Origin of the sequence: Nocardia sp. NPDC006630 (genome assembly GCF_040611495.1) — a bacterium.
GTDB lineage: Bacteria > Actinomycetota > Actinomycetes > Mycobacteriales > Mycobacteriaceae > Nocardia.
The window spans coordinates 1-55,507 of sequence record NZ_JBEXOK010000002.1; the positions used below are offsets into that span (position 1 = coordinate 1).

Below are 55,507 nucleotides of genomic sequence, written 5' to 3' on the forward strand. Positions count from 1 at the left end.
GTCAAGCGGGGGCGGCGGGAGTTGGCGGCCGGGCGGGCGGAGTATGCGGCCGGGCTGCTCGGCGAGGCGCTGGAATTGTGGCGCCGGGCACTACGCCCGGCGCGCCGATCCTCTGATTCCGCTGTGGCAGCGGGGAGTTACTGCCCCTGCTGGAACGCGCGCTGACGCTGCTCCTCGAGAGCAGCCGCGGCACGATCCTTCTCGGCGGCGGCTTCGTTCTGCGCCACCCCACGCTGCGCTTCGGCCTTGTCCTGCTGGGCCCTGCCCTCACCCCGCAGATCGTCGTTTCCGAAAATAGCGCCGGCGGCTTCCTTCAGTTTGCCCTTGACGCCTTCGACGACGCCTTCGATGCCTTCGCTGGGACCGCTCTTGTGCTCGGACACGAGTTCTCCTCCAACTTGGTTTGTCGCTATGGACAAAGGCCGTGATACCCGGGCGACACGATCTCAATCGCAATGGCCATATTCTCTTCCGCGGCCATATTCTCTTCAGCGAGGAGGAATCGATGACCGCCCAGCAGTCTGCCGCGTTCGACGCATTCGTGACGGCATTGGATAATTCGCTCGTCGTGGTGACAACCCGGGTGGGTGCGCAGCGAACAGGATGCCTGGTGGGCTTCGCCGCACAGGTCAGCATCGAGCCGCGCCGGTTCCTGGTCGGCATCTCCAAGCAGAATCACACCTACCGAATCGCCATGCGCGCCGGACATCTCGCGGTTCATCTGCTCGATGAGCGGCAACTGCCGCTCGCGACCCTGTTCGGCTCGGAGACCGGCGACGAGATAGACAAATTCACGCATTGCGAATGGCATCCGGGCCCGGCGAATCTGCCCATTCTCGATGCGGCCGCCGGCTGGTTCTGCGGCCGCATCGTGGAGCGGCACGATGTGGGTGACCACATCGCCATGATCCTGGCGCCGGAAGGTGCTGCGGCCCCGGCGAAGCCGGTCCGGCCACTGCGGTACCGGGCCGTCGCGGATCTACCGCCGGGGCACCCCGCCTAGCGCCGCCGAATACGCTCCCGGCGGATCTCCACCGCAACGCCGAGCACTCCGCCGACGAGACCTGTTGCACTGGTGACGATTCCGAAGGTCTCCCAGCCGCCGAGGCCGTTACCGAAGGCGGTGAGGGTGGGGCCGAGCGCGATGATGCCCAGCAGCAGCAGTGCCAGACCCTGCCAGTTGAGCCGGTCCAGCAGGGACTCCGCGGTCTGTGTTCGGGTGTCCTGCACCTCGGCGGGAACACTCATCGGCTCAGTCCCGATGCTCTGCGGCTCGATCGCGAATCGCGGTGGCGAGCTGCGCACCTCGATCCTGTGTGGACGAAACCAGTTGCGAGCCATGGTCACGGACGACCTCGGCCAATTCGGCGCCCCGCTTCTTGGCGACCTCGCTCAGCTCTCCCCCGCGCTCCTTGAGCACCTCACCCAGGTCCGCGCCGCGGTCCCGGACAACCTCGCCGAGCTCGGCGCCGCGTACCTTGACCACGTCACCCAGTTCGGCGCCGCGCTCCTTGACCACATCGGCGACGTCCGCGCCGTGATCCTTGGCGAATTCCGTCAGCTGCGCGCCATGCAGCTGGGCGGCTGCCACCAACCCCGTGCCCTGCGCCGCGATGCCTTCCGCAAGGTTGTGCAGCGGGCGCCGGGAACGCCCACCGGTATCGCCCGCGGCGATCATCAGACCGCCGAGCAGGCTCACATCCTTGAGGAACGCCGTGCGTTTGGCCGCACGCCGATCCGGATCGTCCTCGACCCAGAAGTCCTGCTCGGTGACGGTGGCCGGAATGACCGTGGCCGCGAGCAGAGCCGCGGCGAGCCGGGGTAACCGCCCGGTGGCGAGCATCAGCGCGCTGCCGACCTGAATCGCGGCATTGACCTGCACCAGACGCTCGGGATTCGACAGCTTCGACGCGTACTGGTCGGGCAGCACACGCTGTACCTGCTGGACGCGGGCGGCGGCGGCCTTACCGCGGGCCTGCGGATGTGTGAGGGCATCCACCCCCTCGACTATGAATGCGGTCGCCAGCAAGGGCCGGGCAAGTCTTCTCATCAACATTACGGATATTTCCTTCCGCTCTGGTGTATCGCGACGACCGGGGATCAGGGCTTCCGAACGAGGCGCTGCAGTCACCGCAATAGCCGCAATCACAGGGTTCAAACACGCATATATCGCCGCCGCCCGGGTACCTCGTCCCGCAACGGCCCGCAGAGGGGTAATCTGCGAGCTGGTTGAGACGACAGCCGAAACATGCCCTTCGGGAGGTTTTGTCATGTCGTCAGTTGTTGTGCTGTCCGGTCATCGCGACCAGGACGCACTCGTCCTCCCCGAATTCCAGCAATTGCTCGACGATGCGCTGAGCAGGCGACCACCGGTCGTGGTCGTGGATCTTCGCGACACCCGATTCCTCAGCGTCCGGAGCGCATTCGCACTGCTGTGCGCGCAGGAGGACGCCGCACACGCCGGCATCGACTTCCAGGTGGTGGGAGGCAGGCACGAGGTCGATCGGGTGCTGTCGCTGAGCCGGGCGGCGTTTCCCCTCGACCGCATCGGGTACGTCCACCAGCAGGAGGAATAAGAGATCGAAAGAGATCGACTGCCTACCAGCATCCAGGGGCGATTCATTGTGACCGAGCTACCACCAGCACAGCACACAGGAAATGGGAAGACGTCGGCCCGTTCGGCCAAGGCCGCGCTGCGGCTTGTCCATTCCGATACGCAGCACAGCACTCCCGTGCTGCCGGAATTCACGTCCCCGGCCACCTCGATCGGAATTCGGGTGCCGGCCGGACTGACACAGCTGACCATGCTGCGGGCGCTAGCCGAAACCGTCTGCCTCATCGCGGATTTCACCATCGACGCGGCCACCGATATCCGGGTCGCGCTCGACGAGGTCGCCACCACGCTGATGCTGTCGGCGGTGCCGCGGGCCGAGATCGAGTGCGAGTTCACCTATGACGAACGCGCCATGACCGTGCGCGTGGCCTCGGTCTCGCACACCGCGACCCCCTTCGACGAGCGCGAATTCGGCTGGAACATGCTGCACGCGCTGACCGATTCGATCCGGACCATCACCCAGCCCTTCGATACCGGCGCACCCGGCTTCCCGATCGAGGTGACCTTTCACCGCAGCCAGGACGGCCTTCATGGATGACAATGGTTATGACAATATCGAGCCGGCTCTGCAAGAGCTGGCGCGCGCGATCGAAACTCTGGACCCGCAGCGAGATATATTGCGCAACAAGGTGATCGAGCGCTGCCTACCGCTCGCCGATCATATCGCCCGCCGATTCTCCGGGCGCGGCGAATCTTTCGAGGACCTGCAGCAGACCGCACGTATCGGACTGCTGCACGCCATCGACCGGTTCGACGTCTCCTACGGTGCGCCGTTCCTGTCCTTCGCCATCCCGACCATTATGGGCGAGGTGCGCCGGCACTTCCGCGACTACACCTGGGCGGTGCGAGTTCCACGGCGCACCAAGGAAATCCAGCTGCGGATCGGCGGCACCATCGAAATCCTCGCCCAGCGCCTGGGCCGGCTGCCCAAGGCCCGGGAAATCGCGGACGAGCTCGGCGTCGACCTGCTGGAGATCACCCAGGCCCTGATCGCGGCCAATGCGTATCAGGCGTCCTCACTCGACGCGGTCGCCGGCGACGACGGCGAAAGCTCACCGCTCCCGCTGCGCGAGACACTGGGCGCGTCCGAGCCCGATTACGAACTGATCGAGCAATCGATGACCCTCCGTCCGCAGCTCGACCAACTGCCCGAACGCGAACGGCAGGTGCTCATCATGCGGTTCTTCGAATGCCAGACTCAGAAGCAGATCGCGGATCAACTCGGCGTCTCCCAGATGCAGATCTCCCGCATCCTGTCCAAGACGCTGGCTCAGTTACGCGAAGGCGCGCTAGAGGACTGACCCGCGGGAGCCGCGGTACGCCACCACCCGGCCCGCCACCGAGAAGCGCAATTCTGTTGCCTCACCGAGGACTTCACCGTCGGCCGCCACAGCCACCGGATCACTCAGATGGACGGTCAGCTCGGGAACCTGTCGTTCGCCGTAGACCCGGCTGTGCGCGATGGCGGCAAGCGAAAGCGCCACGACCGCACGGGTGCGGGAGAAGCGGAGATCGGCGCGAAGCCAGCGCACATCCAAAAGCCCCGTGTCCATATGGGATCGGAATGCGGGGACCGCACCGTGCGGGAGATACGGGCCGTTGCCGACGAACAGGAACCACACCTCGTGCCAGCGATCGTCCAGTCGCACCCGGATCGGCTGAGCGCGGCGCAGCATGACGGTGAGCGCGGCCGCGAAGGCCGGCCATTTGCCCCATCGCCCCTGCCACTTCTCCCGCAGCCGGACCAGATCCGGATAGCCGCCGATGCTGGCGGTATTGATGAACGAGGTGGTGTGCGAACCGCTCTCGGACCGCATCTCGAGGCTGCCGATGGAAACCTCGACCGCCGCACCCGAATTCACCGCCTCGACCGCCGCACCCAGGTCGCTCACTCCGAGATCACGAGCGAAGTGGTTCAGGGTGCCGCCGGGAACGACAACCAGCGGAAGTCCGTGCCGCAGCGCGATATCGGCGGCCGCGGTGATCGTTCCGTCCCCACCCACGGCGCCCACCGCCAGCACCGGCTCGGCGCCGGAGCGGAACGACCCTTCCGCGCCCACCGCGCGCTGGTTTTCGGCGCCCACCTCGAGCGCCGTCTCCAATTGCTCGGCCGCATCACGGCCCGGGTCGGCGCGCAGCACCATGGCGGCGGGTAACGCGGATACGACCTCGCCGGTGGGGTCGTAGTTGGCATCCCCGGAACCCGGATTCACCAGAATCACCAGTCCCGCACCGTCGTTCAGTGCGGGGGCATCGCGCACCTCGCGCGCGGCGGCTTCCTCGATGCCGCGCACCGGCCACCACCGGCGAGTCGCCCAGGCCACCGCGGAACCCACCGCGGCGCCTGCCACCACATCCGATGCCCAGTGCACCCCGGTGTGCACGCGCGAGTAGGCGACGGTCGCGGCCAGTGGGGCGACGACCAGCGCGGCGCGCGGACTCTCCATGGCCACAGCCGTCGCGAAGGCCACCGCCGTGGCGCTGTGGCCGGAGGGAAAGGATGAGGACGTCGGAGCATTGATCAGGCGCCGGAACGGCGGCAGCAGATCCGCTGCCGGACGCCGGCGTGCGAACAGGGTCTTCAGCACCAGATTGGCGGTCAGACTCGCACCGCCGACCGAAACCACACCACGAAGGGCGGCCCGCCGCGTGGCGCCCGGCTGGGCGGCCAGCACCACCGCGACACCCGCCCACAGCAGCCCGTGATCGGCACTGCGGGTCAGCCGGAGCATCCCGGTGTCGACGGGTGATGCCGGAATCCGCGCCACCGCACCACTGATGGCCCTGTCGAAGGTGCCGACCCGATAGAACTTGCGGCTCAACCATCCAGTCACCCGATTGAAACTACCGCCCCTGCGCCGAAACAAACGCTTCGCCCAAACGAAACGCAGTCAACCGCGAGATTTGCGTACCCAGCGGAATTCGACGACCGTCGGATAACCGGCGGCCGGGACCGCGGCCAGACCCTTGACGGTGCGGACCGAATCGGTCAGTGAGCGCACGATATGCCAGCTCAGGCTGTGGTCGTCCAAGGCTGTCGCCGAGGATGCGACCGCGGAGACCCGGACGGTGACGCCGTCGGAGTCGTAGGTCAGATCGCAGTCCAGTGCCGTGCCGGGCACGGCATCACGGACCAGGAGCATTGCCACCTCGTCCAGGACGAGCCGAATATCGTTCACCTCACCGATATCGAAGTCGGCCAGCAGGGTCACCGTTTCGGCGAGTGCGCGCAGCAGGGTCAGCTGCTGCGGCGCCGCCGGCACCTGCAGCCCCACCGTCGTCGGAATCGAATGGTCCTGTGCGACGCCATCATTCATGCCGTCCTCCGTTCTCGCATGTTTAGCGTTCTCGGGCGGGCACCTGCGCCTGAAGCTGTCAACACGCGGATTACCTCATACGGACGAAGGCGAAACCGGCCCCTCATTCCGGTGGGTCGCGCGGTGGCAGAATCGGTTCCTCATCGGGCGAACCGCCCTGTTCCATATGCCGGACACGGGCCAGTTCCGCATCGAACTGCGCGCCGAGCAGTACCGCAACATTGGTGAGCCACAACCAGATCAAGAACACCATCGCACCGGCGAGCGACCCGTAGACCTTGTTGTAGTTGCCGAAATTCGTGACGTAGCAGGCGAATCCGGCCGACGCGGCGATCCAGAGCAGCACCGCGAGCACGCTGCCGGGCGTCAGCCACCGCCAGCCCAGCTGGCGGGCATTGGGCGCCAGCCAGTAGAGCATCGCCAGCACCACACTGACCAGCACCGCCAGCACCGGCCATTTCGCGATATTCCAGACCGTCACACCCGCCGATCCGACCCCGAGCCAGTGCCCGATCCGGTCGGCCACGGTGCCACTGGCCACCACCCCGATGCCGCACAACGACACCAGCACCATCATCGCCGTGGTCAATCCCAGCCGGAGCGGGAGAGTCTTCCATATCGGGCGGCCCTCCGCAGTCCCGTATATCGAATTGACCGCACGGATGAAGGCGCCGATATAGGTGGAAGCCGTCCAGAAGGCCGTGACCAGACCCACGATGGCCAGCGGACCCGCCGCCGATCGCGCACCGTCGAGTTCCTTGATCCCATCCACCAGCATCGCTGTTCCGCTGCCCGGGCCGATATCGCGGAGGGTGTCGATCAACGATGCGGTAGCCCCGGGGCCGAGCAATCCGAGCACCGAGGTGATGACGAGCAGACCCGGAAAGATCGACAACACACTGTAATAGGTAAGCGCGGCAGCCCAATCCGTGAGTTCGTCGTCCCAGAGCCGTCGCCCCAGGCGCATCAGCACCCACCGCCACGACTGCCCACCCAGATCCGTCGGCATTACCGGCGGAGTCTCGGTGGCCGATAAGACTTCGGACATTTCACGACCTCCAGACGAGGTCCGACTACCCCGCCCGAGTGACCGCAAACGCTGCGCACCCCGGGTAGTTCAGCACCTGTCAGCGCTTGTCCAGTGAGGGCAGCAGCGTTTCGCGCACGATCAACAGGCCCGCCGCCGCGACCGGAATGGCCAGCAGCGCACCGATAATGCCGAGCAGCGCACCGCCGAGCAGTACCGAGACGACGGTGACCAACGCCGGAACCTGCACCGTGCGGCCGATGATCCGCGGCACGAGCAGATAGTCCTCGAGCAGCCGCAGCACGATGAAGAAGACGATCGTGGCGATGGTGATGGGCACCGAAACCGTCAGTGCGACAAGGGCTGCGACAACGCCGGCAATGGTGGATCCCACAATGGGAATCAGATCGAGCAGGGCGACCAGCACCGCCAGCAGCAGCGGATACGGAACGTCGAAGATGAGCAGCCAGATGAAGGTCAGCACCGCGGTGATGACGGAGATCAGCAGATTGCCCAGGATGTAACCGCCGACCTTGGTGAAGATCTCATCGCCGATGAGAATCGCGCGGGGTCTGCGGTCGTTCGGGAACAACCGGTAGATCGACGACCGGATCTGGGTGAAATTGGCCATGAAATACGCGGTGAGAACCGCCACGATCAGTGTGGAACTGAGAATGCTGAACGCCTCCCGCCCGGCGTCCAGCACCCCGCCGAGCACATGCGAGGGATCCGTGCCGAGCGTCTGCTGCAGGCGATCCTGTAGGTGGTAGCGGTCATTGAGGTCATGGATGAACGGATAGCGCTGCGAGAGGTGGCTGACATAATCGGGCGCATTGTGAATGAGCGCCCCGCCCTGCGTCACCAGCGGCGGAATCGCCGCGGCGAGAAAGCCCGCGAACAGGCCGATGCCGATCAGGAAGACGGTGGTGACGGCGGCCCAGCGCGGAAACCACGGCCGCACCAGCCAGGACACCGCCGGTTCCATACCGATCGCCAGGAAGAGGGCGACCACGATCAATATCAGGACCTGCCCCACGGCCAGCAGTATCTGGATCCCCGCGTAGGTGACCGCGACGCCGGCGGCGCCCGCCAAGCCGACCATGAAGGGCGAACGCCGGTCGAAGCGCCGCCCGGGCCTGCCGAACGGATACTCGGAACTGCTCGCCTCGGCGGCCCGGGCTTCGGCATCGATGATGGCGCCGCCTTCGGCTCCGGTATGCGGTTGTGCGACAGCATCACTGTGGCCGTGCTCGGCGGATCGGACCTCCGAGTCCGGTGGTGGTTCCGCGGCCTCGGGATGGTCGCCTCGAATGTGCTCGGAAATGACTCTCCCCACTTTCTCCGGTTCGGCGGCCGGTCTGCTGACCTGCCGAGTTCCGGCTCAGCGCGGATACCCCGGCATTCGCGCCGCAAACAGCGGTGGGTAAATCGCCACGCGCTGGGTATTCGCCCATCCGTACAGCGCGTACGGGTCCACCACTGCGGCCGCGCGTAGCATGTGCAACAGCTTCCTATGCCGGAGTCCGGCAGAAAGAGTGACAGACGGTGATCACACAACCCGGGCAGGTTCCCGGGAATTCCGCTCGATTATCCCCTGGCCCAGGCTTTTTGCGCGTGTATTCGACCGGCCGCCCGCCCGGCCTGCGCTGTGTCGGTGAAGTCGATTTCACCAACCATGGCGACTGGCAGGCAGCGCTGGGCACACTGCCCACCGCCGACGACGTCCACCTGGATCTGTCGGAGCTGCGGTTCATCGATACCCACGGCACGCTGATCCTGGTCGAGGCATCACAGGGCGCCACCTCGGACCGGCGACTGGTCCTGCACCGCCCGCCGATGTCCATGCTGCTCCTGCTGGGGCAGTTCTGGCCTGCCGAGGCGGCTATCGAAGTGGCTCGCTCATGAGCGCGGCCCACACCACCGATCTCTTCGTCCATCCCGCGCTCTTCTACCGCGACAGCGACGAGTATCTTTCCGGCACACTCGGTTTCATTCGGGAAGGGCTGGCCCACGGCGAACCCGTCGCGGTGTCCGTGCCGACCGGCAATCTGGCGCTGCTGCGGGCCGAACTGGGTTCGGATGCCGATTCGGTGCGGTTGCTGGATATGACCATCGAGGGGCGCAATCCCGGCCGGATCATTCCCGGTGTGCTGCGGGCGTTCGCGGACGCGCACCCGGCGGGACGGGTCCGCATCATCGGCGAACCGATCTGGGCCGATCGCTCAGCGACGGAGTACCCGGCCTGTGTTCAGCACGAAGCGCTCATCAATGCGGCGTTCGCCGGGCGCGAGGTCACTATTCTGTGCCCGTACAACACCGCGGCGCTCCCGCCCGAAGTCCTGGCCGACGCCCGTGCCACGCACCCGACGCTGATCGACAGCAGTGGCGAAAGCGCCAGTAGCGCATACGATCCGGATCAGATCGTGGCGATGTACAACCGGCCGCTGGCCGAACCGCCCGCCGCGGCCATGCTGCTCGCGTTCGACGGTGCGGCGCTGTCGGACATTCGGCATCGGGCGGTGGACTACGCCCGGAACGCGGGGATGGCCGCGGAACGAATCGTGGATCTGGAACTGGTCGTTGCCGAGACCACCACGAACTCGGTGGTGCACGGCGGCGGGAGCGGCACCCTCGCGCTGTGGGTGTCGCAGGGGCAGCTGTGCTGCCAGATTTCCGACTCGGGGCATATCACCAACCCGCTCGCCGGGCGGCTGCCCGCACCCGCGCGGGTTTCCGGCGGCCGCGGTCTGCTGATCGTCAACCAGCTCGCCGACCTGGTGCGCATGCACACCGGCGCACAGGGGACCACCCTGTACATCCGCCTGCCGCTCGTCTAGTCACGTGCTCGTCCGGCCGTCGTGCTGCTCTAACCTCACACTGTTCCGGTCAACGAAAAGGGTTGGGACAGCAGCACCGAAGTCTCACCAGTAGGGTGACTTGCCAAGCAGGAGCGGTCGGCTCGTGCGGGTGCCCTGTCCGGAGGTAGCGAAGAAGTGAGCAATGAAGTGAGAGAGCTGGTCCTTCGGACGCGATCGGCCGACGCCGCGGTGGTGCTGTCCGCGGTCGGCGAGGTCGATATGGTCTCGGCGCCGAAGCTGTCCTCGGCGGTGGCCGAAGCGTTGAGCACCGGTGCGCCGGTGCTCGTCATCGACCTGTCCGAGGTGGGATTCTTCGGCTCGGCCGGGTTGAGTGTGCTGGTGGAGGCGCTGGAGGCGAGCGCCGGGCGCGAACTGCGGGTGGTCGCCACGGCGCCGGTGCGTCGTCCGGTCGAATTGACCGGGCTCGATGAATTGCTCGATATCTACGGCACGGTCGAGGAAGCGCTGGCCGGCGCCGAGTGATCGTCGCTCGTCAGCCCCGGCTGCGCTGTTGCGCGTCACGATGCCGGCGGAACTGGACGACGGTCGGATACCCGGCCGCCGGGCGGGCGTAGGCGCCCTGGGTGGCATCGAGTGAATCGGTCAGAGCGCGCACGATATGCCAGCTCAGACCGTGATCCTCCAGGGCGGCCTCCGAGGAGGTGATCGTCGAGACCCGGACGGTCAGCTCGTCCTCGTCATAGGTCAGATCGCATTCGAGCGTCGAACCCGGCGCGGCGTCGCGGATCAGCACCGTGGCGACCTCATCGAGGGCGAGCCGGATGTCGTTGACCTCGCCGAGGTCGAAATCGGCCAGCATGGTGACGGTTTCGCTGAGGGCACGCAATAGGGTCAGCTGCTCCGGCACCGCGGGTACCCGTAGTCCTACCGTCGTACCCATGGCACTCTCCGTTCCCGCCTGCTGCCCGATCGCCCGGTGCGGGCAGACTACCCGGTCGGTGTGAACCGTCCGGCGCGCGCGTCACAGTCGGGTGACTGTGACCGAGTCGCACGGGGGCACTGTGACGACAGCGTCATAATGGAGCTGTTTGAATAACTGATGCCCGGGTAGCTCACGAAGAGTCGGATTCGATCTGCAGTGAGGAACCGTCATGTCCGAGGCGATACTTCCAACCGAAGCACCCCGGCAGTCGCGTGGCACCGGCGACAGCTACGACAATATCGAGCCCTGGTTCGAGAAACTGGCCGCGCTGACAGCCGGTGATCCCCAGCATGCGACCATGCGGGAGCAGATCATCGAGGCGTGTCTGCCGCTGGCCGAGCACATCGCCCGGCGCTTCACCGGACGCGGCGAACAGTTCGACGATCTGCACCAGATCGCCCGGCTGGGGTTGGTGCAGGCCGTGGATCGCTTCGATGTCTCGTACGGCAGTACCTTCCTGTCGTTCGCGATCCCCACGATCATGGGTGAGGTGCGCCGGCATTTCCGCGATCACACCTGGGCCGTGCGGGTGCCGCGCCGGGCCAAGGAGCTGCAGCAGCAGCTGGGCCCGGTGACCGAGACTCTGTCGCATCGTCTGGGCCGGATGCCCACCGCCCGCGAGATCGCCGCCGAACTCGACGTCGAGCTGGGTGAGGTCACCCAGGCCATGGTCGCCCGCAATGCCTATCAGGCCAGCTCGCTGGATACGCCCCGCGGTGACGATGATTCGGGCCCGGCCGCGATCGCGGACACGCTCGGCGCCGAGGAGCCCAGCTATCGACTGCTCGAGGATGCGATGGCGGTGCGCCCGCTGCTGGCGGCGCTGCCCGCACGCGAACGCCAGATTCTGATCTGGCGCTTCTTCGACAATCGCACCCAGGCGCAGATCGCCGAGCGACTGGGCGTCTCGCAGATGCAGGTTTCCCGCATATTGACCAAGACCCTGTCCACGTTGCGCGAACAAGCCCTCGGCCCAGTCGAAATCGCCCGGATCGCATGAGCATTCAGGAGTGAGCAGATGACCACGGTTGCCGAAATGATCGTCACCGCCCTCGCCGACGAAGGCGTGACCCAGATCTGGGGAGTCGTGGGCGATGCCCTCAATCCCATTACCGACGCCATCCGCCGGGAGGATCGGATCGAGTGGATCGGCGTCCGGCACGAAGAGGTGGCCGCGTATGCCGCTGGGGCACAAGCGCAATTGAGCGGGACCCTCGGTGTCTGCATGGGCACCGTCGGCCCCGGTTCGATCCATCTGCTCGGCGGTCTCTACGACGCCAAGAAGTCGCATGCTCCGGTGCTGGCGATCTGCGGTCAGGTGCCGACCGCCGATATCGGCAGCGAGTACTTCCAGGAAGTCGACAATGACGCGGTCTTCCGCGACGTCGCCGAGTTCACCGCCACGGTGACCAGCGTGGCCCAGCTGCCGCGCATGTTCGAACAGGCCGTGAATGCCGCGATGTCGCGTCCGGGCGTGGCGGTCCTGACCGTTCCCGGCGATATCGCGGGCGCGAAGGTCGAGAGTGGTTCGCCCACACCCCGATTCGTCTCGCGTAGTCGTACCGTCGTGCCCGGTGGCGCCGAGCTCGCCGAGGCCGCCGACGTATTGAACGGCGCCGAGAAGGTGACACTGCTGGTCGGGGTGGGCGCCCGGGAGGCGCGGGCGGAGATCCTGCAGATCGCCGAACGCCTGAGTGCGCCGATGGTGCTCACGCTCAAGGCCAAAGAGGCTCTCGAACAAGATAATCCGTTCGCCGTCGGCCAGACCGGGCTGATCGGCAACCCGGCTGCCCATGCCGCGCTGGCCGAGTGCGATGTGCTGTTCATGGTGGGCACCGACTTTCCCTATACCGACTGGTACCCGACCGGGAAGACGGTCATTCAGCTCGATAGGCGCCTCGAGCACATCGGCCGCCGCACTGCCGTCGATGTGTCGCTGGTCGGGCACTGCCAACCAGCGCTGGGCGTACTGCTGCCCCTGCTCGAGAACACCCCCTCCGACGGACATCTCAAGACCGCGCAGCATCACTATCAGACTTGGGTGGAACGCCAGCACCGCTTGGCGGACGCCGGTCATGATCGAAAACTGCTGGGCCGCCTGCGCCGTCACCTCGACAACCCGGACGAGTTGATCCGGCCGGAGGCCGTGGCCGCGGCGCTGGACACGCACGCCGCCGACGATGCCATCTTCACCACGGATACGGGCATGTCCACCGTCTGGATCTCCAGATTCCTCACGCTGCGCGGGGACCGGCGACTGCTGGGTTCCTATAACTTCGGGTCCATGGCCAATGCCCTGCCGCAGGCGCTCGGCGCACAGGCCCTGGACCGCAATCGGCAGGTGATCGCCTGCTGCGGTGACGGCGGTCTGATGATGCTGCTGGGCGATCTGCGCACCGCGGTCAGCTATGACCTGCCGGTCACGTTCGTGGTGTTCGACAATGGCCGGCTCGGGATGGTGAAGCTCGAGCAGGAACAGGGCGGGCTGCCGGAATTCGGTACGGTGCTGGACAATCCGGATCTGGCGGCCGTAGCGGCGGCGATGGGGCTCGAATCGCGCCGGGTGACCGATCCCGAAGCGCTGAACGGCGTTCTCGCCGAAGCACTTTCGCTGCGGCGGCCGATTCTGCTCGATGTGCTGACCAATCCCGACGAAATCTCCATACCCCCGAAGCCCACGGTGGATCAGGCCTGGGGTTTCGCGATCGCGAAGGTCAAGGAAACGCTCGACAGCCGCGAGTGATCTTCAGGCCCCGGCAGGTCGGCCACAGGTCAATCGGCGAGCAGTATGGCCGCGACCGCCTCCGGGGCCTCGTGCATTGCGTCGTGCGCGGTGGGCAGGTCGTGGACCTGCCATTCGGGATCAGCTTGCAGCCGGGTCCGCAGTTCGGCGAACGGGGTCCGGTCTTCCCACCCCGAGCAGTAGACGAATTCCCGACGGGGAACCTCGGCGAAACCGCCTGTGAGCCTGATCTTTTGCAGGAACGCGGCGAGCGGATGGGGACGGCGTCGGGGATCGCCACCGGCCGGCGGCCGGACGGTGTAGCCGGTGTCCACAGCACCGGTGGCGAAGACATCGCGGAAGTGGTCGTTGGTCGAGGACCAGCACGAGTCGCCGTCGCTCGGTACGTAGGCGTCCAGATGCACCAGTCGTGAGATCCGGCCGTCCGCGCGATCGGCGGCCGCGGCCACCACCATCCCCGCATAGCTGTGGCCGACCAGCGTCGCATCGGTGATGTGGTGGCGGTCGAGGAGCCGCACCACATCGTCGGCGTGCGTGTCGAGATTGGCGGTTGCGATCGTCGCGTCATCGTCGTCCGGCCGCAGACCGGTCAGGGTCAGGGCATGCACAGTGTGACCGGCACGCTCCAGCAACGGAATTACCGCCTCATACGCCCAGGAACCCTTCCACGCACCGGGCACAAGAACGAACGTCGTCATGAGTTTCTCCCTCTCTAGAGCTGCGGTGGCGGGGCGCACCGCCGCACACAGGCAATATCACCAGATCAGAGGGGTGGCGTACTACCGATAGAATGCCAATTGATGCCCGTTCCCCGCCAACCTCGCTCCAGCGCCGGTGTGACCTCACATATCTGGCCCTCCGGTGGCCGCCACCTGTACCCGTCCGAGGAAACCAGTGAGCTGCAGTCGCATTCACGGGGACACCTGGTGTACGCGGCCAGCGGTGTCCTGGCGGTGCACACCGAGCGCGGTACATCGGTTGTTCCCGCCAACCGGGTCGCCTGGACCCCTGCCGGATTCACGCACTACCACCGCGCCCACGGCGATACCGATATGCGGATCGTCTTTCTCGCGCCCTCCCTCGCCCGGCTCATCCCGGACCATCCCGCCGTGTTCCTGACCTCGGACCTCGCCCGTGAGGTGCTGCTCGCCCTGACCGGCCCCCGCAATTACGACCCCGCCGCGCCCGGTTACAGCCGGGCCGCGCACGCTCGGCTGCTCCGAGTCCTCGTCGACGAACTCCGCGAAGCACACGAACAGCCCCTGCACCTGCCGGAGCCACAGGACGACCGACTACAGGCCATCGCCCGGATGCTGCACGAAAACCCCTCGGACAACGCCACATTGGCCGAATTCGGCAAGACGATCGGAGCCAGCACCCGCACCCTCAGCCGGCTGTTCCGCACCGAGCTCGGCATGACCTTCTACGAGTGGCGCACGCAGTTACGCGTCTATCACGCGCTCGTCCTGCTCGCCGGCGGTCATGACACCACCCGAACCGCCTACGCCTGCGGCTGGGCCAACCCCAGCAGCTTCATCGCGGCGTTCACCAATGTCATCGGCACCACCCCGGGCCGCTACCGAACCAGTCGCCGGACCACAGCAAATACCCCGGCCACCCCCCGTCCGTGATCGGACAGGAGATGACCGGGGCGACTTGCTCAGAGCGTCACTGCCCCCGCTGATGCGCACGCTGGCGCTGTTCGTCGAGCGCGGCTACCGCCCGTTCCTTCTCGGCAGCGGCTTCCTTCTGCGCGGCCTCGCGCTGCGAGTCGGCCTTGTCCTGCTGGGCGCGCCCCTCTTCGCGCAGGTCATCGTTCCCGAGGACCGCACCGGCAGCCTCCTTGGCCTTACCCTTGACGCCTTCGACAACGCCTTCGAGACCTTCGCGGGGACCACTGTTGTGTTCGGACACGGTATGTACCTCCGAATATTGTTGTGTCACTTGGACATTCAACGAATACCCGGCAGAAACCAGTTGAATCGCACCGCCGTGAACAGATCTGCCGGACATGCCCCTCGCCATCGAGATTCCCATCGCCATTGACGGTGCCGGCAGTTCCTGCGCCCGTGCCTCCTACGAATATCCAGCTGATACCCCCCGGCATACCCCGCCTGCACGGGACAAATCGGTCACAGCCGGACGATTCGCGGGCGCAAAAATTCTCGGCCGAGGGCCGCATCCTTTTGCCGGGGCCGGGTATGTGCTGCACAGGACGCCGGTTGTTTCGGCGACGTCTACAGAAGGAGAAGGACATGCTCGGTCTCGGCATTCTCGGATGGATCATTATCGGCGGGCTGGCCGGATGGATCGCCAGCAAGTTCATGAAGACCGACGCTCAGCAGGGCATTCTGCTCAATATCGTCGTCGGCGTGATCGGCGGCCTGATCGGCGGTTTCCTGCTGAAGCTCTTCGGAGTCGACGTCGAAGGCGGCGGTCTGTGGTTCAGCTTCTTCACCTGCCTCGGCGGCGCGGTGATCTTGCTGTTCCTGGTCAATCTCGTCACCGGACGACGCGCCGTGCGTTAAACGCTCGGCCACTGCACCGGCGGGGTGCGGTCATCCTTCGATGGCCGCACCCCGCCGCGTTGCCGCCAGGGGCAGTGCGACATCCTCGAGCGACTTCCCCTCGGCATCGACCGCGAGTACGCGGGCGATCACACCGCCGGCGATCATGATCAACGCGGCGAACAGGTATCCGATGAACAGCCGGACCGGGGCCGAACCGTCACCGATCAGCGCACCGTAGATGACGGGCCCGAGCGCACCGAAACACTGTGCGATAGCGAAGAATACGGCGATCGCCTTGGCCCGCACCTCCAGCGGGAAGATCTCGCTCACCGTGAGATAGGCGGAGCTGGCGCCCGCCGAGGCGAAGAAGAAGATGACACACCAGCACAGGGTCTGGGTGATCGCATTGAGGAGACCCGCATAGAACAGCCCCGCCGATATCGCCAGCAGCACACCGGAAATTATGTAGGTGCCGGAGATCATCGTGCGCCGGCCGAGGGTGTCGAAGAGGTGCCCGATCGCGAGCGGCCCGATCAGATTTCCGACCGCGAAGGCGATCAGATAGATGGGCGTGGACGAGGAGGGCACATCGTAGAACTTCCCGAGCACCAGCGTGTACGTGAAGAAGATCGCGTTGTACAGGAAGGATTGGCTGATCATGAGGCTCGCGCCGAGAATCGCCCGCGACGGATACTCGCGGAACAGCACGCGCGTCAGCGCCACATAGCCGATCTGCTCGGCGGGCTTTATCTCCATGGCCCGGGATTCGTCGACCGGCGGCACGGTGACCCCGGCCGCCGCTACATCACGCTCGATCTCGGCGATCGATTGCTCGGCGTCCTCCGCATGTCCGTGCATGATCTGCCAGCGCGGGCTCTCCGGAAGATGACGGCGCACGAACAGGATCACCACGCCCAGCACCGGCCCAATCAGGAAGCCGAGCCGCCAGCCCACCGACAGGCTCATATGATTGAGCAGGATGTAGGTGCCGATCGTGCCGATAACCGCACCGGCCCAATAGGTTCCGTTCACAGCGATGTCCACGCGCCCGCGGTAGCGCGCCGGAATCAGTTCGTCGATAGCGGAATTGACCGCCGCGTATTCACCGCCGATGCCCATACCGGCGATGAAGCGCGTGAGATACAGGAACAGCACCCAGCCGGCGCCGCTGCCCAGCGTGAGCGCGGTGAGTCCACTGCCGATGAGATAGATGGCCAGGGTGACCAGGAACAGTTTGCGGCGCCCGAGCCGATCGGAGAGGTTGCCGAACAGCAGCGCGCCGACCACCTCGCCTGCCAGATACACGGTCGCCACCAGGCCGACCGCGGTCGAGGACATATGCAGCGTCTCGGGTTTGGTCAGCGTATCGGCGACCGAACTGGCGACCGTGATCTCGAGTCCGTCGAGAATCCACGCCACCCCGAGCGCGAGCACCATCCGCGTGTGGAACCTCGACCACGGCAGCCGATCGATCCGCGCCGGAATCAATGTCCGAACCACACTGTTTCCGGCCGCGCCGGACACTTCCGCCATGACGACTCCCGAGTCCGAACCGTAGGTTTCGTCTACCCGGACGCACCACCGTCAAACAGTCTGCACAGAAGTTCGCTCAGCGGCGGGCAGCGACACCACCGCGTCGAAGGATATCCACGAACTCAGTGCTCGCGAAGGACACTCAGCGCTCGCGCAGGACATTGAGAATTGCTGTCAGCCCGATCAGCAGACTGCCGCCCGCCACTGCGGAGGTGGTCCAGGACTGCGTCAGAACGGCAATGCCGCCGATGAAGAACAGACAGGCCGCGAGCGCCAAAAGGGCGGTTCCCCAGTCGATTCCGACGATACGGGTGGAACTTCCTCGTGTCGTTGCCATAACCATGAGTTACCCATCGGGTCGTTATCGAAACGTTACTATCGGGGAATGCCGGCCAGCCTGGAGGATTCATCGGCGCGCTGAACTGCCAGTTCGACGGTCCGAACCGCCTGGTTACGAAGCTTGTTCAGCTGCACTCGTTCGGTGTCGGGGTAGCGGGTCGTATCACATTCGACCGCCAGGGCCCGTACGCGCCGGCGCAGGCGAGTGGCGCTCTCGAAATCGAGCGGTCGCTTCGCGGTGGCAACTGCGGACTTCAGCCGCACTGTCAGCTGTTGCATCTCACCCTCCTCGGATTGCGTGTCTTCCCGGAGGGTTGCCAATACGGACAGCATCGAAACCGCTTCTGCACCATCGGTATCTGCGAGCCCGACGGCGCACAGTGCTACATCGCGGGTATCCGCTGGTGAACCGTCAAAATAATGTGGTCGGCCGCGGTGCGTGTACGCGCACCGACCGGAGGCAGCATCGGCAACTCCCCCATGAGCTGAGCCGCCAGGGCCCGCAGCTTGGTATTGGTCTCCTGGGAACGCCATTTCAGCACCCGGAACGCCTGGTCGGCGGTCAGGCCGTAGACCACCATGAGCGCGCCCTTGGCCTGCTCGATCACCGCCCGGTGCTCGAGCAGCTCGGGAAGCATCTCATCGAGAACCTCATTGCGCTGATCAGCCAGTTTTTCGGTCAGATCGACGTAATAGCCCGCCGTGGCGACCACCTCGCCGGACTCGTCGGCGACGGCATCGGACACCACCAGAACCTCATGTTCCCGCCCCGCGGTATCGATGATGCGGTGCTGACTCGAGAAGGGCGCGTGATCGTGCAGTGAGGTGACGAGCACCTGCTCCACCCGCTCGCGATCGTCCGGATGTTTGTGCGACAGCAGCAGTTTCGTCGTGGGCGTGACCTCGCCCGGCGCATAGCCGTGCAGGCGCGCCACTTCGTCGGACCATTCCCAGCTCTGATCCGCGAACCGGAATCGGAACCAGCCGATCCCCTGCGCATCACCAGCCGCGATCACCGCCTCGACCGCCGCCATATCGACGCCGTCCGAGCGGTCGTCCCCATCTGTCATCAGCAAATTATGAGGTGTCCAACCGCCTGGTCGCACCGGTATTCCGGCGCAGCGCCCGGCGGTATTCCGATCTTGGTCTGATTGAGCCGGCGGTTCACGGGTACTCGATTGCACGTCCCACTACGAAAGGATTCGGCAGTGCCGGAACCCAGAACGAGTACCTTCGATGCGAAGCAGCAGCAGATTTCCGAAGATGCGTTACGCGCCACCGTGATCGACCTGATCGACCTGTCACTCATCGCAAAGCAGGCACGCTGGAACGTCATCGACCGCGACCTAGGCCCCATTCAGGCCGCGCTCGACGAATTGGTCTCCGTGGTGCGCCGATTCACCGACGCCACGACCGGACGCGCCGCCGCGCTGGGATTCAGCAATGACGGGCAGGTGGTGACGGTCGTGGAGGATTCGGGGGCGCTGGCACTGCCCGACGGCTGGCAACTCGGCAATGCCGTCGTGGAGGCGATCGTCGACAATCTCGCCATCGTGATCGCGCGACTGCGCGGACGGACTCAGGCGACGAGGACGAACGATCCCGGAACGCGGGATCTACTCGTGGGCATTGCCGCACGGTTGGAGCAGCTGCGGTGGATGTGGCAGGCGCAGCTGGCCACGGCGGCCTGAGACAGGACGCGCGATGGTCCCGCCCGTTCGACGGGCGGGACCACTGTTGTGCTGTGCCACAGGCGAATACGGACCATGGACCGTCATCAATCGACGTTCGGATTGATGGTCCGGTTGATGGCGTCGGTGAAGTCCGGCAGATCTCCCGGGTTACGCGAAGTGATGAGGATCCAGCCGTCTTCGGGTGAGAGCACAACGGGTCGATCGACCCAAGCGCCCTCGGCATTGACAATGTCGGTGCGCAGCGACGGATACGAGGTCAGCGTCTTGCCCGGAAGCAGATTGGCTTCCACGAGCAGCCAGGGGCCATGGCAGATGGCCGCAATGGTCTTACCCGCGCCGGCGAACTGCTGTGCCAATTCCACAGCCCGATCCGACATTCGGAGTTTGTCCGCATTCACCGTTCCGCCGGGAATCACGAGGAGGTCGTAATCGTCGACCTCGATATCATCGAGCGCCTTGTCCGGCTGCACGATGACATCCTTGTCGACATCGTGCACGAAGGTCTGCACATCCTCGAGTTTCGCCGCCGCATGTGTCACCGTCGCACCGGAATCCCGCAGCCAGGCAAGCGGTGTCAATAACTCGTCTCGCTCCACACCGGTATTCGAGGTGATGAAAAGAACACGCATATCACTGAGCTGATCGGTCATCCACGAGCTCCTTCTGCTGTTCGAACGCGATATCTGCGGGCCTACCCCGACAGTCGCGTCGCAAACGTCAGCCCGCTCACCGCCGCCGGGGGATCTCGTGGAACCCGGCGGGTGTCTCGATATGGCTCGCGCCGCCGCTGTGGCGGGTCCGCCCCGCATGCGGCGCCGCGTAAACGGGTGAGGCGAACTGGATTTCGGCCTGCCGCCCCGCGGTCACCACGGTGGCCTCGCGCTCGGGTCCGCGCCATTCGCAGATCCACAGCCGATTGAAGACCACTACGCCCGGACGACTCTGATCGTCCAGGGTGACCTGCACATCGTTACCGCTGTACTCGCCCCATACCGCCCACCACATCGCCTGCGGTTCCTGTGGAATCGGCCCTGATGCGCCTACCGCCATATCGTTGTGGCCCTGCCATGTTCGCCACGGTGGCGCCGCCGCGCCGGAGTCCGCGGCCCCCGCGGGGCGAATGCGGAAGTGCTGATCGGTGGGCCGCCACTCCACTCGCAGGCCGGATACCGGTAGCACTATCTCATCGCACTGCATCTGCTGCTCCCATCGGTCGGGTCCGAGTGGCACAACCCTTGACTACCCATGCGGGTCGTTATGAAACCGTGATACCGCAACAACTTTCATCGCTTCACCCCGTTTAGAGCCGATCGCCGTGGCTATAGCAACACAAGCGCCGGGTCGCCCGGCGCGCCGTCCATCTCAAGGAAGTGTCATGATCATTCTCGGTTTGGTCCTGCTCCTTGCCGGCATTCTGCTCGGCATACCGCTTTTGACGACCATCGGAGTTGTACTGCTCGTCGCAGGCGCCGTGCTCATGGTGCTGGGTTCGACGGGACGCGCGGTGGGTGGTCGGAGCCACTACTACTGAGCCTGAATTTCCACCACCACGGTTCGCATCGGGGCCGGGCAGCGACGCTGCCCGGCCCCGCGACTGTTTCGCGGTGCCGCACTGTTTCACAACACCGTGACGGGCTATACCCGAACCATGACTTCGCTATGGCTGGACGACGCCCAAGTCCCGGCCCGGCTGCGGCTCACCCCCGGCTCCCGGTTCGATACCGTCGTAATCGGCGGCGGTATCACCGGATTGGCGACGGCGCTGCTGCTGGCCGAGAGCGGTGTGCAGGTCGCGGTCCTGGAGGGCCGGCGGGTCGGGGCGGGCACCACCGGCGCATCGACCGGAAAAGTCAGTCTGCTGCAGGGAACTCGCGCCCAGCGGATCCGCCGGCGGCACGGTGACGAGACACTGCGCGCCTATATCGACGCCAATCGTGCTGGGCAGCAATGGCTGATGCGGTACTGCGAGGAGCGGACGGTGCCGGTCCAGCACGAAGCAGCCCTCACCTATGCGCAGAGCAAGGCCGAAATATCCGCTGTGCGCAGGGAATTCGAGGCGGCGCAGGCCGTGGGAATGTCGGTCGACCTGCTCGGCGAGATAGCCACCCCGTTTCCGTCCTACGGCGCGGTGCGGCTCGAGGATCAGGCGCAGCTGGATCCGATGGCGCTGCTGGCGGCCCTCGCGGTCGATATCGAGGGGCATGCCGCCTCCATCTTCGAATCCACGCTCGCCCGAAATGTACGCTCGGGCAAGAACAACGACCTGATCATCGAGACCGAGCACGGCGATCTGATCGCTCGCACGGTCGTCATCGCCACGGGCACACCGATACTCGATCGCGGCGGGTTCTTCACCAGGCTCACGGCGCAGCGTTCCTATCTGACCGCCTTCGCGGTGACCGAACCGGTTCCGCACGAGATGTTCCTCAGTGCGGGTTCCCCCACCCGGTCGCTGCGGTACACGCCGTCACCGGACGGGGACGTGCTGCTCGTCGGCGGCAACGACCATACGGTGGGCCGGGAACCGGCGCCGCGGCTGCGCGCCGAGGAACTGATCGAATGGACCCGAACCTGGTGTCCCACAGCCGAACCGCTGCACTCCTGGTCCGCCCAGGACTATCTGCCCGTGGACGAACTGCCCTATGTGGGACCGCTGCTGCCGGGTCGCGACAATATTCTGGTCGCCACCGGCTACGCCAAATGGGGACTGACCAACGGGGTGGCCGCGGCACTGGCCATCGCGGGCCGCGTCACCGGCAAACCACCCGCCTGGGCCCGGACCTTCGCCAGCTGGCGCCCCTCGGAGCTGCGGTCACTTCCCGCCGCTGTCACCTCCAATGTGTCTGTCGCACACAGGTTGCTGTCCGGCTGGCGTCGCGCGGCCGGTTCCCCTCCGAGTGCGTTGCCCGCGGAAGGCTGCGGCCGAGTCGAACGCCACGGCCTCGTTCCCACCGCGGTCTGCACGGTGGACGGGCAGACCACCGAGGTATCGGCGATCTGCCCCCATCTGGGCGGCATCCTGGCCTGGAACGATGCCGAGCGCTCCTGGGACTGCCCGCTGCACGGTTCCCGATTCGCCCCGGACGGCGCCCAGATCGAAGGACCCGCAACCCGCCCGCTCCAGCAGTTCGTGCAGCCGTACCCCAGCTCACAGTTCACCCAGCTGTGAGCGCGGGCGGCCGGCGCCCGAGGGAAAGATGATTCCGAGGGAAAGATGATCTAGACCGGTTCAGCCCGGGATCCGCGGGTACTCGACTCTCATGACCGATACAGAGCTCCCCCGAAGCCCGCAGCATTCGGCACCGCCGCAGCCGGCCGGGATCGCCGGTTCGGTTCCGCCGATCCCGCCGCCGGACCCGGTCCCCTCGACCCCGGACCCTGTTGTGCCCCAGCCGGATCCAGCGCCCATCCCACCGACCCCGCCCGCCCCGGACCCGTTGAACCCACCCCACCCCATCCCGGACCCGGGCGAGCCCAAACCACTGCCGGAAATCGGATAGCCCTAGTCGCGGACGCCCAGCAGCCGGTCCAGGAACTCGCCGACCGCGCTCTCCCCCGCGCTGAGTGCGGCGCCGGGATCCGCGGACCGGGCGACCATCAGGGCCACCTCATTGGTGGCGGCCAGCACGATGTGCGCGAACGTGTCCACGTGCCGGGGGTCGATGGCACCCGCCTCGGCGGCGTAGTTGAGGGCAATTCTGATCTCCCCCAGGCTGTTCTGCTCATCGAGCTCCCGCCACCGCTGCCACCCCAGCACCGCCGGCGCATCGATCAGCACGATCTGCTGCACGACCGGATCACCGGCGAGCCGGATGGCCGCCAGGCAGCCCGCCCGCAGTGCGGCGATCGGGTCGTCGCCGGCATCGCGCTCCACGCCGTCCACCTGCTCTCCGGCCCCGGCGACGACCGCCTCCAGAACCGCCAGGAACAAGGCATCCTTGCCCGGAAAGTGGTGGTAGAGCGAACCTCTGCTGACTCCGGAATCGGCAAGCACCATCTCGATGGTGGTGCCGTCGTAGCCGTGTTCAGCGAACAGCCGCGTCGCCACCTCGAGCACATGCGCCCGGGTGGTCCGGCCCCGCTGCACGTTCTTGTTCATCGGTCTCCGTAGCACTGGTTGACCGGTCGATGCCCGGTTTTGTAGAGTTAGACCGTCGGTCGGTCTATTCGATCACTGTACCCACCGCCACCGACGAGGGGTGAGACAACCATGCCCAGCACGCTGGAAAAACTCGACCAGCACCGCAGCCGGTTACAGACCCGATCCGGTCCCGTGAGCTGTGTCGACACCGGAGGTTCAGGCCGCCCGGCACTGTTCGTGCACGGTCTGGGCACCAGCAGCTACCTCTGGCGGCATGTGATCGCCCAGCTCGGCGGCGAAACACGCTGCGTGGCAATCGATCTACCGCTGCACGGGCAAACGCCCGCGGCCTCCGATCAGGATTTCTCCCTGCCCGGGCTCGCCACTTTCCTTGCCGACTGCTGCGACGCACTCGAGCTGACCGGCATCGATCTGGTCGCGAACGACACCGGCGGCGCGGTCGCCCAGGCGTTCGCCGCCGGCCACCCCGAGCGGCTGCGCACCCTCAGCCTGACCAATTGCGAAGCGCACAACAATCTTCCACCGAAAACGCTGCTGCCCTCGGTGCTGCTCGCGCGGGCGGGCATATTCGCCCGGATCGCGCCGCGATTGCTCGGCGGCGACAACCCGAAGGCCCGTAAACGCTTCTACGGCAGCGGATATCAGGACGTCGCCAAGCTGCCCGACACCCTCGCGCGAGCCTGGCTGGATCCGCTGTTCGGCACCGCCGAATCAGCCCGCCAGTTCCAGCGCTTCCTGACCTCACTGCACGCCCGCGACCTGCTCGCGATCGAGCCCGACCTGGCCCGCCTGCAGGTGCCCACCCTCATCATCTGGGGCACCGGCGATCCGAACTTCGGTCGCAAATGGGCATATTGGCTGCGCGACCTCATTCCCGGCGCCACCGACGTCGTCGAAATCGACGGCGCCCGCCTGTTCTTCCCCGATGAGCACGCCGCCGAACTCACCGCGGCACTCCGCGAACACTGGGCCGCTCACCCCTGACGCGCTCCGCCGGGCGCTTGGATCGAAACTTTGTTCGACTCGAGGTAGTCTGCCCGACCGTGCCAGAACTCGACCCGACCGTCGTCGCTCACCTGCAGATCAGCGAGGTGCGCCGGCGGCTGCTCAAGGCTGCGATGTTCGGCAAGCACCTCACCCCCGACCAGCTGGAACACATGGCCGAACAGCTCGCGGAGGGACTGCGGCGCTACCCGCCGCCGGACACGCGTTGAATCAAGATCGTTCGAATTGTGTGTTCGCGGATGCCCGGGCGGCGGCGATCAGGACGTCGATGAGATCACGAGGGGTGGACTGCGGCCACACGACCGCGAGGGGGGTCGGCGCTATATCGGCGATGGGGACCAGGGCTACGCCCGGGCACAGTGCCCATTCGGCCATCTGCCGGGGTGCGAACCAGACGCCATGGCCGCGGCGCAATTGGGCCTGGCAGTCCTCCAGCGTGGGCACCACCGGACCGCGGACGGCCGGGCGGCCGTCGGGGCGCGGATCGACAATCCGGTGGCTCAGTGCCTCGGGTGAGGCGAAGGCATCGACGATGATCACCGGGTCGTCCGCGAGATCGGCCAGGGTGACCGATTCGCGGCCGGCCAGTCGATGGCCTTCCGCGAGCAGGACGACGCGGGGGTCCTCTCGAATCGGCTCGCTCAGTAGGCGGGGGTCACCGGTCGGCAGCCAGAGGATCGCGGCGTCCGAGGCGCCCGCGTGCAGGCGCTGCATGGCCTCGATCGGGCGCAGTGCGGTGGCGACCTGAATTTCGAGACCGGGATCGGCGGCTTCCATCGCCTTGGCGACCTCCACCGCGAACAGCGTGATCGTATAGGCGGCCGACACCACGCGCAGCCGCCGCACCGAACCGGCGACGGTGGCGCGGACCCGGCGCGCCAGCTCACCGAGATCGGCCAGCAGATCCGGTGCGCCGGAAGCCAATTCAGCACCGGCAGCCGTCAGGCTGATGCCCCGCGAGGTCCGAACCAGCAGCGTCACGCCGAGCGCGCGTTCGAGCTGCTGAATATGTGCCGACAGGCTCTGCTGCGTAATGTGCTGGGTGACAGCGGCTTCGGTGATGCTGGAGGCCCGGGCCACCGCCAGGAACGAACGCAGGTGCCGCAGCTCGATATTGTCGATCACCCGCCGACAATATCGACCCGCGCGCCGTCCATTCGAGTCAGAACATGGCGCCGTTCGCGCGCACCGTCTGCCCGGACACCCAGCCGGCCTCCGCACTGATCAGCCAACCGACCACCGGCGCAATATCTTCGGGCAGGCCGAGCCGCCCGCGCGGGCTGTGCTGCGATGCCGCGGCCATCGACTCGGGCGTTTCGGCGCCGCGATAGAAGGAGTCGTCGACCGGTCCGGGAGCGACGGCATTGACAGTGACGCCGCGTCCGCCGATCTCCTTGGCGAGCGCGAGCACCATGCGCTCGACGGCGGCTTTGGAGCCGGAGTAGAGGCCGTACGGGCCGGTCATCACCGAGGTCAGCGTCGTGGACAGCACGACGTAGCGGCCGTTGTCCGCAATGTGGCGCGCGGTGGCGCGCAGGGTATTGAACGCGCTGCGGGTATTGAGATCGATGAGGTGATCGAAGTCCGCGTCGGTGAAATCGGCGAGCGGCTTCTTGATCACGGCGCCGGGCGTGTGCACCACGATATCGAGGTGGCCGTGCCGCGCCACCACACCTTCGAACAGCGCGTTCACATCATCGGAGCGGCGCGCGTCCGAGCGGACGGCCTCCACGACCACACCATGCTTCTCCAATGCCGTGAGCGTCTCCTTGGCGGCGGCATCGTCATTGGTGTAGCTGATCACCGTGGTGGCCCCGCGGGCGGCGATATTGTCGGCGAAGGCCGCGCCCTGGTTGCGGGTGCCGCCGATCACCAGGGCCACCTTGCCTTCGAGATCACGAGTCGTGAGAGCAGTAATCGTCTTGTCCTTCCACGGGTTTCGGGCCGGAATGGGCCCCTCACCATCGTGGTCGCCGTGGCGATCGAGCGGAAACAGAAAGAATCGATGGCGTCCACAGGCGATGCCTGTGGACGCCGCGAGCGTGACCCTTGCCACTGCTGGTACGTGAATGTACCGTCATGTTGGTACATCGGAGTACCAACGCAGGGAGTTGGCGTATGACCGCCGTCAGAATGCCCGAGGGACCGACCACGCCGGGCTTCGTACAGGGCTTGAGAATCTTGACCGGGCGCACCCGCGCATGGCGGGGCATGCACGAGCGCTACGGCTCCGCGTTCACCGTGCAGCTACCCAGATTCGGTCGCACAGTGGTGCTTTCGGAACCGGCCGAGGTGAAGACGCTGTTCACCGCGAGCACGGAACTGGTCGACAATATCGATGTCAACCTCGGGCAGTTCCTCGGCCCCGGATCGCTGTTCTCCCTCGTCGGCGAGGAGCACCGCAAACAGCGCAAGCTGCTCGCGCCGCCGTTCCACGGCCGCCGGCTCGCGGTGTACGAGACGCTCATCGAGGAGGAGACGGTGCGCGAGATGGCCTCGTGGCCGTCCGGGCGCGAATTCGCGACCATGGACCCGATGATGCGGATCACGCTGAACGTGATCCTGCGCGCGGTGTTCGGCGCCGAGGGCGCGGAATTCGACCAATTGCGTGAGCTGCTACCGAAATTGGTGCTCATCGGCTCGGCGCTGGCGGCGCTGCCGGTACCGCGGAAGTTCCTCGGGCAGTACGGCCCCTGGGCTCGATTCGCGGCGCACCGCCGCAGTTACGACGAGATCGTCGGCCGTCTCATCGACCGCGCGGCCGCCGCCGACGACCTCGCCGAGCGCGATGACGTGCTCGCCATGATGCTGCAGGCCCGCTACGACGACGGCTCCGCCATGAGTCACAGCGATATCGCCGACGAACTGCTGACGCTGCTCACCGCCGGTCACGAGACCACGGCGACCACCCTGGCCTGGACGGTGGAGCGACTGCGCAGGCATCCGGAGCTATTGCGCCGCTTGGTATCCGAGATCGACGCCGGTGGCTCCGAACTGCGTGAAGCCACGCTGCTGGAGGTGCAGCGGGTACGTCCGGTCATCGACTCGACCGGGCGCAAGGTGCGCGCGGACACGCTGCAGCTGGGCCGGTGGACACTGCCGAAGGGGCAGAACATCGTGGTCAGCATCCGGCTGATGCACGATAACGAGGAGCTCTTCCCGAATGCCCGGGCCTTCGATCCGGACCGTTTTGTCGGGGTGCGGCCGGGGACCTTCAGCTGGATCCCATTCGGCGGCGGCGCCCGCCGGTGCATCGGCGCGGCGTTCGCCACCATGGAGATGAATATCGTCTTGCGCACGCTGCTCCGGGATTTCACCCTCGAGCCGACCGATGCGCCCGATGAACGCACCCACTTCCGCGGTGTCGCACTGGTACCGGCGAAAATGGGGCGCGCGGTGGTGCGCCGCCGCACTCCCGCACCCAGCACAGCCGCGGCGACACAGTCCGGCCAGGTGACGGTATGACCGCTAGACCACTGTCCGGCCACCCCGTCATGATCACCGGCGCCGCCTCCGGAATCGGCCGGGGCCTCGCCCAATTGCTTTCCCGCCGTGGCTCTCCCGTGGCGATCGCCGATATCGATGAGACGGGCTTGAAGCAGACCGCGGCCGGACTGCAGGGTCCGGTGCTGCTGCGGGTGCTCGATGTGCGCGATGCCGGCGATCAGCTCGCCTTCGCCGGCGAGGTCCGCGAATGGCTGACCGCTCCGCTGGAGGCGGTGTTCAACAATGCCGGCGTGGCGGTGTCCTCCTCGGTGCTCGACTCGGTCCCCGAGGACGATGAATGGTTGCGCCGCATCGGCCGGGGGCGCAGCCGCGAGCAGATGGCCGCGGAGTTCGAGGCCGTCACCCTCACCTCACCGGAGAAGGCGGCCGAAATCATCTGTCGCGGAGTCGAACGCGGTAAGGCGCGCATTCTCGTCGGTCCGGACGCCTACGTCTTCGACGCGCTCGCGCGGGTGTCCCCCACCCACTACTACGACATCATCTCGATGCTGGAGCGGCGGCTGCGCACCCGCGACAAGACGGAGGCGAACGCATGACCGACCATGTCGATGTGCTGATCGTCGGGGCCGGGCTGTCCGGCATCGGCGCGGCGCACCATCTGCAGTCGGCATTTCCCGACCGGACCTATGCGATCCTCGAGGCGCGCGAGCGGATCGGCGGTACCTGGGATCTGTTCCGCTATCCGGGTGTGCGGTCGGACTCCGATATGGCCACGCTCGGTTACCGTTTCCGGCCGTGGACCGCGGCCGAGGCGATCGCCGACGGGCCGTCGATCCTGCGCTATATTCGTGATACCGCCGCCGACGCCGGTATCGATCGACGAATACGGTTCGGGCATAAGGTGATTCGCGCCGCCTGGTCCTCTCCCGAGGCACGCTGGACGGTGCAGGTCGAGCATGACGGCACCACCTCGGAACTGACCTGCCACTTCCTGTACCTGTGCAGCGGCTACTACCGCTACGACCAGGGTTACACCCCCGATTTCGCAGGCGCGGAAGAGTTCCGGGGACAGATCGTGCATCCGCAGCAGTGGCCCGCGGACCTGGACTACGCCGGTAAGCGCGTCGTCGTGATCGGCAGCGGCGCGACCGCGGTCACCATGGTTCCGGCCATGGCCGAGACCGCGGCACACGTGACGATGCTGCAGCGGTCGCCGACCTACATCCTGTCCGCGCCCACCGAAGACGTTGTGGCGACCAGGCTTCGGGCATTGCTCGGGCCGCGACGGGCCTATGCCATCACCCGGTGGAAGAACGTCGCGATCAGCACGCTGATCTATCAGCTCAGTCAGCGCCGGCCGGAGATGATGCGGAAGTTCATCCGCACCCAGACGGTCAAACAGCTGCCCGAGGGCTATGACGTCGACACCCATTTCAATCCCGCCTACGGTCCGTGGGATCAGCGGCTGTGCCTGGTTCCCGATGCGGACCTCTTCCGATCGCTGCGTGCCGGTGACGCCTCGGTGGTGACCGACCATATCGACCGCTTCACCCCCGGCGGCATTCGCCTGGCATCCGGCGCCGAACTACCGGCGGACATCGTGGTCACCGCGACCGGTCTGCGGTTGCTGGCCCTCGGCGCGATCGAGCTCGCGGTCGACGGCCGCACGATCACACCGCCGGAAACCATGGCCTACAAGGGAATGATGCTCGGCGGCGTACCCAATTTCGCCTTCACCATCGGCTATACCAATGCGTCGTGGACATTGAAGGCAGACCTGGTCGGGGAATTCGTCTGCCGTCTGCTGCGGCATATGGACGCCCACGGCTACGACCACTGCACACCGTGGCCGGACCCGGCGGTCACCGAAACACCGCTGCTGGACTTCCAGGCCGGATACGTCCTGCGGGCCCTCGACCAATTCCCCAAGGCCGGATCCCGGGCGCCGTGGCGGCTGGGCATGAACTACGCCCAGGACGTCCTCACCCTCCGGCACGGGCGGATCGAGGACGGCGTTCTCCGTTTCACCGCCCGGTCCACCGCAGCCGCGCCACCGATCACCGGCTTCGCACCCGATGATCGCGATCCGGAACAGGTGACGGCCTGAGGAGGTCGCTAATCTGACTCTCGTGACACGCGCCGAGCTCGCACCCACCGCCGCCGAGGGCACGCCGGAATCCGGATTCCGGCGGCGCCTGCTCGATGCGATGGCCGATGCCGTCCGCGCGCGCGGTTACCAGGATGCGACGGTGGCCGATGTGGTCCGCAATGCCCGCACCTCCCGCCGCACCTTCTACGAGCACTTCACCAGTAAGCAGGACTGTTTCATCGCCCTGCTCACCGAGCGGAACAACGAGACGATCCAGCAGATCTACGAGGCGGTCGACCCGAATGCGGCGTGGCGCACCCAGGTGCGCCAAGCCATCGAGGCCTGGATCCACGCCTCGCAGGCCGATACCACCATCACCCTCGCCTGGATTCGCGATACCCCGTCCCTCGGCGAGAGCGCGCGCGAACTGCACCGCGCCGCCGCCGAAGCGTTCATCGATCTCATCCAAACTCTCACCACCACACCAGAATTCGAGCAGCCCAACCTGCACCCGCCTTCCCGTCAGATGGCGACCATCCTCTACGGCGGCTTCCGGGAACTCATCGCCTCCACCGTCGAGGAAGGCCGCGATATCACCGAGATCATCGATATCGCGGTGGACACCGCGCTGGCCCTCGTCGGCCCCCGCTACACGCCCGGTAGTTGAGACCCTTTCTCAGACTGCGCCTTTCACGGATCTTCTGGCGCCCGGCCTGGGCCAGGGAATGTACACGGGGATGTAGCGCCCCATCACGACAGCGCCCAGAACCGAGACCGCACCGATGGTCAGGACCGCGCCGGCCAGCGGTCCGACGGCCGCCAGCCCGCTGACCGCGAGCGGTCCGACGAAGTAGCCGCCGTCGTGCGTGAGCCGCCACGCCGCGAGGAATTCGGCACGCGTGGCGGCCGGGGCGATATCGGCGCCGATCGTCATGATGACACCGTTGCCGATGCCATTGCCGATACCCATGATCACCGCGGCTGCGCCGAGGGTGAAGGCCGAATAGGTCAGTGGCACAGCGAAATAGCCGAGCGCGAGAATGACCAGCGACGGCACGGCGATGAACCGCCTGCCATAGCGATCCATCACATGCCCCGCCGGATACGAACACACGACATCCAGCCCGGCGCCGATGCCGTAGATGAGGCTCGCGGTGGCGGCGCTGACGCCCAGATGGTCGGCCCACAGCGGCAGCACCGCATCGCGGGAGGCCCGCGCGGCGCCCATGAGCAGCGATCCGGCGCCCAGGGTGAGCAGCAGGGTGTGATGGGCCCGGCCGATGGCGATCAGCGACAGCGGCGTCTGCGGCACCGCACCGGCCGGCGTGGACTGCGGGTCCGGCAGGCGGGCCATCAGGTATCCGGCGATCACGATGGCGACCAGCTGGACGATGAATCCGCCGCGCGCGCCGAAACCGGTGATCGCGGCCGCGCCGAGGATCGGGCCGAGGAAGAAGCCCAGCCGCATGGCGCCGCCGAACAGCGCCATCGCCCGTGCTCTGCGCTCGAAGGGCACCACCTCGGACAGATAGCTCATTCGGGCGAGACCCCATATCGCATTGGACAATCCGACGATCGTCAGTCCCGCGCACAGGATCGGCACGGCCGGGGCGAACAGGCACAGCAGTACCCCGATCACACCCGCGGTGCACGCGGCGACAATCGACATCCGTTCGCCGAGCCGGGAAACCACCTGGCCCGCGGGAATATCGCCGAGCACCTGCCCGAGTCCGACCAGGGCGACGGTCAGGCCCGCCACGGCCGGTGACGCACCCAGGTCGAGTGCGGTCAGCGTCATGACCGGCGCGGCGGCTCCCATTCCTACGCCATATGCCGAGGCGGGGACATAGACGGTGAACAGCAGCGGCCGCAGCGAGCCCGGTGCGGCCACCTCCCGCGGGCGAATGGTCATCGGGCTACTCGAATATTCGCCGGCACGAGTGCACGCCTTTCCCGGATCGGTGATCACAATGTCGATCCACTGTGCGAAATGCCGACGACGCCGGGCAATATCGTTTCCACACCGTGGAAATCGCGGTGATCGCAATTGCGCCGGTCGATTGGGTTCGCGGTGATCGCAATCCTGTTCGGCCGCAGCTCGATCCGGTTGGATGCTGGTATGACGACGCAGCGGCGGGCCGAAATCCAAGCGGGCGAGCAGATCTCGTGACGGTGCAGATCAGCAATCTGTCGTTCCTGACCCCGGGAAACTATCCCGACGACGATCCGTACAGCGGGCTCGAGGACACGCTGCAGCTGTTCGAATACGGCGAGCGGCTCGGCTTCGGCGGGGCCTGGATCCGGCAGCGGCATCTCGAACACGGTGTCGGATCGGCGGCGGTCTTCCTGGCCGCGGCCGCGCAGCGCACCAGCCGAATCGAATTGGGCACGGCCGTGATTCCGATCGGCTACGAGAGCCCGTTCCGGCTGGCCGAGGATCTGTCGATGGCCGATGTGCTGTCCCGGGGCCGGTTGCAACCGGGCTTCAGCGCGGGCACGCCGCCGCATGCGGAGCTGATCGGGAGCCTGGTCTTCGACGGTGACTGGCGCACCTACGATCTGTCGCACGGGCGGATCGAACGACTGATCGACAATCTGCGCGGCGACTATCTCGGCGCTGCGGATGCGGTGATCCACTCCCCCGGCAATACCCAGCGGCCCCGGCTGCAGCCGCACAATCCCGGGCTGGTCGACCGGCTCTGGTACGGCGGCGGCAGTGGCCGCTCGGTGCGCTGGGCCGGGAAGAACGGGCTCAACCTGCTCAGCGGCAATATTGTGACCGGTGAGCACACCGACGACTTCGGCACCGCGCAGCTGACCTTGATCGAGGAGTACCGCCGGCTCGTCGATCCGGCCCGCCCGGCGCGGGTCGCGGTGGGACGGGTGATCGTTCCGTTCGACAGTGCGGACCGCGCCACCCGCGAGCGCTACCGCCGATACGCGGCCTCCCGGCACGAGCGAACCCTCGCGCCCCAGGGGGAACGGCGCATTCTGTTCGCCCCGGATCTGGTCGGCACTTCCGAGGAGATCATCGAGCGGCTGCGGGCCGATCCGGTGCTGGCCCATACCGCTGAGCTGCGCCTGGAGCTGCCCTACGAGTTCCATCGTGAGGATTACGAGCAGATCCTGCACGATGCCCGCGAGCTGATCGCTCCGGCCTTGGGCTTGCCAGTTTGAGCAACATCGGGTTGGGTATCAGCTAAGTCGCAGCAAGTTTTGTGCAGATCATTTCCCGACACCGAGGAGAGATCGTGGCGAAAACAACGCTGGATTCATTGATCGGTTGCACGATGTACGACACCGCCGGCGAGCAGATCGGCCGGGTCGAGAATTTCTACGTGGACGATGATTCGGGTGAGCCGACCTGGGCGGTGGTATCCACCGGGATGTTCGGTGAACATTCGCTGGTGCCGCTCATGGGCGCCGAATATCGAGCCGCCGACACCACACTGCGGGTACCGGCCATGAAGTCGCAGGTCGATTCCGCACCCCACCTGGACCACGACGGCCGCATCGAGCCGCGCGCCGAACAGGAATTGCTCGCGCACTACGGCGCCGACCGCCGGCGAGCAGGCGCCGACCCTGCCGGGCGCGGCCGGATCCAGCCCGGACCCGATGCGCCCATGACCACCGGACGCTCGGATCCGAATGCTGTACTGCGCGAGCAGGAGCGGCTGATGAGAGGCCATGAGCAGGAGGTCTCCGACACCGTTCGCACCGACCGCTTCGGCACCGGAATGCCTGGGACAGGCGCGAATTCATAGCACGGTAGGCACATCCCCTTCATGCACCAGGAGGAATCATGGAATGGCTACTGGGTCTGCTCGGCGGCGTGATCGGAGGTGGGATCGGCGGCACCAAGAGCCCGTTCGGTCCCGCTGTCAGCGGTGGCGCCGGAGCGATCGGCGGCGGCATCACGGGCGCGATCATCCAGGCTGCCACCGGTAGTGGATTGGACTTCGGTCAGATCCTCGCGCAGGTCGGCGGTGGCGGCGTGGTCGGCGCCGTGGTCGCCGCGGTGATCGGATTCGTGACGAAACCCAAGACGAGCAATATCCGCTGATTCTCGGACGACTCTCGTGAGGAGCTCTTCGATGAAACGCTGGAAAGGATCGATCACCAGGACCGCGGCGGCGCTCGGCTTGTTCGCCGCCTCGTGTGCCGGTGTGCTGCTCGCCCCGACGGCCTCGGCACAGCCTGCCGGTGCGGACGCGGCGATCAATGCGCATTACGACGAGAAAGGCGGCGCGTCCTCGCCACTCGGCGAAAAGATCGGCGGCGTATACGCATTCGGGTCGGATGGCGCGGCGCAGGATTACAGCGGCGGAAAGATCGTCTACTCGCCGGAGACCGGCGCGAAGGTGATGTACGGCGCGATTCTCGACAAGTATCTCGCCCTGGGCGGCGCGGATGCGGGCATCGGTTATCCGACCAATGACGAATCGGACGCACCGGTGGCGGGCACCGCCCGATTCAGCGAGTTCTCGGCGGCCGATGGAGCCACCATCGAGTGGAGTCCGCAGAACGGCGCCTGGCTGGTGCGAGGACCGATCCGGACGGCGTGGTCGCATCTGCACGCGACCGACGGGGCGCTCGGCGCTCCGGCCAGTGACACCACGCTCGCGAACGGCGTCTACAGCCAGACCTTCCGCGGGCAGAACGGCACTCCGGTCGATATTCGCTGGAGTCAGGCGGACGGCTTCGTCACCGTCCCGCCCGAGATCGCCGCGCAGCTGAGCGGACTCGATGTCTCGGCGCCGGGAGCCCCTCCCGGAGCATCGGTGGCTACCCCGGAGCAATCCTCCGGAACCGCCGCGGATACCAGCTCGGGCGGCAGCGACAACAAGAAATGGTGGGCACTGCCCATCGGCCTCGTAATCGCCGCTGCGGCAGGCGGTCTCGCCGCCATGGTCACCCGCGGCGGACGCGGCGGCGGCAGCGGGACGCCGAGGCCTGCCTCGACCGGCATGCCTGCGGCGAAGGCTCCGGCAATGGCGGGCGCGGGCGCAATGGGCGGGGGCGCGAGCGCCATGAGCGCGGGCGCTATGACCGGCACCGCGCACGGCTCGCATCTCGCGACACCGCGCGAACGTGAGCGCGGTTTCAGCTGGGCCTGATATTCCGCCGAGGGCGGAGTGCTCGGTGACGGGCGCTCCGCCCTCGGCATGTCCGGGGGCCGCGTCGCAGCGCCGTCGGGCGGTCGCCGCGGTGCGCCCGGATATCGCCCTCCCTGCTGACGGAATTGCACCGCGCGGGAGTGGCCGCGAATACGTGCCCGCCGGTCGGTCCGGGCGCGTAATCTTGATTTCTGCTATCCATGCCGGTCTGTCGCTTAGGAGGACAAGGCATGTCGAATCGTATGCTCGTATCGAAATCCCTTGTGGGATGCGCGCTTATCGCGGCGGTACTCACCGGATGCGGCGTATCGGCCAAAGAACCGGAGACCTCGCACCCGACCTCGGCCGTCCCCGGTACCGACGCCGCGCTGACGCAGGCCGTCACGGACGCCTATCAGCGCTTCTTCGACGGCTCCACACCCGCCGACCAGAAGATCGCGGTGCTCGAGAACGGCCAGAGTTTCGCCGATACCATTCGGGCGCAAGTGGATTCACCGATTGCCAAGGGCACCAAGGCGACCGTGTCCAGCGTGACCGCCGCCGGGGCCGACAAGGCGAATGTGGTGTACACCGTCTCGCTGAACGGCACGCCCGCCCTGCAGGATCAGCCGGGCAATGCGGTGCGGGCCGATGGCGCGTGGAAGGTGTCGGCCACAACGTTCTGCGCGCTGCTCACGCTCGAGACACAGGGCAAACCGCCCGCGCCCTGCAGCGCGTCGACCACGCCGACCAGCTGATATGCGCGCCACCGGAGCAATGACGGCCGGTACGGCGCAGCGGCCGGGCATCGCACTGGCCACCGTCACCGCGGTGCTGTTCGTGACCTTTCTCGACACCACCGTCGTCAGCGTCACGCTCGGCGATATCCAATCGGATCTGCACGCGGGTGTGGTCTCGCTGCAGTGGGTGGTCAATGCGTACACGCTGGTGTTCGCGAGCCTGATGCTGACCGCCGGATCGCTGGGCGACCGCTGGGGACGCAAGCGGGTGATGATCGCGGGATTGGCGGTTTTCGCTGCGGGATCGGTGGTTTCGGCGCTCGCCACCGGAGTCACGATGCTCATTGTGGGCCGCGCAGTCATGGGAGTGGGTGCGGCGGCGTCGGAACCCGGCACACTGTCGGTCATCCGGCACATCTTTCCCGAGCGGCGCGAACGCGCCCGGGCGCTGGGTGCGTGGGCGGCAGTCTCCGGACTCGCACTGGCGCTGGGACCGGTGATCGGCGGTGTGCTGGTCGGGGCCTACGGCTGGCGATCGGTGTTCTGGTTCAATCTCGCCGTCGGCGTGGTGGTGCTGGTCGCCGCGCTACGGTACGTGCCGGAATCGGCCGACCCGCAACCCGGCCCGGTCGATATCGCCGGATTCATCTCGGGCACAGTCTTTCTCGCGTCCGTGATCTACGCGGGCATCTCCGGCGAGGAGGTCGGGTACGGCGCGGTATCGGTGGTGACGCTGTTCGTGATCGGCGGTATCGCATTGGCGGTGTTCCTCGTCGCCGAGACGCGAGCGCGCAATCCCATGTTCGATTTCCACTACCTGAAGCGCCCGATGGTGCGCAGCGCCCTGATCGTGGCATTCGCCGTCTACTTCGGGATCTTCTCGATTTTCTTCTTCACGGCGCTGTATCTGCAAGAGGTGTCCGGGTATTCGGGCTGGCGCACGGCAGCGGTCTTCGCGCCCATGGCGGTCGCCATTATCGTGGGTGCCTTGTTCGCGGGATTCTGGGTGGCACTGCGCGGTTCGCGTACACCGATGATCACCGGCTGCGTACTCGGCGCGGCCGGCATCCTGCTCACCCGCCAAGTGCTCGGTGTGACACCGGAATTCGTTCCGCTGATGCTGTCGCTGACGCTCGCCGGGCTCGGCTTCGGTATTGCGGTGGTGCCTTTGACGTCGGCGGTGCTGTCCGGGGTGCCACCCGAGCATTCGGGGATGGCGGCGGCCGCCACCAACACCATGCGCCAGGTCGGCGCGGTGGTGGGCGTGGCCGCCCTGGGCTCGCTGGTGAATTCGTTCCTCAATGTCGATCTGGTGTCCCGGCTCAATCAACTGGGCATTCCCGCGAACTTCCAATCGATCGTGATCGATGCCATCAAGACCGGCCAGGTGCCCGCGGGTGGGGATTCCTCGGCCTCGGCGGCGTACGGGCCGATAGTCGACCAGGTCATCACCGCCACCTACGCCGCATTCCATCGGGGTCTCGAAGTGGCCCTGCTGGTTTCGGCGATCATGATTCTGCTCGCGGCAGTTGTCACGGCCGTGTCCGCCCGCGGCGATCGCTCGGGGTACGAGTACGAAACCTAGTGCTGCTCAACGGTTGTAGGGCTGCTCCTGGACCCAGCTGAAACCGCGGTCCACCAGGGGGAAGGATTTCGGGTCAAGCTGGGTGAAGCGGGCGTGGATGCGGTGGCCCGCATAGTCGTCGGCGTCGACGATCAGCTGGCCGGGGCCGGGCCACCAGTAGGTGAGGCGGACTCGGACCGGAGTTTCCGCGTAGGTGCCCAGGGCGATGCGGTTGTGCAGGTCGATGAAGTGGCGCTTGGGATCGATGGCGCCGCCGTACTCCTCGAAGGAGTCGTCCATGTGCTGAATGGTGAGCACCACCGGGTCGGAGACGTGGAAGGGACGGTCGACAACGATTCGGCGCCAGCGCAATTCGTCGGTGAGCAGCGGATCGCGGGCATAACCCTCCGATGAGAAGCCGACAACCTGATAGATGCCGTACAGCTCGGGGGTGGGGTGCGCCCACTGCCGCAGGTTCTGCGCACCGGTCACGGCGAGCACACTCAGACCCACCACCAGCTGCGCCACCAGCGCGATCCGATTGGCCCGTCCGGAGTCGAACAGGGGCACCGATCGAAGCGCCGGCGCGGCCCGATCGGAGAACAGCACCGCCAGCACCCGGCGCGCGCGGGGTGCGAGCAGGAACAGGCTCAGCAGCAGGAACTGTGAGGACACCGTCTTCAGGCGGACGTCGTAGGTCATGTTCAGCAGGAACACCTGGGTCATATCCACCGCGCACAGCAGCGCACCCGCCGCCGTCGCGCGCGGCACCAGCAGCAGCACGCCGGCCAGCAATTCCGCTGCGCCGAGCAGGATTTCGTACGGCTGCGACACACTGACCTGCGACCACAGCACACCCTCCGGGCTGAAATTGCCGAAGGGCTCCACCAGCCGGTTCAGCACGACCGGCATCTGCGTCGGAATCGCCTTGGCCATCCCGAAATAGAACATCGCGATGGCCAGGACGAACCGCAGATACAGCTGAGCCCACGCGAACAGGCGGGTGTACCGCGGCCGCCGCCGATCCAGCACCGACCACACCACCGTCGCCGCCGCGGCGACGACCACCAGGAGAAACAGTGCAGTCCACTGGAATGCGCTGTCACTGCCCACCTGCACACTGACCACGTGCAGACCCAGCACATGGGTGGCAGTCCACTCGATCGGCGGACGCGCGAGGTGCAGGATATTCAGCACCGAAGTCCAGCCCGACCGGATACCCAAGCCCGCCAGGAGGATCGGTAGCAGGCCGAGCACACCCGCCAGGCCGAACAGGCCGAAGTAGACGACGCCGAAGCGGAATCCGACGCGGGTCGGCAGATGCCAGGATTCCGCCTCGGATTCCCCGTTCGGTTGCGGAGCCGGATCTTCCCCCGAAGAGTCCGGCTCTGCTTCAACAGCTACCGATAGCAACTCGGACGCGTCGTCCGCAGTCCGTGGACATCGCACCGCGACAGATGCGCTGTGCGCATCGATATCTACCACCGGAACCTTCCCCCTTCGGGAACACAGCTCCCCGACGGTAGGGGTGGCGGCTTAACAGGGACCGGGTGGTTTCCTTAAAAGACAGCCCGGCCCGGAAACGATCGCCTCGATGCGGACTCAGTTGGCGGGCAATCTCTTTCGGGTCTGCTCCGCACGGCGCTCCAGACCCTCCAGATGCTGGCGGGCGCGGCGTAGGGCTTCACGGGTGGCACGTTCGGTGGCGGCCGTGAAACGGCGCTGGTCCTCGGCATGGGCCAGTTCGGCGCGCAGAGCGGTGATGCGGGATTCACGCTCGGTCAGGTCGGCGGCCGCGGTGTCGTGGTCGGATTGGGCGGAAGTCAGTGCGGTGCGGGCGGATTCGAGATCGGCGAGGGTTTGTTCGAGTTCGCGGCGTGCCTGCGCGTGCGGGTCGTGGGCGGGCTTCGCGGCACGCGGGGAGTCGCCGATTCGGCGAGAATCGGCTGTGGATTGCCGATTGCGTTGCGCTTCGGGCTTTTCCGAATCGGTGCCGCCTGATGTACTGGGCTGGGCAGCGGGGACAGCGACCAGACCGGCGGGGCCGAAGCCGTCGTAACTGGCTGCGGCAGTGAGGGTTCCGGCGCGAACCAGGTCGGCGACCTCCGGATCGGCGAGAGCCGCCTGCAGGGTGCTGCCGACGTCCCGCAGCACCGCTTCGCCGGGGCGCGGGCCGTGCACGGCGGCCAGATCCGCGGCCTTCCGCGTGAGAGTGCTGAGCAGCTGTTGCCGCTGGGTGGTGAGCGTGCGCAGCTGCTCGCCCGACAACCGGCGCTGGGCCTCGCGCAGTGCATCGCCGAGGTCGAGCAGGGCACGAATATCTTCGGGTGCGGCCCGGACCAGCAGATTCACCGCCCAGGCCGGCACGGTCGGCCGCCGCAACTTACCGATCGCGGCCGCCAGCACCCGGTCCCCGTCGTCGCGCGCCTGCCGCGCCCGCTCGGTGCGCACCGCCACGAACTCCGCGGGTGGCACCCCATAGAGCTCCGCCGCAACCTCCTCGAGCGTCATACCATCCAACCCTACGACCTCAGCTCGGATGGCGGTTTGCTCGGCGGTCACCCGACTGCCGTGTCCCGGATCGACGTAGCGGAGTCGGGATTGCGCGAGGAGACTGGGTGCGTAGCACTCGATTCTTCTTCAGGAGCAGATGCGATGGCAACCAATGGGCCTTTCGGGATCGATCCGGAAGATTTCGAACGTGCGCTGCGAGAGGCGGGGATCGATATTCGAGACCTGATCGGAAAGGCCGGGGAGTACATCGACCGGGCGGGCAGCAATCCCCTGGCGTCGCTGCTCGGTCAGTTCGTACAGCCCGAACGCACCCGCCCGCCGAAACCGGAGGGCGCGACCACCGGCGAGACCGGCAGCGGCGTGTGGGCGATCTTCACCATCGGCGACGACGGCGAGGCCCGCGTCGACCAGGTTTTCCCGAACGAACTCGAGGCCTTGCGCGCGCATCGCGACAATACCGACGATCGCCGCCGCGTCCGATTTCTGCCCTACGGCGTCCCGGCGAGCGTGCTGGACGCGAGCTGATCGCGGACGGCTAGATCGCTGACGTGACTTCGGGAATTGGTGGGTACGGCACACCACCGACCAGGTGCGCGCGGTCGTAGAGCTGTTCATTGGCCAGCACCATCTGCGCTGCGGTCTTGCTGCCCGGTGAGGCTGTACGCAGAAGCGCGAAAAGGACCGCGTCGGACGGGGCTCGGAGCATCGGCACCGGTCCAGGGGAAAAGCGTTTGATCAGGATGACGCCGCTGAGACCGATATCGGCCTCCGTGGTGCCGGACAGGGTCTGCTCGATGAACGCCGCGGCGTGCACGGCGGGAACGATGACCTGCCCCCACGGATGCGGACGATCCCACTCCCCCACCTCGATCATCTTGTCCACGTCCGGACGCAGGCGATCAGCGAATTCGACGAACGTGAGTTCCTCGACATCGATCGAGCACAGACCACGAGGCGGACGACTCTGGTCGTACACCACGGCTTTGAGCTCGAACACCGACGACTTCACCTGACCGGAGAGATGATCAGCACCGATCTTTTCCTGTGCGGCAATGAGTTCCGCCGCGGAGGCGTACTGCGCGCGGCACGAGAGCACGCGCTCCGGCGCAGCGATCAACCGCAGGGTCGCTGTGGTGATGATGCCGTGGCGTCCCATCCCCGAACGCAAGGCGTCGAAAAGCTGAGAGCGGTGTGTCGGCGAACAGGTGAGGATCTCACCCCTGGCCGTAACCGCCTCGAGCTCAATAACATTGGCGGCCTGTGTGCCGTGAATATGGGAAGCACCGCCGATACCGGCCGCTGACAGCGTCCCGCCGACGGTCAGATCGAGATAGTCAGGCAGCACCGGTGGCATACGCCCGCACGGCAGCGTGGCCTCGAGCACTCCACGCCACGTTGCGCCCGCGCCCACGACGATGTGGGTCGCACTCAACTCGTGCACTGTCGCCATACCGCGCATGTCCACTGCGACACCATCGGTCAACGACTCACCCCGTGAGGAATGCCCACAACCGCGCGCGACCACCTCGGTGGACGTGGTCGCGGCATCCCGAACAAGCGCAGCGACCTCGACAACAGAAGCGGGGCGCACAATCAACCGCGGAGCGCGACCGGCCAGACCGCCGAAATCTCGGATAGCACCGTGCCGATCGCCGTCTGTCACAGCCAGACTGTATCGAATTCGACTCCAGTGCCATCAGTTTCGCAGCCACTACGGCTACAACGCACGCGAGCCTTGTTGCCCGCACCGATCGATCAGCGCTGACTCAATCCCCCTATCCGTTGCGCCGCAAGGTGATTCACTTCGGGAGGCGGAAGCTCGTAGGTCAGCTTGACGATCTGCGAGAAGGTCTTGACGCCTGCGAGGGTCATCTTGGCGCCCTGCCCTTGCCGGAAGAACTGCTTGCCCGCACCGGCGATGAAGGGGAAGACGGTGAGGTCGATGACGTCGATCAGCCCCTCCCGCAGCAGGCTCTCCCCGAACCGGCCGTGGCCGAGAACCAGGAGGCTGCCGCCGTCTTGTTGTTTGAGACGGGCCACCTCGGCGACGGCTTCGCCTCGAACGATGACCGTGTTGTTCCAGCCGGCCCTCGCCAGCGTCGAGCTGAACACGTACTTCGGGATCGTCGTGAGCCGGTCGGCCCACATCGGCTTGTGGTCCGCGCGTCCGTCGTACAACTGCGCGAACGCCTCGTAGGTGGCGCGCCCGAACAGGATCGCATCGCAGGCCGCCAGCAGGCCCAGACCGTCCCGTAGATACGCGTCGTCCTGATACTCGGCCACTCCCATTCCGACGGGGTCTTCGATGACCCCATCCGCCGAGGCCAGGACATATTCGATCACTGTTCGCATGGCGCGCACCCTTCTGATTCGGTTACAGGTACCTACCAACGGCGACCCCCGAACTCATCGCGACGGTCGCGTGGGAGGGCGCCGACCCGGTGCAGTCGGCCACCCGAAACCCCAGGTCGGCGGTGCGTTAACCGCCTGGAGAGCCCGTCCGAAGTACGATCGGACCATGCGGTCCATTTGGAAGGGCTCCATCGCGTTCGGGTTGGTCAATGTCCCCGTGAAGGTCTATACGGCCACGGAGGACCATGACATCAAGTTCCATCAGGTGCATGCCGCTGATGGGGGGCGGATTCGGTACGAGCGGGTGTGCACGGTGGACGGGCAGCCGGTGCAGTTCGCGGATATCGATAAGGCGTACGAATCACCGGACGGTGATCGGGTGATTCTCACCGATGAGGATTTCGCGAAGCTGCCCGCGGCGGAAAAGCATGAAATACCGGTGTTGCAATTCGTGCCCGCCGAGCAGATCGATCCGATCTTCTTCGATAAGAGTTATTTCCTGGAACCCGATTCCAGTACGCCGAAAGCCTATGTGCTGCTGGCGAAAACGCTCGAGCAGACCGATCGGATCGCGCTGGTGCACTTCACGCTGCGCCAGAAGACCCGGCTGGGGGCGCTGCGAGTCCGCGACGGCGTGCTCGTCCTGCAGGCCATGCTGTGGCCCGATGAGGTGCGGTCGGTGGCCTTCGACAAGCTCGACGGGGTGGCGGATCCGCGGCCGCAGGAGCTGCAGATGGCCGAGACGCTCGTCGATACGCTGTCGGATGATTTCGATCCGGGCCTCTACGTCGACGAATACCAGATCGAGCTGAAGAAGCTGCTCGACGAGGCCATTGCCAGCGGTAGCAGTAAGGTCACGCGCGCACCGGAAGCGGCTGCGCCCGAGATGGACGCCGAGGTCGTGGACCTGGTCGCGGCGCTGCAGCGGAGTCTGGAAGCGTCGGGGCGGGGTACCGCCAAGAGCGGGGATGCTCCCAAAGCGGCGAAGGCCGCCGCACCGGCGAAGAAGACTGCCAAGAAGGCGGCGAAGAAGGCTCCGGCCAAGCAGGCTCGCAAAGGCGCCTAGGACCCGGTCCGGGCCGCACCGGGTCGCGGCAGCATCTACCTGGCAAACTGTCGGGTATGGAACCGGCCATAGCCATCGTCCCCATGGGACTCGGACATCTACGACAGGTACTCGATCTCGGCTACGAGGTGTTCGACACCTCCACCAAGCCCTACACGTCCTGGTCGCTCACCTCGGTGGCCGAGCATCTCGACAGCGCCGGCCGCTCCTGCTGGGTCGCGGTGGACTCCGATCGGGTGGTGGGATTCGTCCTCGGTTCGATGGAGTTCGAGCTGCGCGATGACTGGGCCTATCTGGAGTGGATCGCGGTCGCCCCCGATATGCAGGGCCGCGGTATCGCCGGGCGGCTCATGTCCGCCTGCTGCGACACCCTGTTCGAGCGCGGTGCGCGCCGGATCGTGACCGATGTGGAGATCCACAACACCGCCTCGGCCTCGCTGATGAAGCGCAACGGTTTCGCCGAGGGCACCACCGTCACGCTGTTCGTGCGGCCCAATCCGACCCCGAACGCCGAGGACGATCCGGCCGAGACCGAGAGCGACCAGGTCACGCTCATGCCCGGCACCAAGCGCGAGCTGATCCGCAAGGGCCGCATCGCCGGTGAGGGCGGCCGGGCGCGAATCAACCGCTGATCATTCGGCCTGCACCGCGGACTGCTCGAGCTTGGAGTGCTTGCGCGAATAGCCGAAGTACACGATCAGCCCGACCAGCAGCCACACCACGAACCGCACCCAGGTCTCCCACGGCAGCGACCAGATCAGATAGATCGAGAACCCGATCCCGACGACCGGCACCACCGGCATGAGCGGCAGCCGGAATTCGCGCGGCTCCTCGGGACGGGTGTAGCGCAGCACCATCACCGCGATGCTGACCACGATGAAGGCCATCAGAATACCGATATTGGTCAGCTCCGCAACGGTATTGATCGGCAGCAGACCCGCCAGGATCGCCGACCCGACGCCCACGATCCAGGTCACACGAGTCGGCACCCGCCGGGTGGGGTGCGTCTTGGCGAACCAGGCGGGCAGCAGGCCGTCGCGGCTCATGGCGTACCAGACGCGTGTGGTCGCCAGCATGAAGGCAAGCACCACGGTGGCGATACCGATAATGGCGCCGACGGCGATCACATTCGCAATACCCGGCAGCCCAACGGATTTGAAGGCGCTGGAGAAGCCGCTGGTCGGATTGATCTCGGTGTACTTCTGCATGCCGGTCAGAACCAGCGTCGCCAGCACGTAGAGCACCATGGCGATGGCCAGTGAATACAGGATCGCCTTGGGCAGTTGCTTTTTCGCCTCGGTGGACTCCTCGGCGGCGGTGCTCATGGCGTCGTAGCCGAAGACGGCGAAGAACACCGTCGCAGCGCCGGTCCACACCGCGGCATGACCGTACGGGAAGTAGGGCGTGTAATTGGCGCTGTTGATATGGAATACACCGAGTCCGATGATCAGCAGCACAACCGCGACTTTGACTCCCACGAAGAAGGTTTCGAATCGCCCGACGCTCTTGATGCCGCGCGTGAGCACCCACGCCGTGCCCAGGCAGAACACCACCGCGAAGACATCCACCACATGCCCGTCACCGGTCCCCGACGCACCGAGCATCCAGTGCGGCAACGTAAGTCCCATCTGATCGAGCAGGAAATTGAAGTACCCGGAGACGCCGATGGCGACCACCGCCGACACCGCCGTGTACTCCAGCAGCAGATCCCATCCGATGAACCAGCCGCCCAACTCCCCCAGCGCCACATAGCCATACGTGTAGGCCGACCCCGCCTTGGGCACCATGCCCGCGAATTCCGCATAGCACAGCGCCGCGCACGCACTGGCCAGTCCGGCGATGAGGAACGAGATCAGCACCGCGGGACCGGCGGTCTTGTTCGCCACCGATCCGGCCAGCGAGAAGATCCCCGCCCCGATGATCCCGCCGACACCGATCGCGGTCAGCTGCCACAGGCCCAGGTGTTTGGCCAGCCGTTGATCGGCGGGCGTATCGTCCTCGATCTCGCCCAGGGGTTTGCGACGCAGGATCTGGCTGCGCAACTCCGCGATCGACATACAGGCGCCCTTTCGTCCCACTGCGGCGCCATCGCGACGCAGTTCTGACTCGAGATCACCCCATACGATCACGATCGCGCACGATTCGTCCGTTAATCCGGCCCCTGTTATCGCACGGAAAAGTGAAAACAACCCTGGTCACTAACAGCCGGAGTCCATGGCAGGAGATTGGTGAAAAACCCGTGGCGGCGGATCTGTCGGACCCTCTGCCTAGGGTGGCCGCATGACCGATGCCACTATGACCGCCATCGATGACGCCGTAACCCTTGGGCGGCAAGGAAATACCGAGCAGGCTCGGGAAGCTCTTGCCGCGCTGTGGAATTCGATCGGCGCCGATGGCGATCCGTTGCATCGCTGCATCCTGGGGCACTACATGGCCGACCTGCACGATCATGCGGCCGACGCGCTCACGTGGGATGTTCGCGCATTGGATGCCGCCGAGGCGCTCACCGACGAGCGCACCCAAAGGCTGGACGCCTCGCTCACCGTCCGCGGCTTCTACCCGTCACTACACCTCAACCTCGCCGACAACTATCGCCGTCTGGGCGCATTCGATACTGCGCACCGGCATTTGGACGCGGCGCGCGCACGACTCGACGCACTGAGCGAGGACGCCTACGGCGATGTGGTCCGGGCGGGCATATCGCACGTGGAAACAGCACTTGCCGAGGGCTCCACCGATCGGCTGCCGACGCACTGATATTGCGGCACAGGCGAAATCGGCCTTCGCTGCCATAAAAAGCTCTCGTAGGAGTCTACGAAATGCCGGTCCCGGTCCACCGGCGTTTTCATGCCTTCCATGCCTGGCTGACGCCACCCGCTTCGCTGTGTACTTCTGACACAAGTGGCAACGAAGCAAGGGATTTCCCTTGTCCGACAAGGAGTTCTCGTGGCGATCCAGCGCAAGCACACGATGTACCACTCGACGATCATCGACGCGGATCCGGATGCGGTCTGGGCGGTGGTCCGCGACGCCCTGCGGGTGGTGTCGATCGTGTCCGGCGATGCGGCGAAGGATGTGCACTGGGCCGAAGGCGGTGCGCCCGAGCGGGTTCCGTCGCTGTACAACTTCACGCTGGTGTTCAGCGACGGCCTGGTGCAGCAGGAGGTGGCCGGACGCAATGAGGTGGAGCGGTCGCAGACCTACCGATCCATCGTGCCGACCATGGGCGTGGACCGCTATCTGGCCACCATTCACGTCCGGCCGATCACCAATGATCCGAATCGCAGCTTCTTCGATTGGTCGCGGGAGCTGACGATCGCCGAGGACGCCGAACCCGAGGTCGTCGAGACGATCATCGCCATGATGGCCGGGCAGGCCGATTCCATTCGCGACTTCTTCGCGCAGCAGTAGCAGCAGCACCTCACCGCATGAAGGAGAAGACCGTGACTGAGACATTGCCCGCTCGGCAGCTCGAAATCGCCTGGCCCGACTTGGATATCACCGTCACCGCGGACCTCGACGGCCGCAATGGCGAGCTGGCCGATGCGCTGTGGGAAGCACTGCCCTACCGGAGTCTGCAGGGACACGCGCTGGTGGCGGGCAGCCACCTGTATCACGTGGCGCCGATCCCCTCGCTGCTCCATCTGCCCGCATCGACCAGAATCGCCGATCGGCGAGACGCGCCCGACGGCACCGTATTCTGTTCCGCGCTACAGCATGTGGGCATCAAGTACGGCCCATTGAGCGAACCGATGGCCGCGTCTCCGGTCGGCCGGATCCGATCGGAAGATATGTCCGCGCTGCGCGAAGCGGGCCAGGCGATCTGGGATTCGGTCTATTCGACGAAGCAGCCCATCCTGGCGGAGGTCCGCCGGGCGGGCACGGCGGGCGGCCACCGCATTCCTCATCTGACCGCCGCCGATCCCGATGCGAACCGACTGATCCACGATGTGTACACCGAGACCGAGCGGATCTGGCTGTCCGAACCGGCCGAACTGGTCGATCTGCACCAGGGGCGAATCCCTTCCGGTGCAGGGAGTTTCGACACAGTGCTGCCCACCCTGCTGTTCGTCAACGGTGAGACGCGACCGCTGGGGTACGCCACCTACGGCGGCCTGGTCCGGGCCGCCGTCGCAGACATGCCGATGGATTCGCTGCACCAGATGGCGCGCCTGCTGATCGGCATCCCGGCCGAGTTTCTGGGCTACTGCGGTCTGGAAACCCTGTGGTCCTTCACCCAGAGCTTCCTGGCCTGCCTCGACCAGCTCGACCGCGACGATTTCCTGGCCGTGGTCAGCCAACTGGCCCTCTACGTCAACTGCCTGGGCGGCTGGAACCTGCACCTGTTCCCGTGGGACGCCGGCGACCGACTGCGCCAGCAGCGCCCCGCCGAAGTGGGTCAGCAGTCATGAGCGGTCTGCCCGAACGCACGGACGCCCTCGTCATCGGCGGCGGCGTCATCGGCACCTCGATCGCATGCCATCTCGCCGAGTCCGGCGTCCGCACAGTGCTTTTGGAGCGTGACGCACTCGGATCGGGCGCGTCCGGATCCACCGCGGGCGTGGTGCGCACCTACTTTCCCGGCGATGCCCGCACCGGCAGCCTCGCCGTCCGCAGCCTGGCGGCGTATCACGACCTCGCCGCGCGCACCGGGACAACCCTGGGCCTGCGGCGGGTCGGCTTCCTGGTGCTGTTCACCGAGGACCGGCAGGTGACGGACTTCCGACAAGACCGCGCCGCCCAGCACGCCGCGGGAGTGGACGTCGAGCTGGTGACCGCATCCGAAGCGGCGCAACTCAATCCGCTCCTCGACGAGCGCACCATTGTGGCGGCGGCCTGGTCGCCCGAGGCCTATGCCTGCGATCCCGCCGCGATCGTGCACGGCTACGCCACCGCCGCCCGGGATGCCGGCGCGCTGCTGCGCACGCAAACCCCCGTCACCGGTATCGACCCCGATGGGCAGGTCCGCACGTCAGAGGGCAACATTCGCGCCGAAACCATCATCTGCGCGGCGGGCCCCTGGTCACGATCGGTAGCCGATATGGCCGGGGTCCGACTCCCCGTGACCACGTATCCGATCGAATTGCTCCTCACCGACGCGCCCGCCCCGCTCACCACGCTGCCGATGACCCTGCATCCCTCGAGCCTGCGCATTCGCACCTGGCACGACCGCATCCTCATTGGGATGGGCCGCCCCGGCCCGGGCGAATCACGGCAGGCCTGGCTCGATCGGCTGTCACAGCAACTCGGCACCACCTACCCCGCTCTCGCCGGCGCGCGGATCGAGCGCGGCTGGAGCGGAGATTTCGACGGCAGTCCGGACGGGTCGGCATTCATCGGCCGAGATCCCACCCGCCCCTTCCTCTACGCGGCAGGGTTCTCCGGCCATGGTCTGTGCCAAGCACCCGCGGCCGGTGAGATCGTCCGAGATCTCCTGGCCGACAAGCGAACCTGGATCGACACCGCAGCACTGGCCACCGATCGCTGCCCTGTCGAAGCCGTGTAGCGGGAAAGGAAATTGTCATGATTGTCTTGGGCTGCAACGGTTTCACCCGTGTCTCGGCGGTCTTCGCCGAGCATTTCGGTGCGGTCGGCACCGATCGGCACTACCTCCTCGGCCATGACGCCGGTGCCGCACTGCTGGTGGACGGCCGGCTGGTCGCCGCAGTGGAGGAGGAGCGGCTCAACCGCGAGAAGAAGACCACCGCCTTCCCGATCAACTCGGTGACATGGTGTCTCGACCAGGCAGGAGTGCAATTCTCCGATATCGACCTGATTGCCATCCCCTGGAATTTCTCGGCCGAAGTTCTGGACCGGATGGTGCAGGACATCACCGCCGCGCCGATGCCGGCCTCGGCGAAAATGGCGCTGCTGGACAGTATCGGCACGCTGTTCACCGAGGTCGTCAGCCACGAGGCGATCCTGGCCGACTTCGCCGCCCGCACCGGCTTCACCCCCGATCCGGACAAGGTGGAGTTCGTTCCACACCACCTCGCGCACGCGATGACCGGCTACTACCTGTCGGGGATGAAGGACAGCGCGTTCCTCATCAGTGATGGTCGCGCAGAGGTGTTTTCATCGCTGATGGGCGAGATTCGCGATGGCCGCATCCGCGTCTTCGACGAGTCCACTATCGGCGCGGAATTCTCGATCGGCCTGCTGTTCGGCGCGATCACACGATTCCTGGGCTTCGTGCCCAATAACGATGAGTACAAGGTGATGGGCCTGTCCGGATACGCCGAGCCCCCGTCGCCGAACCCGTTCGTCGAGCACTTCGTCCACTTGCACGAGGACGGGCGCTACACCTTCGACAGACCCCTTCAGACGGACAATCCGCGCAGCCTCGAGCCGCTCTTCGAGGAGTACTTCGGTCCCGCGCAGGACACCGTCGCGTACAAGTCCCGGGTGGCCGCCGCGGCGCAGGAGATGCTGGCCGTTGTCACGAACCACCAGCTCCGGGCGCTGGAAGCCAAGTCGGATCTGAACCACCTGTTGTTCGAGGGCGGCGTTGCGCTGAACTGCCTCAACAACACTCCGCTGTTCGAGGGTTCGAGATTCGACGATATGGATGTGAGTTTCGGCGCAAGTGATACCGGCATCGTCGTCGGCGCAGCGGTCCGCGCGTGGCTCGATCACGACGCCGCCGAGGCGAAGCTCGCACCACACGTAACTCCTTATCTCGGACCGGAATTCGACGACGCGACGATCGAGCAAGCCCTGCGGGAGTTCGGCGATCGCGTGGGCTGGACCAGGCTCATCGAGGCCGAGATCATCGATCAGGTGTCGAAACTACTGACTGAAAAGGTGGTCATCGGCTGGTTCGAGGGCCGCCTCGAGCACGGCCCCAGGGCATTGGGACACCGCAGCATCCTGGCGAATCCGACGTTCCCCGATATCAAGGACGTCATCAATACCAGGGTCAAACACCGGGAACCGTTCCGCCCGTTCGCACCCCTGGTGCTGGAGGCGGACGCGTCGAAGGTCTTCGAGATGGGCCGCAAAACCCGTTCGCCGTACATGACTTTCGTCTTCCCGGTGCGACCGGAATTCCACGACGTGATCCCGGGTGCGACCCATGTGGACGGCACCTCCCGGGTGCAGACGATCACCGATCGCGACACCCCGCGACTGGCGGAACTCTTGCGCCGGTTCACCGCACTGACCGACGTCCCGTGCCTGATCAATACCTCGTTCAATGTGGCGGGCGAGCCGATCGTCTGCACCCCGGCCGACGCGCTGAACTGCTTCCTCGGCACCGAGATCGATTACCTCGTGCTCGGCAACCACCTCGTCACGAAGGCCACCCCGGCCGTATGACACTCGGACTCGACCCGGGCACTCCCACGACGCTTGTTCTGCTGCGGCACGGCGAGACCGCACTGACACCCGGCAAACGGCTCTCGGGCAGCGGCGGCTCCGACCCTGCCCTGTCCGAGACCGGGCGACGGCAAGCAGAGAACGTCGCACAGAGGCTCGCGACCCACGGCACCGTGCAGGCAGTGGTGTCCTCGCCGCTGCGCCGGTGCCGCCAGACCGCCGAGGCGGCAGCGCGGCGACTCGGCCTGGAGATCCAGGTCGAGGAAGGGCTGCGCGAGGCGGATTTCGGCAGCTGGGAAGGCCTCACCTTCGCCGAGGTCCGCAAGCGCTACCCCGACGAACTGGCGGCATGGCGAAAGTCCCCGACGGCGGTGCCGGGCGGCACGGGCGAATCGTTCGAGGTCGTGACACGCCGTGTCCTACTCTCGCGCGACAAGCTGCTGGCGCAGCACGCCGGGCGCACGGTGCTGATCGTCTCGCACATCGCACCCCTGCGGACGCTGATCCGGCTGGCGCTGGGCGCACCGCACGATTCACTGTTCCGGATGGAGCTGGCGGCAGCCTCGGTCTCGGAGGTCGCGTATTACAGTGCGGGGAACCCCGCACTGCGATTGCTGAACGACACATCACATCTGCGCTGAGCCCGTTGTATCGCAACGGCGCGTTTACCGTGAGAAACATTGCCGCCATATCCATTTGTGCGATAAACCAATGCATTTGGACGCCGGAGCTCGGTTTGTCGCACATTCCTACAAAGCGTCGGCGGTACCCGCACGTCAGCTTGACCGATGGTCCCGCACCGACGTAGTTTCGAGTGAAACGACTCGTGAGCTGCCGGAAGGAGACGAAGTCGTATGCCGAGCCTCTCCGACCTGCGTCGCCTCGCTCACCGCACCGCCTGGATTCCGGGCCGGGTAGCGCACGGCTGCTGAGCAGCCCCTTCCCGGTGTGCCCGATTGCGGCCCCGGCACATTCCGATCTCTGTCACCGCCTGCGCACCTCTTTACGTGCTGATTTGCGCTCGGGTTCTCCGGGCCGCGCCGACGAAATAGAAAGCTACTGAAATGGCGACTAGGATTATCAGATCGACCGCGCACCGAAATGAGGATGTGCCATGGTAGCGGCGCGAATCACCGTCAATGGGGAGGTCACCCCGATTTCCCCGGCGGCTCCCCACACAACGGTCCTGGATTTTCTTCGCGACCGTGGTTTCACCGGGAGCAAGGAAGGCTGCGCCGAGGGTGAATGCGGCGCCTGTTCGATCATGGTGGCTCGCCCGGGTATCAATCAGCCCACCGACTGGGTGGCGGTCAATGCCTGCCTGGTCCCCGTCGCCTCCCTCGACGGCCAGGAGATCGTCACCGCCGAAGGACTCGGCACGCTCGATGCCACGGGGGTACCGACCGAACTGCACCCGGTGCAGCGGGAGATGGCTATTCGCGGTGGCTCGCAATGCGGTTACTGCACACCGGGATTCGTCTGCAGCATGGCCTCCGAGTACTACCGTTCCGGCCGCTGCGCACCCGCGACCGATGCCGATGCCGATGCCCACGAGGCCGACCACGAACACGGCCCCAATGGCTTCGACCTGCACTCGCTGAGCGGAAACCTGTGCCGCTGCACCGGCTACCGGCCGATCCGCGATGCGGCGTTCGCCCTCGCCGAGCCGAGCGCCGACGATCCGCTCGCGCAGCGCCGGGCACAGCCCGCACCCGCACCGGTGGCCACCGAGTACACCCTGGGCGATCGCACCTTCCGCCGTCCGGAGACGCTGGCCGACGCGGTGCGGCTCCTGCGTGAACGCCCCGATACGGTGCTCGTCGCCGGCTCCACCGACTGGGGCGTGGAAGTGAATATCCGTGCCCGGCGCGCGGATTACGTGATCGCGATCGATCGACTCCCGGAATTGCGGGAGCTGCGCGTCGAATCCGATCACATCGACATCGGCGCCGCCGTACCGCTCACCGAGATCGAACGACGCCTCGACGGCACCGTGCCGCTGCTGGCACAGTTGTTCCCGCAGTTCGCCTCCCGGCTCATTCGCAATAACGCCACCTTCGGCGGCAATCTGGGTACCGGCTCCCCCATCGGTGACAGCCCGCCCGCGCTGCTCGCCCTCGGCGCGTCGGTGGTGCTCGCCTCCGCCGACGGCGAGCGGGAGATCGAATTGGCCGACTACTTCACCGGCTACCGGCAGAGTGTGCGCCGGGCGGACGAACTGATCCGCGCGGTGCGCATCCCGCTGCCGCTGGCTCCGGTGACGGTCTTCCACAAGATCGCCAAGCGCCGCTTCGACGATATCTCCAGTGTGGCAGTCGCTTTCGCGCTGGATATCGAGGACGGCATCGTCCGCTCGGTGCGCATCGGCCTGGGCGGTGTGGCCGCCACCCCGATCCGCGCCCGTGACACCGAGGCCGCGCTCATCGGCAAGCCGTGGTCGGCGGAGACCGTCGCGGCGGCCGCTCTGATCCTGAAGTCCGAAGGCACGCCGATGAGCGATCACCGCGCCAGCGCCGCGTACCGCTCCGCAATGCTCGGCCGGAGTCTGGAAAAGCTGTACGCGCAAACCACCGAGGCGGTGCTGTCATGAGTAACCTGTCCGAACGCCCCGAGAAGCCCGTAGTCGGCGTGCCGATGCCGCATGAAAGCGCATCACTGCACGTCACGGGCAGCGCGCTCTACACCGACGATCTGGTGTTCCGCACCAAGGATGTGCTGCACGCCTTCCCGGTGCAGGTCATGAAGGCGCACGGGCGGATCACCGCCCTGCGCACCGAGGCCGCGCTCGCGGTGCCCGGTGTGGTGCGGGTGCTGACCATCGATGATGTGCCCGGCGTGAACGACGCCGGTATGAAGCACGATGAGCCGCTGTTCCCGACCGAGGTCATGTTCCACGGTCACGCGGTGGCCTGGGTGCTGGGCGACACGCTGGAAGCGGCCCGGCTGGGCGCGGCGGCGGTCGTGGTGGAACTCGAGGAACTGCCCGCGATCGTGTCGGTGCGGGAAGCGATCGAGGCCGACAGCTTTCACGGCGCGCGGCCCCTGATGATTCGCGGCGATATCGACGAGGGCTTCGCCGATTCGGCGCACGTCTTCAGCGGCGAATTCGAGTTCAAGGGCCAGGAGCACTTCTATCTGGAGACGCACTGCGCGCTGGCCCAGGTCGACGAGGGCGGCCAGATGTTCATCCAGAGCAGTACCCAGCACCCGTCCGAGACCCAGGAAATCGTCGCGCACGTGCTCGGTCTGCACAGCCACGAGGTGACCGTGCAGTGCCTGCGCATGGGCGGCGGGTTCGGCGGTAAGGAGATGCAGCCGCACGGGTTCGCGGCCATCGCGGCGCTCGGGGCCAAGCTCACCGGCCGGCCGGTTCGATTGCGGCTCAACCGGACTCAGGATCTGACCATGTCCGGTAAGCGGCACGGCTTCCACTCCACCTGGAAGATCGGGTTCGACGCCGACGGCCGCATCCAGGCCCTGGACGCCACGCTGACCGCCGACGGCGGCTGGAGCCTGGACCTGTCCGAACCGGTGCTGGCCCGCGCGCTGTGCCATATCGACAACACGTACTGGATTCCGCACGCACGCGTCGCCGGTCGTATCGCACAGTCGAATACGGTGTCCAACACCGCTTTCCGCGGCTTCGGCGGTCCGCAGGGCATGCTGGTCATGGAGGACATCCTGGGCCGGTGCGCACCGCTGCTGGGTCTGGATCCGGCTGATCTGCGGGAGCGGAACTTCTACCAGCCCGGTCAGTCCACGCCGTACGGTCAGCCGGTCGGCCAGACCGATCGGATCGGCAAGATCTGGCACGAGGTGCAGGACGGCGCCGAGTGGACCGAACGGCAGCGCGAGATCGCGGCCTTCAATGCCGCGCATCCGAATACCAAGCGCGCCTTGGCGATCACCAATATCAAGTTCGGCATCTCGTTCAACCTGACCGCCTTCAACCAGGGCGGCTCACTGGTGCTGATCTACAAGGACGGCTCGGTCCTGATCAACCACGGCGGCACCGAGATGGGACAGGGCCTGCACACCAAGATGATGCAGGTCGCCGCGACCACGCTCGGCATTCCGCTGCACAAGGTGCGCTTGGCCCCGACGCGAACGGACAAGGTGCCCAACACCTCTGCCACCGCGGCCAGTTCGGGAGCTGACCTCAACGGCGGTGCGATCAAGAATGCCTGCGAGCAGTTGCGCGATCGGCTCGTTCAGGTCGCCGCGACCCAACTGGGCACCAACGCCTCCGATGTCCGCATTGTCGAAGGTGTCGCTCGTGTCCTCGGCAGTGACAAGGAACTGGACTGGGACACCCTGGTCCGCACCGCGTATATGCAGCGGGTGCAGCTCTCGGCCTCCGGTTACTACCGCACCGAGGGTCTGCACTGGGACGCGAAGGTCTTCCAGGGCTCGCCGTTCAAGTACTTCTCCTACGGCGCCGCCGCCACCGAGGTCGAGGTGGACGGCTTCACCGGGGCCTACCGCATCCGTCGTGTCGATATCGTGCACGACGTCGGCGACAGCCTCTCGCCGCTGATCGACATCGGTCAGGTCGAAGGCGGATTCGTGCAGGGCGCGGGCTGGCTGACACTGGAAGACCTGCGGTGGGACACCAGCGACGGACCCAATCGCGGCCG

62 protein-coding genes (1 of these 62 cut by a window edge) are annotated in these 55,507 nt (G+C 66.3%); 37 read left to right on the plus strand and 25 right to left on the minus strand.

What is annotated here, in order from left to right; all coding sequences use genetic code 11:
* Positions 1–137 precede the first annotated feature (137 nt).
* The gene (locus ABZX86_RS04185; protein WP_355119888.1) at positions 138–383 is read right to left on the minus strand and encodes a CsbD family protein; all 246 of its coding nucleotides are present in this window, start codon (positions 381–383) and stop codon (positions 138–140) included.
* 122 nt (positions 384–505) lie between these two features.
* Between ABZX86_RS04185 and ABZX86_RS04190 the strand changes: the two genes are divergently transcribed.
* Positions 506–1,003 (plus strand): flavin reductase family protein, encoded by a 498-nt coding sequence (locus ABZX86_RS04190; protein ID WP_355119890.1) that lies wholly within the window; start codon positions 506–508, stop codon positions 1,001–1,003.
* On the opposite strand, the gene ABZX86_RS04195 is transcribed toward ABZX86_RS04190, so the two are convergent.
* A complete protein-coding gene (locus tag ABZX86_RS04195) occupies positions 1,000–1,248 on the minus strand; it encodes a hypothetical protein (protein ID WP_355119892.1) in 249 nt (82 codons plus the stop codon). The two genes, ABZX86_RS04190 and ABZX86_RS04195, sit on opposite strands and share 4 nt — an antisense overlap.
* A gap of 4 nt (positions 1,249–1,252) precedes the next feature.
* The gene (locus ABZX86_RS04200; protein WP_355119894.1) at positions 1,253–2,272 is read right to left on the minus strand and encodes a DoxX family membrane protein; all 1,020 of its coding nucleotides are present in this window, start codon (positions 2,270–2,272) and stop codon (positions 1,253–1,255) included.
* Here ABZX86_RS04200 and ABZX86_RS04205 point away from each other — a divergent pair.
* The 3 genes from ABZX86_RS04205 to ABZX86_RS04215 are packed head-to-tail and all read left to right on the plus strand — an operon-like array spanning position 2,271 to position 3,915.
* Positions 2,271–2,576, plus strand: coding sequence for an STAS domain-containing protein (locus ABZX86_RS04205; RefSeq protein ID WP_355119896.1), 306 nt, complete (start codon positions 2,271–2,273; stop codon positions 2,574–2,576). The genes ABZX86_RS04200 and ABZX86_RS04205 overlap by 2 nt on opposite strands.
* Positions 2,577–2,624: 48 nt before the next feature.
* Positions 2,625–3,152 (plus strand): anti-sigma factor, encoded by a 528-nt coding sequence (locus ABZX86_RS04210; protein ID WP_355119898.1) that lies wholly within the window; start codon positions 2,625–2,627, stop codon positions 3,150–3,152.
* The gene (locus ABZX86_RS04215; protein ID WP_355119900.1) at positions 3,145–3,915 is read left to right on the plus strand and encodes an RNA polymerase sigma factor SigF; all 771 of its coding nucleotides are present in this window, start codon (positions 3,145–3,147) and stop codon (positions 3,913–3,915) included. Before ABZX86_RS04210 ends, ABZX86_RS04215 begins: the two co-directional genes overlap by 8 nt.
* On the opposite strand, the gene ABZX86_RS04220 is transcribed toward ABZX86_RS04215, so the two are convergent.
* The 4 genes from ABZX86_RS04220 to ABZX86_RS04235 all read right to left on the minus strand — a co-directional run bounded on the left by ABZX86_RS04220 (position 3,904) and on the right by ABZX86_RS04235 (position 8,270).
* On the minus strand, positions 3,904–5,448 hold the full coding sequence (locus ABZX86_RS04220) for a phosphatase PAP2 family protein (RefSeq protein WP_355119901.1): 1,545 nt from the start codon (positions 5,446–5,448) through the stop codon (positions 3,904–3,906). The two genes, ABZX86_RS04215 and ABZX86_RS04220, sit on opposite strands and share 12 nt — an antisense overlap.
* Before the next feature lie 57 nt (positions 5,449–5,505).
* Positions 5,506–5,931, minus strand: coding sequence for an anti-sigma factor (locus ABZX86_RS04225; RefSeq protein WP_355119903.1), 426 nt, complete (start codon positions 5,929–5,931; stop codon positions 5,506–5,508).
* A gap of 103 nt (positions 5,932–6,034) precedes the next feature.
* Positions 6,035–6,979, minus strand: coding sequence for a YihY/virulence factor BrkB family protein (locus tag ABZX86_RS04230; RefSeq protein WP_355119905.1), 945 nt, complete (start codon positions 6,977–6,979; stop codon positions 6,035–6,037).
* A gap of 79 nt (positions 6,980–7,058) precedes the next feature.
* On the minus strand, positions 7,059–8,270 hold the full coding sequence (locus ABZX86_RS04235; RefSeq protein ID WP_355121244.1) for an AI-2E family transporter: 1,212 nt from the start codon (positions 8,268–8,270) through the stop codon (positions 7,059–7,061).
* Positions 8,271–8,572: 302 nt separating this feature from the next.
* On the opposite strand from ABZX86_RS04235, the gene ABZX86_RS04240 reads away from it, so the two are divergent.
* The 3 genes from ABZX86_RS04240 to ABZX86_RS04250 all read left to right on the plus strand — a co-directional run bounded on the left by ABZX86_RS04240 (position 8,573) and on the right by ABZX86_RS04250 (position 10,299).
* Positions 8,573–8,863: an STAS domain-containing protein gene (locus tag ABZX86_RS04240; RefSeq protein WP_355119907.1), complete on the plus strand. Its 291-nt coding sequence runs from the start codon at positions 8,573–8,575 to the stop codon at positions 8,861–8,863.
* A complete protein-coding gene (locus tag ABZX86_RS04245; RefSeq protein WP_355119909.1) occupies positions 8,860–9,795 on the plus strand; it encodes a sensor histidine kinase in 936 nt (311 codons plus the stop codon). Before ABZX86_RS04240 ends, ABZX86_RS04245 begins: the two co-directional genes overlap by 4 nt.
* 156 nt (positions 9,796–9,951) lie before the next feature.
* Positions 9,952–10,299, plus strand: a complete 348-nt coding sequence (locus tag ABZX86_RS04250; RefSeq protein ID WP_355119911.1) for an STAS domain-containing protein — start codon at positions 9,952–9,954, stop codon at positions 10,297–10,299.
* A gap of 10 nt (positions 10,300–10,309) precedes the next feature.
* On the opposite strand, the gene ABZX86_RS04255 is transcribed toward ABZX86_RS04250, so the two are convergent.
* The gene (locus ABZX86_RS04255) at positions 10,310–10,717 is read right to left on the minus strand and encodes an anti-sigma factor (protein ID WP_355119912.1); all 408 of its coding nucleotides are present in this window, start codon (positions 10,715–10,717) and stop codon (positions 10,310–10,312) included.
* Positions 10,718–10,928: 211 nt separating this feature from the next.
* Between ABZX86_RS04255 and ABZX86_RS04260 the strand changes: the two genes are divergently transcribed.
* The gene (locus ABZX86_RS04260; RefSeq protein WP_355119914.1) at positions 10,929–11,759 is read left to right on the plus strand and encodes an RNA polymerase sigma factor SigF; all 831 of its coding nucleotides are present in this window, start codon (positions 10,929–10,931) and stop codon (positions 11,757–11,759) included.
* An 18-nt stretch (positions 11,760–11,777) separates the two neighbouring features.
* Positions 11,778–13,502 carry a thiamine pyrophosphate-dependent enzyme gene (locus ABZX86_RS04265; protein ID WP_355119916.1) on the plus strand — a complete coding sequence of 575 codons (1,725 nt, stop codon included), beginning with the start codon at positions 11,778–11,780 and terminating at the stop codon, positions 13,500–13,502.
* A 29-nt stretch (positions 13,503–13,531) separates the two neighbouring features.
* On the opposite strand, the gene ABZX86_RS04270 is transcribed toward ABZX86_RS04265, so the two are convergent.
* Positions 13,532–14,200 carry an alpha/beta hydrolase family protein gene (locus ABZX86_RS04270; protein WP_355119918.1) on the minus strand — a complete coding sequence of 223 codons (669 nt, stop codon included), beginning with the start codon at positions 14,198–14,200 and terminating at the stop codon, positions 13,532–13,534.
* A gap of 102 nt (positions 14,201–14,302) precedes the next feature.
* Here ABZX86_RS04270 and ABZX86_RS04275 point away from each other — a divergent pair, with 102 nt between their 5' ends.
* Complete coding sequence (locus ABZX86_RS04275; protein WP_355119920.1) at positions 14,303–15,133, plus strand: helix-turn-helix transcriptional regulator; 831 nt, start codon at positions 14,303–14,305, stop codon at positions 15,131–15,133.
* 37 nt (positions 15,134–15,170) lie between these two features.
* On the opposite strand, the gene ABZX86_RS04280 is transcribed toward ABZX86_RS04275, so the two are convergent.
* On the minus strand, positions 15,171–15,416 hold the full coding sequence (locus ABZX86_RS04280) for a CsbD family protein (protein ID WP_355119922.1): 246 nt from the start codon (positions 15,414–15,416) through the stop codon (positions 15,171–15,173).
* 341 nt (positions 15,417–15,757) lie between these two features.
* On the opposite strand from ABZX86_RS04280, the gene ABZX86_RS04285 reads away from it, so the two are divergent.
* Positions 15,758–16,030 (plus strand): GlsB/YeaQ/YmgE family stress response membrane protein, encoded by a 273-nt coding sequence (locus tag ABZX86_RS04285; protein WP_327146517.1) that lies wholly within the window; start codon positions 15,758–15,760, stop codon positions 16,028–16,030.
* Between the two features lie 30 nt (positions 16,031–16,060).
* On the opposite strand, the gene ABZX86_RS04290 is transcribed toward ABZX86_RS04285, so the two are convergent.
* The 4 genes from ABZX86_RS04290 to ABZX86_RS04305 all read right to left on the minus strand — a co-directional run bounded on the left by ABZX86_RS04290 (position 16,061) and on the right by ABZX86_RS04305 (position 18,918).
* Complete coding sequence (locus ABZX86_RS04290; protein WP_355119924.1) at positions 16,061–17,545, minus strand: MFS transporter; 1,485 nt, start codon at positions 17,543–17,545, stop codon at positions 16,061–16,063.
* A 142-nt stretch (positions 17,546–17,687) separates the two neighbouring features.
* Positions 17,688–17,882 (minus strand): hypothetical protein, encoded by a 195-nt coding sequence (locus tag ABZX86_RS04295; RefSeq protein ID WP_355119926.1) that lies wholly within the window; start codon positions 17,880–17,882, stop codon positions 17,688–17,690.
* Between the two features lie 38 nt (positions 17,883–17,920).
* The gene (locus tag ABZX86_RS04300; protein ID WP_355119928.1) at positions 17,921–18,163 is read right to left on the minus strand and encodes a hypothetical protein; all 243 of its coding nucleotides are present in this window, start codon (positions 18,161–18,163) and stop codon (positions 17,921–17,923) included.
* Between the two features lie 104 nt (positions 18,164–18,267).
* Entirely contained in the window at positions 18,268–18,918 is a 651-nt protein-coding gene (locus ABZX86_RS04305) for a PAS and ANTAR domain-containing protein (RefSeq protein WP_355121246.1), read from the minus strand.
* Between the two features lie 174 nt (positions 18,919–19,092).
* Here ABZX86_RS04305 and ABZX86_RS04310 point away from each other — a divergent pair, with 174 nt between their 5' ends.
* Entirely contained in the window at positions 19,093–19,575 is a 483-nt protein-coding gene (locus ABZX86_RS04310) for a ferritin-like domain-containing protein (protein ID WP_355119930.1), read from the plus strand.
* Between the two features lie 86 nt (positions 19,576–19,661).
* On the opposite strand, the gene ABZX86_RS04315 is transcribed toward ABZX86_RS04310, so the two are convergent.
* Entirely contained in the window at positions 19,662–20,228 is a 567-nt protein-coding gene (locus ABZX86_RS04315) for a type 1 glutamine amidotransferase domain-containing protein (RefSeq protein WP_355119932.1), read from the minus strand.
* Between the two features lie 76 nt (positions 20,229–20,304).
* Positions 20,305–20,808: a hypothetical protein gene (locus ABZX86_RS04320; RefSeq protein ID WP_355119934.1), complete on the minus strand. Its 504-nt coding sequence runs from the start codon at positions 20,806–20,808 to the stop codon at positions 20,305–20,307.
* A 145-nt stretch (positions 20,809–20,953) separates the two neighbouring features.
* Here ABZX86_RS04320 and ABZX86_RS04325 point away from each other — a divergent pair, with 145 nt between their 5' ends.
* Both ABZX86_RS04325 and ABZX86_RS04330 read left to right on the plus strand, forming a co-directional pair.
* A complete protein-coding gene (locus ABZX86_RS04325) occupies positions 20,954–21,109 on the plus strand; it encodes a hypothetical protein (protein ID WP_355119935.1) in 156 nt (51 codons plus the stop codon).
* A 117-nt stretch (positions 21,110–21,226) separates the two neighbouring features.
* On the plus strand, positions 21,227–22,747 hold the full coding sequence (locus tag ABZX86_RS04330) for an FAD-dependent oxidoreductase (protein WP_355119937.1): 1,521 nt from the start codon (positions 21,227–21,229) through the stop codon (positions 22,745–22,747).
* Positions 22,748–23,080: 333 nt separating this feature from the next.
* On the opposite strand, the gene ABZX86_RS04335 is transcribed toward ABZX86_RS04330, so the two are convergent.
* Positions 23,081–23,677 (minus strand): TetR/AcrR family transcriptional regulator, encoded by a 597-nt coding sequence (locus ABZX86_RS04335; protein WP_355119939.1) that lies wholly within the window; start codon positions 23,675–23,677, stop codon positions 23,081–23,083.
* Between the two features lie 111 nt (positions 23,678–23,788).
* Between ABZX86_RS04335 and ABZX86_RS04340 the strand changes: the two genes are divergently transcribed.
* A complete protein-coding gene (locus ABZX86_RS04340; protein WP_355119941.1) occupies positions 23,789–24,664 on the plus strand; it encodes an alpha/beta hydrolase in 876 nt (291 codons plus the stop codon).
* 59 nt (positions 24,665–24,723) lie between these two features.
* The gene (locus tag ABZX86_RS04345; RefSeq protein WP_355119942.1) at positions 24,724–24,894 is read left to right on the plus strand and encodes a DUF6374 family protein; all 171 of its coding nucleotides are present in this window, start codon (positions 24,724–24,726) and stop codon (positions 24,892–24,894) included.
* Position 24,895: 1 nt separating this feature from the next.
* On the opposite strand, the gene ABZX86_RS04350 is transcribed toward ABZX86_RS04345, so the two are convergent.
* Together ABZX86_RS04350 and ABZX86_RS04355 are read right to left on the minus strand one after the other, a co-directional pair.
* Complete coding sequence (locus tag ABZX86_RS04350) at positions 24,896–25,810, minus strand: LysR family transcriptional regulator (RefSeq protein ID WP_355119944.1); 915 nt, start codon at positions 25,808–25,810, stop codon at positions 24,896–24,898.
* A 37-nt stretch (positions 25,811–25,847) separates the two neighbouring features.
* On the minus strand, positions 25,848–26,741 hold the full coding sequence (locus ABZX86_RS04355) for an SDR family oxidoreductase (protein WP_355119946.1): 894 nt from the start codon (positions 26,739–26,741) through the stop codon (positions 25,848–25,850).
* A gap of 62 nt (positions 26,742–26,803) precedes the next feature.
* Here ABZX86_RS04355 and ABZX86_RS04360 point away from each other — a divergent pair, with 62 nt between their 5' ends.
* Genes ABZX86_RS04360 through ABZX86_RS04375 form a run of 4 tightly spaced genes read left to right on the plus strand, consistent with a single transcriptional unit; the run spans position 26,804 to position 30,888 of the window.
* Positions 26,804–28,150 carry a cytochrome P450 gene (locus tag ABZX86_RS04360; RefSeq protein WP_355119948.1) on the plus strand — a complete coding sequence of 449 codons (1,347 nt, stop codon included), beginning with the start codon at positions 26,804–26,806 and terminating at the stop codon, positions 28,148–28,150.
* Positions 28,147–28,728, plus strand: a complete 582-nt coding sequence (locus tag ABZX86_RS04365; RefSeq protein ID WP_355119950.1) for an SDR family NAD(P)-dependent oxidoreductase — start codon at positions 28,147–28,149, stop codon at positions 28,726–28,728. The genes ABZX86_RS04360 and ABZX86_RS04365 overlap by 4 nt, the downstream gene beginning before the upstream one ends.
* A complete protein-coding gene (locus tag ABZX86_RS04370) occupies positions 28,725–30,239 on the plus strand; it encodes an NAD(P)/FAD-dependent oxidoreductase (RefSeq protein ID WP_355119952.1) in 1,515 nt (504 codons plus the stop codon). The genes ABZX86_RS04365 and ABZX86_RS04370 overlap by 4 nt, the downstream gene beginning before the upstream one ends.
* A gap of 22 nt (positions 30,240–30,261) precedes the next feature.
* Positions 30,262–30,888, plus strand: a complete 627-nt coding sequence (locus ABZX86_RS04375; RefSeq protein WP_355119953.1) for a TetR/AcrR family transcriptional regulator — start codon at positions 30,262–30,264, stop codon at positions 30,886–30,888.
* Positions 30,889–30,897: 9 nt separating this feature from the next.
* On the opposite strand, the gene ABZX86_RS04380 is transcribed toward ABZX86_RS04375, so the two are convergent.
* On the minus strand, positions 30,898–32,133 hold the full coding sequence (locus ABZX86_RS04380; protein WP_355119955.1) for an MFS transporter: 1,236 nt from the start codon (positions 32,131–32,133) through the stop codon (positions 30,898–30,900).
* Between the two features lie 254 nt (positions 32,134–32,387).
* Between ABZX86_RS04380 and ABZX86_RS04385 the strand changes: the two genes are divergently transcribed.
* The 6 genes from ABZX86_RS04385 to ABZX86_RS04410 all read left to right on the plus strand — a co-directional run bounded on the left by ABZX86_RS04385 (position 32,388) and on the right by ABZX86_RS04410 (position 37,642).
* Positions 32,388–33,398 (plus strand): LLM class flavin-dependent oxidoreductase, encoded by a 1,011-nt coding sequence (locus tag ABZX86_RS04385; RefSeq protein WP_355119957.1) that lies wholly within the window; start codon positions 32,388–32,390, stop codon positions 33,396–33,398.
* Positions 33,399–33,472: 74 nt separating this feature from the next.
* The gene (locus ABZX86_RS04390) at positions 33,473–33,985 is read left to right on the plus strand and encodes a PRC-barrel domain-containing protein (protein ID WP_355119959.1); all 513 of its coding nucleotides are present in this window, start codon (positions 33,473–33,475) and stop codon (positions 33,983–33,985) included.
* A gap of 38 nt (positions 33,986–34,023) precedes the next feature.
* The gene (locus ABZX86_RS04395) at positions 34,024–34,284 is read left to right on the plus strand and encodes a hypothetical protein (RefSeq protein WP_355119961.1); all 261 of its coding nucleotides are present in this window, start codon (positions 34,024–34,026) and stop codon (positions 34,282–34,284) included.
* Positions 34,285–34,315: 31 nt separating this feature from the next.
* Entirely contained in the window at positions 34,316–35,338 is a 1,023-nt protein-coding gene (locus ABZX86_RS04400; RefSeq protein ID WP_355119963.1) for a hypothetical protein, read from the plus strand.
* A gap of 230 nt (positions 35,339–35,568) precedes the next feature.
* Positions 35,569–36,075: a hypothetical protein gene (locus ABZX86_RS04405; RefSeq protein WP_355119965.1), complete on the plus strand. Its 507-nt coding sequence runs from the start codon at positions 35,569–35,571 to the stop codon at positions 36,073–36,075.
* 19 nt (positions 36,076–36,094) lie between these two features.
* On the plus strand, positions 36,095–37,642 hold the full coding sequence (locus tag ABZX86_RS04410; protein WP_355119967.1) for an MFS transporter: 1,548 nt from the start codon (positions 36,095–36,097) through the stop codon (positions 37,640–37,642).
* 6 nt (positions 37,643–37,648) lie between these two features.
* Here ABZX86_RS04410 and ABZX86_RS04415 read toward each other — a convergent pair whose 3' ends face one another.
* Both ABZX86_RS04415 and ABZX86_RS04420 read right to left on the minus strand, forming a co-directional pair.
* Positions 37,649–38,941 (minus strand): DoxX family protein, encoded by a 1,293-nt coding sequence (locus ABZX86_RS04415; protein ID WP_355121248.1) that lies wholly within the window; start codon positions 38,939–38,941, stop codon positions 37,649–37,651.
* 282 nt (positions 38,942–39,223) lie between these two features.
* A complete protein-coding gene (locus tag ABZX86_RS04420; protein WP_355119969.1) occupies positions 39,224–40,132 on the minus strand; it encodes a hypothetical protein in 909 nt (302 codons plus the stop codon).
* A 144-nt stretch (positions 40,133–40,276) separates the two neighbouring features.
* On the opposite strand from ABZX86_RS04420, the gene ABZX86_RS04425 reads away from it, so the two are divergent.
* Positions 40,277–40,660, plus strand: coding sequence for a hypothetical protein (locus tag ABZX86_RS04425; RefSeq protein ID WP_355119971.1), 384 nt, complete (start codon positions 40,277–40,279; stop codon positions 40,658–40,660).
* A gap of 10 nt (positions 40,661–40,670) precedes the next feature.
* On the opposite strand, the gene ABZX86_RS04430 is transcribed toward ABZX86_RS04425, so the two are convergent.
* Together ABZX86_RS04430 and ABZX86_RS04435 are read right to left on the minus strand one after the other, a co-directional pair.
* Positions 40,671–41,798: an FAD-binding protein gene (locus ABZX86_RS04430; protein WP_355119973.1), complete on the minus strand. Its 1,128-nt coding sequence runs from the start codon at positions 41,796–41,798 to the stop codon at positions 40,671–40,673.
* A 92-nt stretch (positions 41,799–41,890) separates the two neighbouring features.
* Positions 41,891–42,487: a dihydrofolate reductase family protein gene (locus ABZX86_RS04435; protein WP_355119975.1), complete on the minus strand. Its 597-nt coding sequence runs from the start codon at positions 42,485–42,487 to the stop codon at positions 41,891–41,893.
* A gap of 166 nt (positions 42,488–42,653) precedes the next feature.
* Between ABZX86_RS04435 and ABZX86_RS04440 the strand changes: the two genes are divergently transcribed.
* Both ABZX86_RS04440 and ABZX86_RS04445 read left to right on the plus strand, forming a co-directional pair.
* On the plus strand, positions 42,654–43,553 hold the full coding sequence (locus ABZX86_RS04440) for a Ku protein (protein WP_355119977.1): 900 nt from the start codon (positions 42,654–42,656) through the stop codon (positions 43,551–43,553).
* A 56-nt stretch (positions 43,554–43,609) separates the two neighbouring features.
* Positions 43,610–44,185: a GNAT family N-acetyltransferase gene (locus ABZX86_RS04445; protein ID WP_327145834.1), complete on the plus strand. Its 576-nt coding sequence runs from the start codon at positions 43,610–43,612 to the stop codon at positions 44,183–44,185.
* On the opposite strand, the gene ABZX86_RS04450 is transcribed toward ABZX86_RS04445, so the two are convergent.
* Positions 44,186–45,610 (minus strand): amino acid permease, encoded by a 1,425-nt coding sequence (locus ABZX86_RS04450; protein ID WP_355119979.1) that lies wholly within the window; start codon positions 45,608–45,610, stop codon positions 44,186–44,188.
* Positions 45,611–45,833: 223 nt separating this feature from the next.
* Here ABZX86_RS04450 and ABZX86_RS04455 point away from each other — a divergent pair, with 223 nt between their 5' ends.
* The 8 genes from ABZX86_RS04455 to xdhB form a co-directional block, all read left to right on the plus strand.
* The gene (locus tag ABZX86_RS04455) at positions 45,834–46,310 is read left to right on the plus strand and encodes a hypothetical protein (RefSeq protein ID WP_355119981.1); all 477 of its coding nucleotides are present in this window, start codon (positions 45,834–45,836) and stop codon (positions 46,308–46,310) included.
* A 189-nt stretch (positions 46,311–46,499) separates the two neighbouring features.
* Entirely contained in the window at positions 46,500–46,964 is a 465-nt protein-coding gene (locus tag ABZX86_RS04460) for an SRPBCC family protein (protein ID WP_355119983.1), read from the plus strand.
* Between the two features lie 32 nt (positions 46,965–46,996).
* On the plus strand, positions 46,997–47,965 hold the full coding sequence (locus ABZX86_RS04465) for a hypothetical protein (protein WP_355119984.1): 969 nt from the start codon (positions 46,997–46,999) through the stop codon (positions 47,963–47,965).
* The gene (locus ABZX86_RS04470; RefSeq protein ID WP_355119987.1) at positions 47,962–49,059 is read left to right on the plus strand and encodes an FAD-dependent oxidoreductase; all 1,098 of its coding nucleotides are present in this window, start codon (positions 47,962–47,964) and stop codon (positions 49,057–49,059) included. Before ABZX86_RS04465 ends, ABZX86_RS04470 begins: the two co-directional genes overlap by 4 nt.
* A 17-nt stretch (positions 49,060–49,076) precedes the next feature.
* Positions 49,077–50,870 carry a carbamoyltransferase C-terminal domain-containing protein gene (locus ABZX86_RS04475; RefSeq protein WP_355119989.1) on the plus strand — a complete coding sequence of 598 codons (1,794 nt, stop codon included), beginning with the start codon at positions 49,077–49,079 and terminating at the stop codon, positions 50,868–50,870.
* A complete protein-coding gene (locus tag ABZX86_RS04480; RefSeq protein ID WP_355119991.1) occupies positions 50,867–51,511 on the plus strand; it encodes a histidine phosphatase family protein in 645 nt (214 codons plus the stop codon). Before ABZX86_RS04475 ends, ABZX86_RS04480 begins: the two co-directional genes overlap by 4 nt.
* A gap of 473 nt (positions 51,512–51,984) precedes the next feature.
* Entirely contained in the window at positions 51,985–53,460 is a 1,476-nt protein-coding gene (locus ABZX86_RS04485) for an FAD binding domain-containing protein (RefSeq protein ID WP_355119993.1), read from the plus strand.
* Positions 53,457–55,507, plus strand: the 5' portion of a protein-coding gene (xdhB, locus tag ABZX86_RS04490; protein WP_355119994.1) for a xanthine dehydrogenase molybdopterin binding subunit. It continues 373 nt past the right edge of the window; the window shows 2,051 of its 2,424 coding nt (coding positions 1–2,051); it begins with the start codon at positions 53,457–53,459; its stop codon lies beyond the right edge, outside the window. Before ABZX86_RS04485 ends, xdhB begins: the two co-directional genes overlap by 4 nt.

Coding starts and splice junctions, on each gene's coding strand:
- ABZX86_RS04340 (WP_355119941.1), top strand. CDS start 23,789: ATGCCCAGCACGCTGGAAAAACTCGACCAGCACCGCAGCCGGTTACAG.
- ABZX86_RS04275 (WP_355119920.1), top strand. CDS start 14,303: ATGCCCGTTCCCCGCCAACCTCGCTCCAGCGCCGGTGTGACCTCACAT.
- ABZX86_RS04400 (WP_355119963.1), top strand. CDS start 34,316: ATGAAACGCTGGAAAGGATCGATCACCAGGACCGCGGCGGCGCTCGGC.
- ABZX86_RS04325 (WP_355119935.1), top strand. CDS start 20,954: ATGATCATTCTCGGTTTGGTCCTGCTCCTTGCCGGCATTCTGCTCGGC.
- ABZX86_RS04260 (WP_355119914.1), top strand. CDS start 10,929: ATGTCCGAGGCGATACTTCCAACCGAAGCACCCCGGCAGTCGCGTGGC.
- ABZX86_RS04190 (WP_355119890.1), top strand. CDS start 506: ATGACCGCCCAGCAGTCTGCCGCGTTCGACGCATTCGTGACGGCATTG.
- ABZX86_RS04455 (WP_355119981.1), top strand. CDS start 45,834: ATGACCGATGCCACTATGACCGCCATCGATGACGCCGTAACCCTTGGG.
- ABZX86_RS04405 (WP_355119965.1), top strand. CDS start 35,569: ATGTCGAATCGTATGCTCGTATCGAAATCCCTTGTGGGATGCGCGCTT.
- ABZX86_RS04255 (WP_355119912.1), bottom strand. CDS start 10,717: ATGGGTACGACGGTAGGACTACGGGTACCCGCGGTGCCGGAGCAGCTG.
- ABZX86_RS04270 (WP_355119918.1), bottom strand. CDS start 14,200: ATGACGACGTTCGTTCTTGTGCCCGGTGCGTGGAAGGGTTCCTGGGCG.
- ABZX86_RS04230 (WP_355119905.1), bottom strand. CDS start 6,979: ATGTCCGAAGTCTTATCGGCCACCGAGACTCCGCCGGTAATGCCGACG.
- ABZX86_RS04300 (WP_355119928.1), bottom strand. CDS start 18,163: ATGCAACAGCTGACAGTGCGGCTGAAGTCCGCAGTTGCCACCGCGAAG.
- ABZX86_RS04470 (WP_355119987.1), top strand. CDS start 47,962: ATGAGCGGTCTGCCCGAACGCACGGACGCCCTCGTCATCGGCGGCGGC.
- ABZX86_RS04295 (WP_355119926.1), bottom strand. CDS start 17,882: ATGGCAACGACACGAGGAAGTTCCACCCGTATCGTCGGAATCGACTGG.
- ABZX86_RS04265 (WP_355119916.1), top strand. CDS start 11,778: ATGACCACGGTTGCCGAAATGATCGTCACCGCCCTCGCCGACGAAGGC.
- ABZX86_RS04475 (WP_355119989.1), top strand. CDS start 49,077: ATGATTGTCTTGGGCTGCAACGGTTTCACCCGTGTCTCGGCGGTCTTC.
- ABZX86_RS04290 (WP_355119924.1), bottom strand. CDS start 17,545: ATGGCGGAAGTGTCCGGCGCGGCCGGAAACAGTGTGGTTCGGACATTG.
- ABZX86_RS04305 (WP_355121246.1), bottom strand. CDS start 18,918: ATGGCGGCGGTCGAGGCGGTGATCGCGGCTGGTGATGCGCAGGGGATC.
- ABZX86_RS04330 (WP_355119937.1), top strand. CDS start 21,227: ATGACTTCGCTATGGCTGGACGACGCCCAAGTCCCGGCCCGGCTGCGG.
- ABZX86_RS04380 (WP_355119955.1), bottom strand. CDS start 32,133: ATGACCATTCGCCCGCGGGAGGTGGCCGCACCGGGCTCGCTGCGGCCG.
- ABZX86_RS04335 (WP_355119939.1), bottom strand. CDS start 23,677: ATGAACAAGAACGTGCAGCGGGGCCGGACCACCCGGGCGCATGTGCTC.
- ABZX86_RS04245 (WP_355119909.1), top strand. CDS start 8,860: ATGAGCGCGGCCCACACCACCGATCTCTTCGTCCATCCCGCGCTCTTC.
- ABZX86_RS04370 (WP_355119952.1), top strand. CDS start 28,725: ATGACCGACCATGTCGATGTGCTGATCGTCGGGGCCGGGCTGTCCGGC.
- ABZX86_RS04410 (WP_355119967.1), top strand. CDS start 36,095: ATGACGGCCGGTACGGCGCAGCGGCCGGGCATCGCACTGGCCACCGTC.
- ABZX86_RS04365 (WP_355119950.1), top strand. CDS start 28,147: ATGACCGCTAGACCACTGTCCGGCCACCCCGTCATGATCACCGGCGCC.
- ABZX86_RS04225 (WP_355119903.1), bottom strand. CDS start 5,931: ATGAATGATGGCGTCGCACAGGACCATTCGATTCCGACGACGGTGGGG.
- ABZX86_RS04485 (WP_355119993.1), top strand. CDS start 51,985: ATGGTAGCGGCGCGAATCACCGTCAATGGGGAGGTCACCCCGATTTCC.
- ABZX86_RS04215 (WP_355119900.1), top strand. CDS start 3,145: ATGGATGACAATGGTTATGACAATATCGAGCCGGCTCTGCAAGAGCTG.
- ABZX86_RS04395 (WP_355119961.1), top strand. CDS start 34,024: ATGGAATGGCTACTGGGTCTGCTCGGCGGCGTGATCGGAGGTGGGATC.
- ABZX86_RS04440 (WP_355119977.1), top strand. CDS start 42,654: ATGCGGTCCATTTGGAAGGGCTCCATCGCGTTCGGGTTGGTCAATGTC.
- ABZX86_RS04195 (WP_355119892.1), bottom strand. CDS start 1,248: ATGAGTGTTCCCGCCGAGGTGCAGGACACCCGAACACAGACCGCGGAG.
- ABZX86_RS04445 (WP_327145834.1), top strand. CDS start 43,610: ATGGAACCGGCCATAGCCATCGTCCCCATGGGACTCGGACATCTACGA.
- ABZX86_RS04285 (WP_327146517.1), top strand. CDS start 15,758: ATGCTCGGTCTCGGCATTCTCGGATGGATCATTATCGGCGGGCTGGCC.
- ABZX86_RS04420 (WP_355119969.1), bottom strand. CDS start 40,132: ATGACGCTCGAGGAGGTTGCGGCGGAGCTCTATGGGGTGCCACCCGCG.
- ABZX86_RS04200 (WP_355119894.1), bottom strand. CDS start 2,272: ATGACAAAACCTCCCGAAGGGCATGTTTCGGCTGTCGTCTCAACCAGC.
- ABZX86_RS04450 (WP_355119979.1), bottom strand. CDS start 45,610: ATGTCGATCGCGGAGTTGCGCAGCCAGATCCTGCGTCGCAAACCCCTG.
- ABZX86_RS04360 (WP_355119948.1), top strand. CDS start 26,804: ATGACCGCCGTCAGAATGCCCGAGGGACCGACCACGCCGGGCTTCGTA.
- ABZX86_RS04425 (WP_355119971.1), top strand. CDS start 40,277: ATGGCAACCAATGGGCCTTTCGGGATCGATCCGGAAGATTTCGAACGT.
- ABZX86_RS04205 (WP_355119896.1), top strand. CDS start 2,271: ATGTCGTCAGTTGTTGTGCTGTCCGGTCATCGCGACCAGGACGCACTC.
- ABZX86_RS04480 (WP_355119991.1), top strand. CDS start 50,867: ATGACACTCGGACTCGACCCGGGCACTCCCACGACGCTTGTTCTGCTG.
- ABZX86_RS04435 (WP_355119975.1), bottom strand. CDS start 42,487: ATGCGAACAGTGATCGAATATGTCCTGGCCTCGGCGGATGGGGTCATC.
- ABZX86_RS04315 (WP_355119932.1), bottom strand. CDS start 20,228: ATGACCGATCAGCTCAGTGATATGCGTGTTCTTTTCATCACCTCGAAT.